At 35.4% G+C, this 53,465-nt stretch carries 49 protein-coding genes, 1 tRNA gene and 1 pseudogene; 22 read left to right on the top strand and 29 right to left on the bottom strand.

Annotated elements, in window-relative coordinates:
- Positions 1–226: 226 nt before the first annotated feature.
- Entirely contained in the window at positions 227–358 is a 132-nt protein-coding gene (locus F6K27_RS03130) for a DUF6653 family protein (RefSeq protein ID WP_275670274.1), read from the top strand.
- Between the two features lie 848 nt (positions 359–1,206).
- The gene (gene radC, locus F6K27_RS03125; RefSeq protein ID WP_124143254.1) at positions 1,207–1,938 is read left to right on the top strand and encodes a DNA repair protein RadC; all 732 of its coding nucleotides are present in this window, start codon (positions 1,207–1,209) and stop codon (positions 1,936–1,938) included.
- A gap of 907 nt (positions 1,939–2,845) precedes the next feature.
- Here the strand turns inward: radC and F6K27_RS03120 are convergent.
- The 14 genes from F6K27_RS03120 to patD form a co-directional block, all read right to left on the bottom strand.
- A complete protein-coding gene (locus tag F6K27_RS03120) occupies positions 2,846–5,323 on the bottom strand; it encodes an HD family phosphohydrolase (RefSeq protein ID WP_287300838.1) in 2,478 nt (825 codons plus the stop codon).
- A gap of 60 nt (positions 5,324–5,383) precedes the next feature.
- On the bottom strand, positions 5,384–6,523 hold the full coding sequence (locus F6K27_RS03115; protein WP_287274089.1) for an ADP-ribosylglycohydrolase family protein: 1,140 nt from the start codon (positions 6,521–6,523) through the stop codon (positions 5,384–5,386).
- A gap of 874 nt (positions 6,524–7,397) precedes the next feature.
- Positions 7,398–7,844 (bottom strand): type II 3-dehydroquinate dehydratase, encoded by a 447-nt coding sequence (aroQ, locus tag F6K27_RS03110; RefSeq protein ID WP_124143251.1) that lies wholly within the window; start codon positions 7,842–7,844, stop codon positions 7,398–7,400.
- A 28-nt stretch (positions 7,845–7,872) separates the two neighbouring features.
- Positions 7,873–8,007, bottom strand: a complete 135-nt coding sequence (locus F6K27_RS03105) for a hypothetical protein (protein WP_275670273.1) — start codon at positions 8,005–8,007, stop codon at positions 7,873–7,875.
- 292 nt (positions 8,008–8,299) lie between these two features.
- On the bottom strand, positions 8,300–9,565 hold the full coding sequence (locus F6K27_RS03100; protein WP_287274091.1) for a competence/damage-inducible protein A: 1,266 nt from the start codon (positions 9,563–9,565) through the stop codon (positions 8,300–8,302).
- Between the two features lie 190 nt (positions 9,566–9,755).
- A complete protein-coding gene (locus tag F6K27_RS03095; RefSeq protein WP_287274093.1) occupies positions 9,756–9,917 on the bottom strand; it encodes a hypothetical protein in 162 nt (53 codons plus the stop codon).
- Positions 9,918–10,989: 1,072 nt separating this feature from the next.
- Positions 10,990–12,048 (bottom strand): glycosyltransferase family 4 protein, encoded by a 1,059-nt coding sequence (locus F6K27_RS03090; RefSeq protein ID WP_287274194.1) that lies wholly within the window; start codon positions 12,046–12,048, stop codon positions 10,990–10,992.
- A 647-nt stretch (positions 12,049–12,695) separates the two neighbouring features.
- Entirely contained in the window at positions 12,696–13,973 is a 1,278-nt protein-coding gene (gene glyA / locus F6K27_RS03085; protein WP_287274095.1) for a serine hydroxymethyltransferase, read from the bottom strand.
- A gap of 108 nt (positions 13,974–14,081) precedes the next feature.
- Positions 14,082–14,690, bottom strand: coding sequence for a nitroreductase family protein (locus F6K27_RS03080; RefSeq protein WP_287274097.1), 609 nt, complete (start codon positions 14,688–14,690; stop codon positions 14,082–14,084).
- A gap of 351 nt (positions 14,691–15,041) precedes the next feature.
- Positions 15,042–15,566 carry a RidA family protein gene (locus F6K27_RS03075; protein WP_287274100.1) on the bottom strand — a complete coding sequence of 175 codons (525 nt, stop codon included), beginning with the start codon at positions 15,564–15,566 and terminating at the stop codon, positions 15,042–15,044.
- Positions 15,567–15,623: 57 nt separating this feature from the next.
- Entirely contained in the window at positions 15,624–15,776 is a 153-nt protein-coding gene (locus tag F6K27_RS03070; RefSeq protein WP_353735926.1) for a DUF1330 domain-containing protein, read from the bottom strand.
- Positions 15,777–15,946: 170 nt separating this feature from the next.
- Positions 15,947–17,623, bottom strand: coding sequence for an ABC transporter ATP-binding protein (locus F6K27_RS03065; protein ID WP_287274102.1), 1,677 nt, complete (start codon positions 17,621–17,623; stop codon positions 15,947–15,949).
- 952 nt (positions 17,624–18,575) lie between these two features.
- Complete coding sequence (locus tag F6K27_RS03060; protein ID WP_287274103.1) at positions 18,576–19,184, bottom strand: zf-TFIIB domain-containing protein; 609 nt, start codon at positions 19,182–19,184, stop codon at positions 18,576–18,578.
- Positions 19,185–19,192: 8 nt separating this feature from the next.
- On the bottom strand, positions 19,193–19,570 hold the full coding sequence (patD, locus tag F6K27_RS03055) for a heterocyst frequency control protein PatD (RefSeq protein WP_287274105.1): 378 nt from the start codon (positions 19,568–19,570) through the stop codon (positions 19,193–19,195).
- A 791-nt stretch (positions 19,571–20,361) separates the two neighbouring features.
- Here patD and F6K27_RS03050 point away from each other — a divergent pair.
- The 3 genes from F6K27_RS03050 to F6K27_RS03040 all read left to right on the top strand — a co-directional run bounded on the left by F6K27_RS03050 (position 20,362) and on the right by F6K27_RS03040 (position 25,036).
- A complete protein-coding gene (locus F6K27_RS03050) occupies positions 20,362–22,629 on the top strand; it encodes a bifunctional (p)ppGpp synthetase/guanosine-3',5'-bis(diphosphate) 3'-pyrophosphohydrolase (protein WP_287274107.1) in 2,268 nt (755 codons plus the stop codon).
- Positions 22,622–22,909 carry a hypothetical protein gene (locus tag F6K27_RS03045; protein ID WP_287274109.1) on the top strand — a complete coding sequence of 96 codons (288 nt, stop codon included), beginning with the start codon at positions 22,622–22,624 and terminating at the stop codon, positions 22,907–22,909. Before F6K27_RS03050 ends, F6K27_RS03045 begins: the two co-directional genes overlap by 8 nt.
- Positions 22,910–23,656: 747 nt before the next feature.
- On the top strand, positions 23,657–25,036 hold the full coding sequence (locus F6K27_RS03040; protein ID WP_287274111.1) for an aldehyde dehydrogenase: 1,380 nt from the start codon (positions 23,657–23,659) through the stop codon (positions 25,034–25,036).
- 1,046 nt (positions 25,037–26,082) lie between these two features.
- Here F6K27_RS03040 and F6K27_RS03035 read toward each other — a convergent pair.
- Positions 26,083–27,564, bottom strand: a complete 1,482-nt coding sequence (locus F6K27_RS03035) for a tetratricopeptide repeat protein (protein ID WP_287274113.1) — start codon at positions 27,562–27,564, stop codon at positions 26,083–26,085.
- 1,124 nt (positions 27,565–28,688) lie between these two features.
- Here F6K27_RS03035 and F6K27_RS03030 point away from each other — a divergent pair.
- The 10 genes from F6K27_RS03030 (at position 28,689) to F6K27_RS02995 (ending at position 37,086) form a co-directional block, all read left to right on the top strand.
- Positions 28,689–29,033 (top strand): hypothetical protein, encoded by a 345-nt coding sequence (locus tag F6K27_RS03030; RefSeq protein ID WP_287274115.1) that lies wholly within the window; start codon positions 28,689–28,691, stop codon positions 29,031–29,033.
- Positions 29,034–29,075: 42 nt separating this feature from the next.
- Positions 29,076–29,297: a transposase gene (locus F6K27_RS33490; protein ID WP_353735925.1), complete on the top strand. Its 222-nt coding sequence runs from the start codon at positions 29,076–29,078 to the stop codon at positions 29,295–29,297.
- 18 nt (positions 29,298–29,315) lie between these two features.
- Positions 29,316–31,886 (top strand): chromosome partitioning protein ParA, encoded by a 2,571-nt coding sequence (locus tag F6K27_RS03025; protein WP_287274117.1) that lies wholly within the window; start codon positions 29,316–29,318, stop codon positions 31,884–31,886.
- Positions 31,887–32,101: 215 nt separating this feature from the next.
- Entirely contained in the window at positions 32,102–32,962 is an 861-nt protein-coding gene (locus F6K27_RS03020) for a hypothetical protein (RefSeq protein WP_287274119.1), read from the top strand.
- 40 nt (positions 32,963–33,002) lie between these two features.
- Positions 33,003–33,668: a hypothetical protein gene (locus F6K27_RS03015; RefSeq protein WP_287274121.1), complete on the top strand. Its 666-nt coding sequence runs from the start codon at positions 33,003–33,005 to the stop codon at positions 33,666–33,668.
- An 873-nt stretch (positions 33,669–34,541) separates the two neighbouring features.
- Positions 34,542–35,708 (top strand): glycosyltransferase, encoded by a 1,167-nt coding sequence (locus tag F6K27_RS03010; protein ID WP_287274123.1) that lies wholly within the window; start codon positions 34,542–34,544, stop codon positions 35,706–35,708.
- Positions 35,709–35,938: 230 nt separating this feature from the next.
- Positions 35,939–36,460 (top strand): L-histidine N(alpha)-methyltransferase, encoded by a 522-nt coding sequence (locus F6K27_RS03005; protein WP_287274125.1) that lies wholly within the window; start codon positions 35,939–35,941, stop codon positions 36,458–36,460.
- Positions 36,430–36,537 (top strand): hypothetical protein, encoded by a 108-nt coding sequence (locus F6K27_RS33480; RefSeq protein ID WP_353735127.1) that lies wholly within the window; start codon positions 36,430–36,432, stop codon positions 36,535–36,537. Before F6K27_RS03005 ends, F6K27_RS33480 begins: the two co-directional genes overlap by 31 nt.
- Before the next feature lie 157 nt (positions 36,538–36,694).
- Complete coding sequence (locus F6K27_RS03000) at positions 36,695–36,844, top strand: hypothetical protein (protein WP_287300836.1); 150 nt, start codon at positions 36,695–36,697, stop codon at positions 36,842–36,844.
- An 86-nt stretch (positions 36,845–36,930) separates the two neighbouring features.
- Positions 36,931–37,086, top strand: coding sequence for a carbohydrate porin (locus F6K27_RS02995; protein WP_353735923.1), 156 nt, complete (start codon positions 36,931–36,933; stop codon positions 37,084–37,086).
- A gap of 374 nt (positions 37,087–37,460) precedes the next feature.
- Here the strand turns inward: F6K27_RS02995 and F6K27_RS02990 are convergent, their stop codons facing one another.
- Both F6K27_RS02990 and F6K27_RS02985 read right to left on the bottom strand, forming a co-directional pair.
- The gene (locus tag F6K27_RS02990; protein ID WP_287283986.1) at positions 37,461–37,625 is read right to left on the bottom strand and encodes a hypothetical protein; all 165 of its coding nucleotides are present in this window, start codon (positions 37,623–37,625) and stop codon (positions 37,461–37,463) included.
- Between the two features lie 844 nt (positions 37,626–38,469).
- Positions 38,470–38,673: a transposase gene (locus F6K27_RS02985; protein WP_205127232.1), complete on the bottom strand. Its 204-nt coding sequence runs from the start codon at positions 38,671–38,673 to the stop codon at positions 38,470–38,472.
- On the opposite strand from F6K27_RS02985, the gene F6K27_RS33475 reads away from it, so the two are divergent.
- Both F6K27_RS33475 and F6K27_RS33470 read left to right on the top strand, forming a co-directional pair.
- Complete coding sequence (locus tag F6K27_RS33475) at positions 38,629–38,862, top strand: transposase (RefSeq protein ID WP_353734941.1); 234 nt, start codon at positions 38,629–38,631, stop codon at positions 38,860–38,862. The genes F6K27_RS02985 and F6K27_RS33475 overlap by 45 nt on opposite strands.
- Before the next feature lie 13 nt (positions 38,863–38,875).
- Complete coding sequence (locus F6K27_RS33470) at positions 38,876–39,004, top strand: transposase (RefSeq protein ID WP_353735922.1); 129 nt, start codon at positions 38,876–38,878, stop codon at positions 39,002–39,004.
- A 73-nt stretch (positions 39,005–39,077) separates the two neighbouring features.
- Here F6K27_RS33470 and F6K27_RS02980 read toward each other — a convergent pair whose 3' ends face one another.
- The 6 genes and pseudogenes from F6K27_RS02980 to F6K27_RS02950 all read right to left on the bottom strand — a co-directional run bounded on the left by F6K27_RS02980 (position 39,078) and on the right by F6K27_RS02950 (position 44,845).
- Positions 39,078–39,767, bottom strand: coding sequence for a metallophosphoesterase family protein (locus F6K27_RS02980; RefSeq protein ID WP_124147088.1), 690 nt, complete (start codon positions 39,765–39,767; stop codon positions 39,078–39,080).
- Between the two features lie 215 nt (positions 39,768–39,982).
- A complete protein-coding gene (locus F6K27_RS02975) occupies positions 39,983–40,495 on the bottom strand; it encodes a L,D-transpeptidase (RefSeq protein ID WP_124147087.1) in 513 nt (170 codons plus the stop codon).
- 56 nt (positions 40,496–40,551) lie between these two features.
- The gene (locus tag F6K27_RS02970; protein ID WP_287274127.1) at positions 40,552–41,193 is read right to left on the bottom strand and encodes a bifunctional 4-hydroxy-2-oxoglutarate aldolase/2-dehydro-3-deoxy-phosphogluconate aldolase; all 642 of its coding nucleotides are present in this window, start codon (positions 41,191–41,193) and stop codon (positions 40,552–40,554) included.
- A gap of 1,793 nt (positions 41,194–42,986) precedes the next feature.
- Positions 42,987–43,571, bottom strand: a pseudogene (locus F6K27_RS02965) (IS5 family transposase).
- Between the two features lie 66 nt (positions 43,572–43,637).
- A complete protein-coding gene (locus F6K27_RS02955) occupies positions 43,638–43,916 on the bottom strand; it encodes a transposase (protein ID WP_124143336.1) in 279 nt (92 codons plus the stop codon).
- A 236-nt stretch (positions 43,917–44,152) separates the two neighbouring features.
- Positions 44,153–44,845 carry a GDSL-type esterase/lipase family protein gene (locus F6K27_RS02950; protein ID WP_287274132.1) on the bottom strand — a complete coding sequence of 231 codons (693 nt, stop codon included), beginning with the start codon at positions 44,843–44,845 and terminating at the stop codon, positions 44,153–44,155.
- Positions 44,846–45,281: 436 nt separating this feature from the next.
- Here F6K27_RS02950 and F6K27_RS02945 point away from each other — a divergent pair, with 436 nt between their 5' ends.
- From F6K27_RS02945 to F6K27_RS02925, 5 genes are all read left to right on the top strand, one after another.
- Positions 45,282–45,527 carry a DNA-directed RNA polymerase subunit omega gene (locus F6K27_RS02945; RefSeq protein ID WP_124143348.1) on the top strand — a complete coding sequence of 82 codons (246 nt, stop codon included), beginning with the start codon at positions 45,282–45,284 and terminating at the stop codon, positions 45,525–45,527.
- Between the two features lie 32 nt (positions 45,528–45,559).
- Positions 45,560–46,207, top strand: a complete 648-nt coding sequence (locus F6K27_RS02940) for a hypothetical protein (RefSeq protein WP_287274134.1) — start codon at positions 45,560–45,562, stop codon at positions 46,205–46,207.
- Between the two features lie 3 nt (positions 46,208–46,210).
- Positions 46,211–46,576 carry a DUF1818 family protein gene (locus F6K27_RS02935; RefSeq protein WP_287274135.1) on the top strand — a complete coding sequence of 122 codons (366 nt, stop codon included), beginning with the start codon at positions 46,211–46,213 and terminating at the stop codon, positions 46,574–46,576.
- A 200-nt stretch (positions 46,577–46,776) separates the two neighbouring features.
- Positions 46,777–46,850 (top strand) — tRNA-Pro (locus F6K27_RS02930).
- A 380-nt stretch (positions 46,851–47,230) separates the two neighbouring features.
- Entirely contained in the window at positions 47,231–47,821 is a 591-nt protein-coding gene (locus F6K27_RS02925; protein ID WP_287274195.1) for a YdcF family protein, read from the top strand.
- Here the strand turns inward: F6K27_RS02925 and F6K27_RS02920 are convergent.
- The 6 genes from F6K27_RS02920 to F6K27_RS02895 all read right to left on the bottom strand — a co-directional run bounded on the left by F6K27_RS02920 (position 47,782) and on the right by F6K27_RS02895 (position 53,458).
- Entirely contained in the window at positions 47,782–48,114 is a 333-nt protein-coding gene (locus F6K27_RS02920; RefSeq protein ID WP_287274136.1) for a DUF2288 domain-containing protein, read from the bottom strand. The two genes, F6K27_RS02925 and F6K27_RS02920, sit on opposite strands and share 40 nt — an antisense overlap.
- A 20-nt stretch (positions 48,115–48,134) precedes the next feature.
- A complete protein-coding gene (locus tag F6K27_RS02915; protein ID WP_287274196.1) occupies positions 48,135–48,770 on the bottom strand; it encodes a 1-acyl-sn-glycerol-3-phosphate acyltransferase in 636 nt (211 codons plus the stop codon).
- Between the two features lie 27 nt (positions 48,771–48,797).
- Positions 48,798–49,112 carry a hypothetical protein gene (locus tag F6K27_RS02910; protein WP_287274138.1) on the bottom strand — a complete coding sequence of 105 codons (315 nt, stop codon included), beginning with the start codon at positions 49,110–49,112 and terminating at the stop codon, positions 48,798–48,800.
- Positions 49,113–49,823, bottom strand: a complete 711-nt coding sequence (locus tag F6K27_RS02905) for a substrate-binding domain-containing protein (RefSeq protein WP_287274140.1) — start codon at positions 49,821–49,823, stop codon at positions 49,113–49,115.
- A 1,246-nt stretch (positions 49,824–51,069) separates the two neighbouring features.
- A complete protein-coding gene (gene fabD / locus F6K27_RS02900; RefSeq protein ID WP_287274142.1) occupies positions 51,070–51,963 on the bottom strand; it encodes an ACP S-malonyltransferase in 894 nt (297 codons plus the stop codon).
- A gap of 487 nt (positions 51,964–52,450) precedes the next feature.
- Positions 52,451–53,458 carry a beta-ketoacyl-ACP synthase III gene (locus F6K27_RS02895; protein WP_287274144.1) on the bottom strand — a complete coding sequence of 336 codons (1,008 nt, stop codon included), beginning with the start codon at positions 53,456–53,458 and terminating at the stop codon, positions 52,451–52,453.
- Positions 53,459–53,465 lie beyond the last annotated feature (7 nt).

Below are 53,465 nucleotides of genomic sequence, written 5' to 3'. Positions count from 1 at the left end.
GCCCCTTAATATTTACTTGATTTCGGCAGCTCTAAAATTTTGTGTAAGTCCCGTAGCGATCGCTTCGACGTAAAATTATTGATTTACAAGCATTATAGTCTAATTTTACCAGTTAAGTTGTGTAAGTCTCAATATTGAAACTCCCAAACATCATCAACCCGTAATTAATATTCTTAATCTCATTTCAACAGTTGGTTTAATCTTTTGTATTTAGGGATTAATTAAGTTGAATATCTGGCCGATTTTATTAGGAGTTGTTCTAGTACTTTTAAGTAAGATGTGGTTTCTCGATCGCATGGTTTGGTTATATGAAGAAATGAAAGATGCTAATTCAGAATATCAGAGTTGGTTGTATTAGTAATAACCTGAAAATTATATGCAGAAAAATCTAGAGGAAAATTGACGATATTGCTGATTTAACCCTTGGCAATTACCAACTCCTAATAATTTTTAATCAGCTTGATCTTGGTCTTAAACTATTATTTATCAAAACTTTTTTTCTATTTATCCTTTAAATAGTCAAGCAATATTAATTAGACATCTCCAGAAAAGAGGGAGTAGGGAGTATGCATTAGGGACGTTGCATGGAAAGTCCGTAGGGAATATACAGAAATAATTAATTATTTTTGTACGATATTAATTTTATTTTTTATTATTGGAGATGTCTATTGTATATTTGATGGTCAGCTTAAATAGGTAGGAAAAAATATAGCATATTCGGTCGTATATAAAGTACAGATATTAACAATTAAATGTTCTCAGTGCAGGCATCTTGCCCGCTATGGGTGTACCTCACACTTGGTGGAATATGCTGTATTTTTAGATTGATTTATTGTACACAAAAGTATATTTTTTATGCCCTACTCCTTACTCCCTACTGACAAATATTAAATTAATTTTGCACAGGTACTTATAGTTTTCTTCTCACCTCCTGAGATAACTTAGACATAATCTGGCAGTAAAAATTCTAGGTATCCAAAATAATACGGAGTTGTATGAAGTTTTTGTTTTGTGTCTAGTTTCTTGGAATAACTTATGTTATGTTTAGAAATTATTGACCTTAGTTTTTTCATAGTGCATCAATGACCAAAATATCAGGTCTCAAGCCTCCCCTTTAAAGGGGATGAAAAAAGAAACTTCAGTATTTCAAGCCTCCCACTTAAGCCGGAAGTACTGATAACTGATAACTGATAACTGATAACTGAAATGACCTACAGTCTTAGAATTGCAGACTTACCGAGCAATGAACGACCACGGGAAAGATTAATTGCCTCTGGTCCGAAAAGTCTTTCCACTGCAGAATTAATTGCTATTCTCTTAGGTACAGGTCAGGGAAAAGGGAAACTTTCTGCTGTAGGTCTCGGACAATATATACTCAATCAATTAAGTCAACATCAGCGCGACCCCCTCTCAATTCTCCGTAATATTACAGTTCAAGAATTAACTCAAATTCATGGTATTGGTACAGCAAAAGCAACAACTATTTTGGCTGCCATTGAATTAGGAAAAAGAGTATTTCAATCTCGCCCTCCAGAATTAGCTCTTGTTGAAAGTCCACAAGCTGCTGCAGATGCTTTAAGTCAAGATTTAATGTGGCAAACCCAAGAAAAATTTGCAGTTTTACTCTTAGATGTAAATAACCGCTTACTCGGAACTCAAGTAATTACCATCGGTACCGCAACAGAAACATTAGCTCATCCCCGTGAAATTTTTCGAGAAGTGATTCGCCAGGGTGCAACCAGAGTTATTATTTCCCACAATCATCCTTCGGGAAATGTGGAACCTAGTCCCGAAGATATCAACTTAACACGCCAATTGTTAGCAGGAGCGCAATTTTTAGCTATTCCTCTACTCGACCATATCATTATGGGTAATGGAGAACATTCCAGTCTGCGCCAAGCGACTAATTTATGGGAAGAATATCCTCAAGGAGATTGATATATAGCGCTACGCGCAAGTCAGAAGTCAGAAGTAAGTAGGGCTTGCTGATTAAATATAAAAGCATTGACATATAAAGACAAGTGCCTTTTTGGGAACGAAAAAAGTGCGCCTGTTTCAGCTCTTCACGCTCATGCATGGAGCGTATTTTAGGCGCATAGTTGGGCAGAAAAATCATTCTTACAAAACGCCCGCTCCTACTTCCTCGCTCCCGATCCATTTCTCCCCTCCACCGGAGGGGGAGGGGCGAGGGGTGGGTTGTCTCCTGTCTCCTACCCCTACTAAAATACTTTTTCAGCAAACCCTAAGTAGGGGCGAATGGCCATTCGCCCCTACAGAAGCGATCTCTGACCCTCGTTTGAGCATTTAGGAATGTCCGAAGCTTTGCTTCGACTGCTATAGCAGTAGGTTCTTTGGCGTTTGACAATAAATTTGAGTGAAAAGGGAGTAGGTAGCACAGAACAGGAAATAGAAGAATTTCCTAACTTATTTGTGTAGTGCTTATCATAAGCATATTTTCAAAGTATTAGAGAAAAGCGATCGCCAATATATAGCAGTGGCCACTATAGTTAGGATTTGATATTATTAATTTTTATAGCAGTCGAAGGAAAGGGCACGGACATATTAAAAGCTTAAAACTCAGACAACGCAAGATATTTCCTTCCCTCCTAGATAACTAAACGCCTCCTTCCTTCTTGCTTTTTACTTCTTCCTTGTATTAGAGAAAAGCGATCGCCAATATATAGCAGTGGCCATTATACTATAGTTAGGATATCAGGCAATTATGATGATTCATTACGCGAGCAAGATGCTCGCACTAATTGTCAAACACCAACTTGGCGGTTGCTATAACTAATCGCCTTTTTCCTTCTTCTTTCTTCTTTCTTCCTTCTTTGTTGAAAAACATTTAATTAGAACTAACAACTGACTTTACAGTTTTTACTTGGTTTGGATTCATTGCCGCTTTAGGATAAGCAATACGTTTGTGATTGTACTGTTCCCAAACTTGTACAAAAATTTCGGCAATAGTTGACATTTCTGCCCTTGTCAAACCAGAATCAGCCAATTGATTATCCTGCCAACGTGCCCGCATAATTTTCTTCACCATCTGTAAAGCATCTTTATGAGTCACATCTTTGAGCGATCGCAATGCTGCCTCACAAGAATCTGCCAACATCACAATAGCAGTTTCTCGCGATTGTGGAATCGGTCCTGCATAGCGAAACATCTCTTCCTTAACTACCTTTTCTCCCTTCTCAGATCTTTGTTTAGCTTGATAATAAAAATAAGCAATTAACATTGTACCCTGATGTTCAGGAATAAACGCCCTAATAGCCTTTGGCAATCGGTGTTTACGAGCCATTACCAATCCTTCCGTAACGTGCTTTCTGATAATTTCCACACTCACCCACGGATCTTTAATTTCATCATGTTTATTCGGTCCACCCATTTGATTTTCAATAAATCCTAATGGATCATGCATTTTACCAATATCGTGATACAAAGTACCCGTTCTCACCAATTCTACATTACAACCAATTGCTCGTGCTGCCGCTTCTGCCAAACTTGCCACAAACAGAGTATGCTGAAAAGTACCAGGTGCTTCCGATGCCAAGCGCTTCAACAGAGGACGGTTAGGATTAGCCAATTCAGACAAACGAATCGAAGTAATCAAATCAAACAAATGCTCCAAATATGGACTCAAACCCAAAGCAACAATACTCCAAACCAAACCTACTAATGCTTGCAAACCTACCTGATCTATGATTGCATACCATAGTAATTCTGGTGTGGCACGGACAATCAAAGTTATCAACAAATAAACAGTACCTTGAGTTAACCCTACCCCTAAACCTAACAATGCTTGTTCTTCACGCGATCGCATTTTTTCAGCTATTACACTGCCAACAATACCACCAGCAGCACTGGCAAACCAATCTATTTTGTCAACATCCATCCCAATAGGCAGTATCACAGAGATTAATCCCACCACTGTCACTCCCATAGTTGAACCATAGAAAGTTCCTACCAATAATCCAATTGCTGGTAAACTACTCCATGGTACTTTCAAGGCTATCAGTAATGGTGCACTCAAACTCAAAAGCAACAAAAGTATATTATCTCTGTGCCTTAGACCAGATTTAAATTGCCTTTCTACTAGAACTACTATACCTACAGATCCACTAACAATACCTACCAAAACCCGCAAACCATGCCAATTAACTGTACGGCCACTTAAGTCAAAATGATCTAGTAACACAAATGCCTTACGGCTAATATTTTTCCCCTGCTGAACAATAATTTCATTCTCTCTGACCTTGTATGTAACTGTTTCAATCTCTTGTGCTGCCAGTTCAACTGATTGTTTAGTGCCTTCTGAATCTAGAGATAAATTAGCTTCCAAAGCTACCTTCAAAACATTGATTGCTAAATCTTCCGCCACCACAGGAACTACACCATTTACTTGTAACTTCAGTGCTTTAACCCATTCCTGCTTAGGTAGATTTGGCGATATTCCTTGAGCTAGCATTCGCTCTTTTACAATTTCAATACCTGTTTGAGTTTTTTCCCAGTCAGTGTCAGAAAGTTCTAGTAAAGTAGAATCATATACCTCATAACCTTCGAGTTCTTGCTGTTTAGCCAGATATTCTGTTGCGTCTTTGTACAAATCACGAGCTTGTGAAATCTCCTCCAAAACTCTTTCATAGTTTTGAAAAAAACTTTTTTTGCGATAAGCTAATAATTCTGAAATTGCTTGTCGATCCTTACTACTAATAACTATAGAATTTTGACTATATTCCTGATAGTCTGCTAGGACTGATACCCTAGTCAATAATCGATCGTCTATAACGTTATCATTGTTACTGACAAGTTCTATTGAGTTTTTAGTTAATATAGAATCAGAAGTTCTTCCTGGTTGAGGCCCTGGAGGTCTTTCTTTTAACTCTTCCTCTACTGTTTCTTGAATAGTCACCCACTTTTCTTGGGAAACTTGCTGTAGGTGCAGCTGAGTATTTGTTGATAATATACCTGTATTGACAAATGGAAAATTAACAACTTTCTCTCTGACTTGATTACCCAGTGCCAGTATTTCAGCTAATTCTTTGTCAACTCTTTGATTGACTGACTCATTAATCATCAATACAGTGATGTCACCCAGTCTAGCTGATTTGCGCTGCTCTTCAGTCACTTTATTGTCGGGAACTATAGCACCTTTCGGAGCACGGATAGTTTGAGGAGCAACAGTTCCCTCATCTAACTTTGGCTGACTGTAGTAACGTTGACCCATAGTACCTGTTAGAGATGCTATTGTTAACACCACTAAAATTGGTGAAGTTGCCAGAGTTGACCAACTCGATAATTGTTGTTTTTTCTGGGGCTTCAATAATTTCCCAATTAAATGTGTCAGATGCATATTTGTTGATGTCTAAACATCATAGAGTTTTCAATATCCACTAGCTTTGCGTGGGCGAGGACGAATTATATTCCTGGCAGCAACTACTGGCACTATATTTTGTGTCATATTATTTGGGTCATAAACTCCACACCAAACTGCCCAAAGTTTTTTGGCCAACTTCAGAATTTCTGCTTCATTTATTCCCAAAAGTTCTGCTCCCATTTTTTGTCGCCATTCTACAGGAATTCCAGTAGTACTGTTATAAGCTCCTGATAAAGTACCTACTATAGTACAGATTTCGGTTGCCCATTTTGTTCTTGAACCTCGTAATATTGATAAACTCAGGTCTTCCGGGGTACTGAGGAAGCAGTATAAGGCTAAACAGATAGGTAAGAAAAAAGGACAAGAGATAGAGTTTTCTTGTTCTTCAGAAAATATCTCCTGTCTTGAACAAGATTTAAGATTTTTTGATAATTGAGTTATTGCAGTATCTAAATTTGCTTTTTGATTAATCAATTGTCCTACTTGTCTTAGTTGCCCTACTAATGGTTCTTTTTCTCCAATATAGTCGATAATTTTGGGTATTATAGTTCGGGGATCTAGTTTTTCTGTCAAAGCTTGGGCTATAAGATATCCAATTGCTAAGTTACTTGGATTGATATCTGAGTAATTTTGCCAAACTTTTCCCCATTGCTGTAATTTTTTTTCCAGTTTCAATTCATCTTCGTGATATAGCAAGGTTACTGGCAAGCTTGCTATAACTGCATTACTAGCTGTAGGATAAAATACATCATCTTTATCTATGTAGTAAATATCGGCCAATTCATTATCAAATATCTCTGGAAATTTTTCTACTTTTTTTTGAGAATATTTTACCTGACTTGTTTTGCCACTTTGGTCTTTTTTATTAGTCCAATTATCTTGCCATTCTTCATAAACTTTCTGCCAATCTTCTTGATTAAATTCTTGATTTCTAATTAAGCTATTTGCACAATTAGCTGTAATTTCTCCCCATTTTTGCAATTTTTTTTTATCTAAATCTAGGTTAAATTTATGTTTATTTATCGATATTTTATAATTTTTTCGTTCTTTCTCTGTTTGTTGTTGCTCAAAGTAATAACCTAAATGATTACCTAAAACTGCTCCTAATAAAGTACCTTGGATTTTTGTTAATAGAGAATGCTGCATTATTTATTCATTTCTCCTATAAATTTATTTTTCTTAATATAGGTAATGAATAGTATAGGTAAATTTAATCAAGTTAGACCTACAGCAATTTTGGAGTTTACGAGGTAAAAAGTTTTACGAGTTGAGGGAATAGGGAATAGAGATTAGTATTAAATTGTAGCTCACGCTTCCTCAAAAGTGCTGTAAGTTTTATATATGCTTTTTCAGACTAACATTTATTCAAAACTTATTTAAGGTCGCTATCTATATTGAATTTTATTATGTCATCTGTACAGATTTATACTATTACTTATTCTCAAAATAAATGTTCTTTATATGAATAATTTAATTCTTGTGACTGGCATTAGATACTGTTTGTCAAAAAAAGATTAAGTAGGGTGTGTGACGGTACGTTTAACATTTATAGAATAATAGTCAGTTTTACTGCCACGCTCTGCTTGCTGTGGGAAGAGTGCGTTACCTAACAAGCTTCGTACCATAAACTATCTAATATTTATTTAACAAAAACTCTCTTAATATTGATGCCATTAATAATAGTTATTATTGAATAAGTATTATTTTTTATATAAAAGTTGTTTCTCTAATTCTTTGAGTAATTATAGTATTCTATGATTTGAGCTACATAGTTATTACTTGAATGAATCGTTAAAGTTTACGCTATTTTATTTATTAAATATTATTGAATAATTTATAGCGGTTTTCAAATAGATAGACTACAGTTGCCAAAGCATAATCCTGCTGTCTGCTCCCTACTCCCTACTCCCTACTCCCTAACCCAAAATAATTTTGTAGTCTACTTAAATGAAAAGTGTTGTAATTGATATATTTTTTTCAAATATAAAATTTCCAGCCATATTTAGATTTAGGCAATTATTTAACTGATAGTTTTTTGAAGATAATTAACTATTGCTTTTAACCCTAAAATATAACTTTCTGAACCAAAGCCACTGATCTGACCCACAGCTACTGGTGCTACAAAAGAATGATGTCGAAATTGTTCCCGACGATAAATATTACTCAGATGTACTTCTACCGTGGGAATATTAACCCCAGAAATAGCATCCCTAATGGCAATACTTGTATGAGTATATGCCCCGGCATTAATAACTATGCCTTGGTGTTGCTCACTAGCTGAGTGAATTACATCCACCAAGACACCTTCATGATTAGACTGTAATACAGAGATTTTTATTCCCAGGGCTTCCGCCTCTTGCTCTAACAGTCCATTTATATTATCTAAAGTTTCAGAGCCATATATTCCTGGTTCTCGTAGACCCAGGAGATTCAAATTTGGCCCATGTAAAACTAAAATGCTAAACAAATAATTTAAACGTTGAATGATAGAATTATCAGCGACGAGAGCGGTCTTTGACTGGAATGGGAATGAGTTCTGGTTCTGGTTCTGGTTCTGGACCTAATAAAGAATCAACCAGCTTGCGAGTCCATTCCTTTAATTTTTCTATTACCTTGTCAATGAAATCCATCAATATTTTATTCCCGCTGAATACTCTCACCTTTTATAGTGAGGGGTAAGCGGGGCGGGTTCTGCCGCTTCCCTTTTCATACAAAAGTTTTGAAAGATTTTAACAACTAAGCCACAAAATGATCAATAGTCATTGTGGCCTTTCGTTTGTTTATCTTTACTTTTATATTAACACTATCTTTGCTGTAGGGGTATATGGCCATTCAGCAACGATTCGGTTAAGTTGTCTGAAAAAACATGGATAAAAATCCACAATTTTATTTATTATCGTTTTATTATAATCAAGTATTTTATTATTGTAGTCTTCCAGCAGATAAATATAATTTTCTTCTCAACAGATCGAGAGCTGTACAGGCACTCACTCTTCTAATCCAATCTCTACTGCGTAAAGCACCAAAGCGGTATTCAAAACTTTCTACCTCACCAGTTATTTTTGCTATACCAATATAAACTAAACCCACTGGCTTAAATTCTGTTCCACCTCCAGGTCCGGCAATACCTGTAATACTGATTCCCCAGTTACTTCTTAACTTCTTCACCACCGCACTTGCCATTTGTTTTGCCACTGCATGACTCACAGCACCTTCTGTCGCTAAATCTTCCTGACTAACATCTAATAAAGAAATCTTTACAATATTTTCATAAGCGATAACTCCACCATGAAAATATTGCGAACTACCTGGAGTAGAAGTCAACATACTACCTAAACCTCCACCAGTACAAGATTCGGCCACAGCTAAAGTTTCCCCTGCATCTAACAATAATTTTCCTACTACCGAAGCTATAGAGTCATCATTAATGCCATAACAGTCAATTCCTGCAATATCTCGTATTTTTTGTTCTACAGGCAAAATTAATTTATCTGCTAATTCTTGAGACTTAGCACGAGCAGAAATTCGTAATTTTACCTCTCCATAATTAGCATAGGGAGCAACAGTAGGATTTTTCATTTCCAACAATGGGGCAACTTTTTCTGCCAAAGCTGACTCTGCAATGCCCCAAAATTTTAATGTCCGACTATAGATAGTTTCACCACACCAACCCTGATTCTGCATATAAGGTACAGCAGTTTCTTGCCACATTAATTTCATTTCGGTGGGAACTCCGGGAAAGGTCATTATTGTTACATTCGGCACTGGTTGCCAAATAATTCCTGGGGCACTACCAATAGGATTAGGTAAAATACTTGCACCCTGGGGAATTAAGGCTTGTTTTCGGTTACTGGCGGTCATGGTGCGACCCCGATGGGCAAATTTTTTGGTAATATCTTCTATTATTTCTGGTCTTTCCATCAGTGGAGTATTAAAATAGTCCGCGATGGTGGCCACAGTTAGATCGTCTGGAGTCGGGCCTAAACCTCCTGTGAAAATTAATATTTGGGAGCGTTGGGTAGCGATCGCTAGTATCTGTTTGATTCTTTCTGGGTTATCTCCTACTACGGTTTGATAGTAATGAGCTATTCCTAATCTTGCTAGTTCTTGGGCTAAAAATTGAGCATTACTATTCAGGATATCTCCTAATAGTAGTTCTGTTCCAACACATATAATTTCTGCAATCATATCAAATGGTAGTCCTAATTTGATGTTTAATTTTATCGCATTTCTCAAATTAATTAATTAGTAAGCATTCGGCAGTCAGCTATCAGCTATCAGCCTAAAAAGGCAGTGCGGACGATAATGGTATCTGGCAAGGGGAGCATTCCGGAAACGCTTTTTAACAGCTATGAGTTATTAACTGATTATCACAAGCTCAGGAGGAATTAGTCTCCAAGGAAAATTCAAACTTATGAATAAATTGGTCGCCTTTAGCCAACATTTGTAAGTTACTACGTTTCAAAACTTTTTGCGCAGCATTCCGCACCGAAAAGCTGAATGCTAATAGCTGAATTCTTACATTAATTACTACAAACAAAGCTAATACCAGTTTAATAAATATTTGCTACGAATAGTTAGGCTATTTCTTAGGAGTCACAGGGGAATTGCTTCAATACCAGTTTGAACGGTCGTAAATTCTCTTTTTTGTCAAAGGTACATTTCCTGCGAAATCTTTTTATCGCACTTATTATTCGTAAAATTATTTTTTCAAATTTGTATAATAGGTTAATTTAAGTATTGCTTGATTAACACTTGAAAGTTAATACTAAATTTCAGATGTAGTTGCCTATAAATATAATAAAATTTCAAAAATAATTGACCGAAGATAAGCGATAAAGACTAACAAATCTACATTTTATTGAGCCGGGAAGTAGGGTAGTAGGGACGTTGCATACAACATTCGTACAGGGAGAATTAAACAGAAGAATGATTAATATGAAATACGTTAATGTTTACTACCAAAGATTGATCGGGAGATGGGGAGGTGGGGAGATTCGTATATTTGCACAATTTTTTGTATTTCATATAACATTAACTGGGCTGCTAATTGGTAAAAAGTTTATTTGACCTGTATTAATTACTTAATAGCTGAAGTGTTACCTAAATTAGGCATTAATGCATGGGAATTGGTATTAATTTTGCTTAACTACTTACTTTAAGATTTTATTTAGCGCTCATTCTCATCGCAATAATAATTAAGTAATTAACACTAGCCTTATCACCTTTTTGATCATTAACACCAATTTGATAAATGTTTGCGACAAATAGCTAGGATATTTCTTAGGAGTCAGTGGTAGGGACAAACGGCCGTTTGCCCCTACAGGTAGGGGAGCTGTCGGTAGGGCAACGTACAGAATAAATGGATTTAATACCAGTTTTTAGGTCTGAATTTATCTTTTCAGTCCAAGAGACATCTTCTATCAAAGTAGGGGCGAATGGCCATTAGCTAGCGCACAACTACGTTAACGCCCTTACTGCCCCTATTATTCGTAACATTCTTTTTTCACGCTTGGTATAACACCCTAAGAGCACATTAATTATTATTATGTTTACTTCTCCCTCATTACCCCCACTCCCTCACTCCCCCATTCCCCTGCTCAATAAAACATTTAAGCTTGTTTGTGTTTCCACACTTTCCAACTCGTATAAACCAGTAAACCTGTAGCACTAAAAGCATAAATTGCGCCACTAGGAATACCAGAAAAAGCCATAGCTAAACTTCCTACCCAAAGTGTTAATGAATAGATAAAAAAAACTGTTAATCTTTGAGATAAACCAGCATCTAATAAACGATGATGAAGATGGCGTTTATCTGCAATAAAAGGAGATTTACCATTGCGTAAACGGTCTAGAATTACAGCAGACATATCAAGAATTGGCACTGCTAGTATTAGATATGGCAAAATAACAGAAGTAACCACAGTAGTTTTCACTAAACCTATTACTCCTACTCCTGCTAAAGTAAATCCTACATAATAAGCACCTCCATCCCCCATAAATATTTGAGCTGGATTAAAATTATAACGAAGAAAACCTAATGTTCCACCAGCTAAAGCTGCGGCAATTAAAGCTGCTGCTGGTTGATCCATAAATATACTTACAATTAACATCACAAAAGCTGCAATACCAGAAACACCAGCAGCTAACCCATCTACACCATCAATCCAATTAATCGCATTTGCCATCCCCACTAACCAGATAACAGTTACAGGCCAGCTCAGAATATTAATATGTACTAACCCATAAAAAGGAATTGTCAGAAATTCAATTTGTACTCCTACTATCCAAGCCATACTAGCAGCAATAGTTTGCATGAATAACCGAAATAAGGGAGATAAACCAAACAAATCATCTGCTAAACCAATTAGAAAAAAAGCTAAACTACCAATTGTTACACCCCAGATTTCAAACTCTTTTTCTGGAGGTAAAATATTGCCATTAGTATCTATAAATCCTCCTAACCACCAAACAACTAAAAGGGCAATTAGGCTACCAATAAAAATAGAAACTCCTCCCAAACGTACCATTGGCTGTTTATGAATTTTTCGACCACCTGGACTATCTACAAGTCCAATTTTTAAACCAATTTTGCGGATAATTGGTGTAATTAAAAGTACAACAAAAGTTGAAATTATTAAGGTAATCAAATGGTACAGATAATGAGGTATCTGAAGTAATGGGGGGTTAAAAGTTAATAAGAAATTATTAATGTGGTCTAGCATTATTAGGAGATTTTGCTAAGATATAAATAAATAATTGGGTTTTTTCATAAAAATACTTTAGTTTTTCCTCGTAGGACTTGAGCCTAAATACTATATATGGTGTATTTAAACTATAGTGCTACAGTATATATAGTATTTTCTGCCGATAAATAGGTATCGATCTATATAGGGTTTGCTGATTAAATCTAAAAGTACTGACAGATAAAGGTTTTAGCCTTTTTGGAGCGAAAAAAAGTGCCAACTTTTTAGCTTGAGTGACCAAAAAGTTAAGACAAAAGACAGACAAGCACAGAAAGATACAGGTACAATTATTCATCCTACTTTCTCTTTCTCCCCACCCTCCCCAAACTCTGCTTTTTTCAGCAAATCCTATATGGTAGAGACATTGTATTGAACACCTCTAATAATTCATAGTCTAATATACAGGTTGGGGATTAAATCTAGTCTTTAATTTGCTCGTAGCTCAAGACTAGAAATCAATCCCAAATTATTAAGTTACCGATTCACAATATCTATGTATAGTCACTAAAACTATAGTGCTATACATAAAACCTCAACTTCGGAAAAATCCTCAATTGTCCATCCAAAATTATTTAGACTAGACTGGGAACCTTAGCCATGAGATGAGGATAGAGAGGAAAGCGATCGCACAATGATGCTACCCTATCTCGACACATTTGAGCTACCCCTTCATCTTCTGGATTGAGTAACCGTTCCGCAATAATATTGCCTATTTCAGTAAATTCAGGAGCTTTCATACCTCTTGTGGTCATTGCTGGAGAACCTAGTCGGAGGCCGCTGGTGACAAAAGGAGACTGTGGGTCAAAAGGTACAGTATTTTTATTCGTAGTAATATTAACTCCACTCATCAATTTATCTGCCTTTTTCCCTGTCATACTTACTGACCTTAGATCCACCAACATAACGTGATTTTCCGTACCACCAGAAACTATTTTTAATCCGCGTTCTTGCAGTTGAGTTGCTAAGGCACTAGCATTTTCAATCACTTGGCCGGAATAAGCTTTAAATTCTGGCTTTAATGCTTCTCCGAATGCTACTGCTTTAGCTGCAATAACGTGTTCTAAAGGACCTCCTTGAGTTCCGGGAAATACTGACTTGTCCAGTTTTTTTCCTAATTCTGGGTCGCGGGTGAGGATTAAACCGCCTCGTGGCCCTCTCAAGGTTTTGTGAGTAGTAGTTGTGACTACATCGCAGTAAGGAATGGGGTTAGGATGGTGACCCGTTGCCACTAAACCAGCAATATGAGCAATATCTGCTAATAAATAAGCTCCAACTTCATCAGCGATCGCCCGAAATTTCTCAAAATCAATTATTTGAGAATAGGCGGAGTAACCACAAATTAGTAGTTTAGGTTTATGTTGCTTTGCCAGTTCGAGAACTTGGTCATAATCTATGGTTTCTGTTTCCTGACTGACACCATAATGATGAACATTGAACCATTTACCAGAAACATTAACTGGGGAACCGTGGGTCAAATGTCCGCCGTGGGATAAGTCCATTCCCATAATTGTGTCCCCTGGTTTTAACAAGGTAAGGAATACGGCAAAGTTAGCTTGGGCACCTGCATGGGGTTGTACATTGGCATGGGCAGCACCAAATAATTGTTTGGCACGGTCTATAGCTATTTGCTCAATTTCATCTATAAATTCACAGCCACCGTAGTAACGTTTACCTGGGAGACCTTCGGCATATTTGTTGGTGAGTACGGAACCTTGGGCGGCCATTACTGCTGCTGAGGTAAAGTTTTCACTGGCAATTAGTTCTAGGTGGTCTTGTTGCCGTCCATATTCTTTTTGAATTAGTTCTGCTACTAAGGGGTCAGTGTCAGCTAGAAAGTTAGCGTTAATCATGTTGTATATTTTTTGGGCTACATTAAAAGTATATGCCCCACACCGGAATTTAGGTTTTCAGTGTAGGGCAGAGGAATTTAGTTTAAACTAGCAGAGCTATAATTTAATTTACTTTAAGAATTTGTTTTCAATAACTAACTCACTTAATGGTAATTGTCCGGGTTTTGGCCAAGGAGCTTTAACTTTTTTGCCAATGGCTACCATAGGACCAATTACATAATCTTTGGGTAAATTAATTAATTCTGCTACTTTCTCAATATCAAAACCAATCATTGGGCAGGAATCATAACCCATCGCTTTTGCTGTTAACATTAAGGTCTGCATTGCCATACCTATTGAACGTTGAGCTTCATCTCGCTGCAGCCATTCACGTCCTTCATGGAAAGGCCCAATCATACCTACAAGTTGCTTGGCGACTTGCTCTGGAGCATTTTGCCAATAGCGATCGGCTTCTTTTTCCCAAGCTTTCACATCTCCTGTAAAGAGAATGAGTAAAGAAGCTTCTGTTATTTGAGCTTGATCGAAACCAAGTTTTCGGACCTCTTGTCGTAACTCTGGATCTCGAAGAATAACAAAACGCCAATGTTGAATGTTAAAACTGGTGGGAGCTTGAATTGTTGCTTCTAAAAGTTTTTGTTCTTCTTCAGGTGTGATTTTATGCTTAGGATCGTAATGTTTTACAGCGCGGCGTTGATAAATTACCTCTAAAGCATCCATTGAGTAAAACTTCTCTTTATAAGTTTAAGTTTGAGAAACTGAGTTTTTCCATGAAATGAAAAACTTAGTCTCTTGATTCGGGTTCTCTCTGTTAGGCAACGGTTTTGTTAAATTCTACCTGAAATTAGGATCAAAAAATCTACCTAATTTTTGAGTCCCAAAATAGATGGTCATTTGTAAGAGTTTTAATGTCCTAACGATACTTAGATATAGTTTCTGGTTGAATCTGGTAGTTATGTTTCTTTTGTCAATCGGTTTACATTATCATCAATTACTTCATTATCATTCCTTGTGCATAGTCTTCTTCTGTTACTTTCCTAGTCATATCTTTTAGAGGATTGTCCTTTAATCTTATTGCTCCGGAATGAACAAAGTTGCCTCAATTTCAAATAACATATCATCCAATGCTAGTCGGGGTACTGGAATCAAGGTACTGACAGGCAGTGCATCACCAAATAATTCTTGAATCTCTCTCTGAAAAAGAATCAGGTCCTCTTCTTGATAATCTACAATCAATACTCTAATCTGTACAACGTGCTCTGATTTTGCACCAGCAGCTTCAATCGCAGTTCTCAAATTCTGAAAAGATAGGTGCATTTGCTCTTCCAAAGTATTTCCTAGGACATTACCCTCAAGATCGCCACTAAACTGTCCCGAAACAAAAACGATTTTTCCAGTCGAAGGCACAGTTACAACTTGTGAAAATCCGTAAGGAGTTGTATCAAACAATCCCGATGGATTAAGTCGCTGAATTGCTTGAACATCAACAGATGGATAAGCTGCGAGATTAATAGAGAAAGTTGCTATGAAAACAATAAAGATGTAGAGGAAAAGTCTCAAGATTTTTTGAAACTTTGTTTTAAGATAATTAGACATATTAAAATAATTCTTTTGTTATAAAAGTTGTTCTTTCAAGGCTTAAGAACCAGCCACTTAGACTGGCTTCCACTTGGACATCATATCAACAGCATGAACGGCAAATGTAAAATTTGGTGGGGTATTATTCATTCTTAGATGCTTAATTGCTTGATATTCTTCCGAATGCCAAAAATTTTGTAAATGTTCCATCGAAGGAAATCTAAACAGTGTGAACTTGGCGTCTTCTTTCTATTCACCTTCAAAGAAGTCCATTAATGGTTTATTTGAATTCAAGAAAAAGAAAAAGTACAGGAATTAGTTTTATTGATAGTACTAGAATTACAATATGTCATCCTATAGGTGAAAATTTATTCTCTACAAAGGTTTGAGACTCTTCCCTATTCCCTGTTCCCTTCTACTTCTAATAAAGGCGCAGCATTTAACAATGTCTGAGTATAAGAATGCTGGGGATAATTAAATATTTCTTCTGTTCTCCCCTCCTCCACAATTTTTCCACTATTCATAACAGCAATTCTGTCACAAATAAATCTAGCTACCCATAGATCATGGGTAATAAATAAATAGGTTAAATTTAATTGTTTCTTCAATTCCAACATCAATTCCAACACTTGAGTTTGAATAGTAGCGTCCAACATACTCACAGGTTCATCACAAATAATCAGTTTTGGATTAGTAATCAAAGCTCTAGCAATAGCTACCCTTTGTTGTTGTCCTCCAGATAATTCTGAGGGGTATCTTTTGCCATATTCTGCTACTGGAGTCAAACCTACCTTTTCTAACATTTGCTCCACTTGAATTTTAGCTTTCTCTACACTAGCCAAATTATGAATAAATAGAGGGTCAGCTATTATCTGGTCAACAGTCATCATCGGGTTAAGACAAGCAAGGGGGTCTTGAAATATCATTTGCATTTCGCGACGGTAGGGTTGCAATGCGGATAAAGAGAGACTCGTTAAGTCTTTGCCTTGAAATTTGACTGAGCCAGAAGTCGGTTTGATTAATTGTAAAATAGTCCGAGATAAGGTACTTTTACCACACCCAGATTCTCCTACTAATCCGACTATTTCCCCTGGATAGAGGTCTAGGTTAACTCCATCTACTGCTTTGATAAGTTTACTTTTTCCAGAAAATAATAACTGCTCTATAAAATTACTTTCTAAGGTGTAGTGCTTCTGTAAATTTTTGATCTGCAAAATTGGTTTGAGGATTTTGGGAAGTTCCGTTGATTCAGATTTTTCTAGTTGAATTTGAGCAGGAGTAGATTCAACTACTTGAATATGTAAAGCAGCTTGAAACAGAGATTTGGTATATTCATGTTGGGGATTGTAGAGAACTTGTTTAATTGAACCTGTTTCTACTATTTCACCTCCATACATTACAGCAATACGGTCACAATATTCTCCTACCATTGCCAAATCGTGAGAAATTAATAATAGGGAAGTCTGACGTTCTTGGCAAAGTCTGGTAAGTTCCCCTAAAATCTGAGACGCTATAGTTACATCTAAGCTAGTAGTAGGTTCATCCGCAACAATTAACTTAGGGTCCAGTAATAAAGCTAGAGCGATCGCCACCCTTTGTCGCATTCCTCCACTAAATTCATGGGGATATTGAGACCAACGACTGGCAGGAATATTTACTGCTTCAAGAGTTTCTGTAGATTTTTGTTGTGCCTGAGATTTAGATATATTGGGTTGATGAGCTTGAATTGTTTCTACACAATGATCCCCAATAGTCATTAATGGATCGAGGCGAGTCATGGGGTCTTGGAAAACTAATGCTACTGCTTCTCCACGAAATTTTCTCAGTCGAGAGGGGTTCATCTCAAATATGTATTCTCCCCCAAATGTTATAGACCCCTCAACTTGTACTGACTTGGGTAATAATCTCATAGCAGCACGTCCAAGAGTAGATTTACCACATCCAGATTCTCCCACTAATCCTAATTTTTCACCTGGTTGAAGTGTGAGGGAGACATCATTTACTGCCCAATGAGATTTTCCACGTTTTTCTGGATAAGCTACTCGTAGATTTTTTATATCAAGTAAGGAATTCATTACTAGGTGGTAGGTGGTAGTTCATAGGTTTTAAGTAGTCATGCAAAATTAATTACACATACTCTCAAGCTAAAAAGCTGATGTTGTAAAAATTATAGAGAATAAAATTAGGCAATTCATTTTGCCTAAGCACTTAGGTGTTATACCAGCTAAAAAAAGAATGTTACTAATAGTTTCTCTCCTTTAGATCTGAAATAATTGCAGTTAAATTACTGTATTCTCAAAGTTTTGAGTATTCAAAATATTACTTTTAAATTTTGACTTTTGACTTTTGACTTTTAACTTCTAGTTTCGCTCCTTTAGATCTGAAATAATTGCAGTTAAATTACTGTATTCTCAAAGTTTTGAGTATTCAAAATATTACTTTTAAATTTTAAATTTTGACTTTTGACTTCTAGTTTCACTTCTTATAGATATGAAATAATTTCAGTTAAGTTACTGTAATTTCAAAGTTTTAAGTCCTCAAAATATTACTTTTAACTTTTAACTTTTGACTTTTGACTTCTAGTTTCGCTTCTTATATATATGTGAAATAATTTCAGTTAAATTACTGTAATTTCAAAGTGTTAATTCCTCAAAATATTACTTTTAACTTTTAACTTTTAAATTTTGACTTCTAGTTTCGCTTCTTATATATATGTGAAATAATTTCAGTTAAATTACTGTAATTTCAAAGTGTTAATTCCTCAAAATATTACTTTTAAATTTTGACTTTTGACTTTTGACTTTTAACTTCTAGTTTCGCTCCTTTAAATATGAAATAATTTCGGTTAAATTACTGTAGTTTCAAAGTGTTAATTCCTCAAAATATTACTTTTAAATTTTGACTTTTGACTTTTGACTTCTTTATGTGAGGTGGCGCAGAATTATTTTTTCCTTATTCCTTATTCCCTCTTCCTTCTTCCTTCTTCCTTCTTCCTTCTTCCTTCTTCCTTCTTCCTTTCATAAAATATTAACTTTGACTTCCTACACTAAATTTCCCATTTAGCTCCTTTCTTTTATTTTCAAATCTGCGTAACATATAAGTAGCAGCACAATCTCCATGAGGATTATCCTCTAATATATCTGCTAATTGAAAAACATACTCAGCTATTTCTTCTCCCAATTTATCAATAATAGTCTGACGATTAATCATTTCTTGTTGATGCTGACGCACCTTAGTTTGCCATCGACGAGAAAACATCTCATGTATTTTTGTATGCAGTCCAAGGGATTCTAAAATTTTCCACTCTTCAGCATTATCAAACCAAATACCACCATCATGTAGACAACGTTCTATATAGAAAGGTTTTTTAATATTTATTTTGATGCGTGATAAATAAGTACCACATTCTGGACATAACCCCGCTTTACCATCAAAAGGGGAGGGGACAAAATCTTCAAATTGATTATAAGGTAATATTTCTTCTGGGGCATACCATGAGGGTAAACTGGCTAACCAGGCTTCATAATTTCTTCCCGAAATCCAAAAACCTTTAGATTCTGGGCAATATTTTACCGGGATAATATCGTTCAAAACGGCATCTTCTAAATCTACATCGTACTTGGGACTTTTCATCATATATATTCCTAATCCTGTGTTAATTTTGTTTGACTAAGTATATTTCCGCAATAGCCTATGAGGGTTTTTAGGCGGTCTTTGATAGTGGCCAATCGTTTTTGTGTTGTTTGAGGATTTCGAGATGCTTGCAAAAAAATTAAATCTACATATAAGAGTCGAAGTTCCTTGTGGATCTCTGTTAGGTAAGACTTGATCTGGAATACAATAGATAGATCTAGTTCTAAGTTATCTAGACTCATAATCTTAATCTCGAAAAACTGTTGGATTTCTTTCCTCATGGCCGAAATTTTTTCTAGCTCTAGATTTTCTTGGGCCATAAGTTCTTGTAACTGATTCAGCAGTTGACTGAATGTTTGATATCGTTGATTATGCTCCTTTGGTAACATAATATAAATCAATTAAATTTGTATATATAGCAATTCCCAAGAAGCGTGAGGTAGGCGCATTCGTAATTTTTAGGCAGTGGGGAGCAGTAATTCGGGAAACTTGGGAAACAAGGAATAGCGGTGCGACCCCGCGGGGTGCGACAGACGCAAGCGGTCAGACCCAGCGTCGCCGTCAGGCGCAAGCGGTCGGACCCCGGAACGACGCCAGTCGCAAGGGAATGCCGACCAAGAGAGGGAATGCTCACCAAGAGAGGGAACGTGCACCAAGAGAGAAAAGAAGAAAAACAACTGTACCTCAGTCACTTGAGAAAGACTATATTATTAATCTACAAGGTAATAATATAGGATATTCATAATCTCAGTAAAGTTGCAGAATTAGTTTTAATTGTTCTGTAAATTAATTTCACTCTACGATTACTGATTTGATGAGTATTTTTGATAGTTTTTTTAGAGTCATAATCTATTTATACTCAAGAGTAATTATGTCTTCAATTATTAAGTTATATTGTAGATATCCGTAGACATCAATCCCGATTTGATAATATAATCTTATCCCAATGATTATACATAGTTTTCCATATTTTTTTATCAGAATTAAAGTATAAAAAATAACAGATAATCTCAAAAAAGCTGTAACTATAAAGTACAAAGCTAATTAAAATTAAGACCGCTTTCTCATCAACTATAAATTGATAATTTAGGTTAAGAAAAAACCAAAATATAACTCTGGCATCTCTAGTCTAAATTAGCTAAAGAAACAACCAATTAATCTGATTTATAAACTAACTCCTATGAAGACAAAAACTCTAGCACCTAAACCTGTACTTTCATGTGTAATTCCTGACTGGCTACAAGAATGTATCAATAGCAAAAATAACACTGATAATTTAACTAGCTGTTCCCTAGATACAGCATTAATCTGTCAAGCATTTGAATTGGCTTATAAGTTGCATGAAGGACAATATCGTAAATCAGGAGAACCTTATATATGTCATCCTATAGCTGTTGCGGGATTGTTGAAATATCTCGGTGGTGATAGTGCGATGATTGCTGCAGGTTTTCTACATGATATTGTTGAAGATACTGATGTAACTATTGAAGAAATAGAACAAAAATTTGGCTCGGAAATAGCTTTATTAGTAGAAGGTGTAACAAAGCTTTCTAAGTTTAATTTTTCTAGTAAAACAGAGCTACAAGCTGAGAATTTTCGCCGGATGTTTTTGGCAATGGCAAAGGATATTAGAGTAATTGTTGTTAAGTTGGCAGATAGGTTACATAATATGAGAACTCTGCAACATTTGCCACGTCATAAACAGTTAAATAAGGCATTAGAAACACGGGAAATATTTGCACCTTTAGCAAATCGTTTGGGAATTGGTCGAATCAAATGGGAATTAGAAGATTTATCTTTTAAATATATAGAACCAGAAGCTTATCGAGAAGTTCAAGAATTGGTAGCAGATAAAAGAGCTGATCGAGAGGCTAAATTGTTAGAAATGACAGAAAATTTACGACATAAATTAGACCAAGCAGGAATAGAATGCTACGACATTAGTGGTCGTCCTAAACATCTGTATGGAATTTATCGGAAAATGCATTTAAAACAAAAAGCATTTCACGAAGTTTATGATATTGCCGGACTAAGAATTATTGTGAATAAAAGAGAAGATTGTTATCGAACTTTAGCTATTGTTCATGACTCTTACCGCCCCATTCCTGGAAGATTTAAAGACTATATTGGTCTGCCAAAACCTAATCGTTATCAATCATTACATACAGGGGTAATAGGTAATGCAGGTCGCCCTGTAGAAGTACAAATTAGAACATTAGAAATGCACCATATTGCTGAGTATGGAATTGCCGCTCACTGGAAGTATAAAGAAACCGGATCGAGTAATACTAAAATTAATGCTGAAGATGAAAAATTTACCTGGTTAAGACAGTTATTAGAATGGCAAAGCGACCTGATAGACGATCAAGAATATTTGGAAACTATAAAAGGTGATTTATTCTATGAAGATGTTTATGTATTTACACCAAAAGGTGATGTAATTTCTCTTAAACAAGGCTCGACTTCAGTAGACTTTGCTTATCGTATTCATACAGAAGTAGGAAACCATTGTACAGGGGCTAAAGTGAACGATCGGATTGTCACTTTAGATACTCCATTAAAAAATGGTGATATTGTTGAAATATTAACTCAAAAAAATGGGCATCCTAGTCTAGATTGGCTAAATTTTGTTGTAACTGGTGGGGCGCGAAACCGGATTCGTCAGTGGTATAAACGCTCTCATCGGGAAGGAAATATATCTAGAGGAAAAGAATTATTAGAAAAAGAATTGGGTAAAAAAGGTTTTGAATCTTTACTCAAGTCTGAGCAAATGCGACTTATTGCTGAGAGATTTAATTACCATAATGTAGAAGATTTACTAGCAGCTTTAGGTTACGGTGAAATAACTTTAAATTTAGTAGTGAATCGATTACGAGATGCAACTAAAGAAGTCACACAAGTTGAGAAAAATTCAGATATTTGTAAAGAATTTTCTGAGCATAAATCTACTTTAATGCTACCTCGTCCAACTCAAACTCCATCTTCAGATAAATCTCATCCCATTGCTGGAGTTGAAGGTTTAATGTATCATTTGGCTGGTTGTTGTAATCCAATTCCAGGTGAACCTATTATTGGTAGTGTAACTCGTATGCATGGTATTTCTATTCATCGTCAAGGTTGTTCTAATGTGGAAAATGTACCCGGAGAAAGGTTAGTTCCTGTTAGTTGGAATTCTACTAATGAAAATCAAGGAAGACCTCAAACTTATCCAGTTAATATTTGTATAGAAGTGATGGATAGAGTGGGAGTTTTGAAAGATATTTTGTCTCGTTTGATGGATAATAATGTTAATGTCCAAAATGCTCAAGTTAAAACAAATCCCGGTCACCCAGCAATTATTAATCTATGTATTGAAGTGAGCGGTCGTCAACAATTTGAAAAGACTTGTACTCAGATTAAAAATATGAGCGATATTTTGAATTTACGTCGTCTTAGTCAAGTTGAATAGTTTTTTTAAGGAAGAAGGAAGAAGGAAGAAGGAAGAAGGAAGAAGGAAGAAGGAAGAAGGAAAAAATAATTCTATGGCACCTGACTTAACGAAGTTAGAAGTCAGAAGTCAGAAGTTAGAAGTTAACCCACCCCTCGCCCCTCCCCCTCCCAGGAGGGGAGGGGAAGTAGGGGATTTGAGCCGCCCTCCAAAAATATTTCGCCTTAAAAGGCGGGGTTTTAGGCCTAATTATTTTGATAAATGTTTGCTACATTTTATTGAGTGGAGGAGTAGGGGATAAATAAACATAAGAATAATTAACAATAATTGGCGTGGTAATTATCAAAAAAGTTATTGAATAAGAGTATTAATTACTTAATAACTGAAGTGCTACTTAAGTTAAGCATTCTTTTTTCAAATTGGTATAACACCTAACACCTACTACCTACTACCTACCACCTACCACCTAACACAGCTTCACATAAAATTGGTATAGCGTTTCCCAAGGTCGTGAGGTACAGTTATCTTTTTGTCTTTTTATTCCCTGTTCCCTGTTCCCAGATCCGGTGTTCCCTCAAGCCTAAAATTTTGTACCTCACGCTTTTTGGGAATTGCTATATAGCAATGTGCGCTGGCATATTTACAAATTACAAGAACTGTCCAATAGCTAAAAGTCTTATATCCCACATTCCGTACGTCAATTTGTAGCATTAAAAGTAGTATATAAATCCGTAGCTTGGTAGGTATTTATACTATGCAAATCATCTCAATTACTTTTTTCGTTGATCAAATTCCGAGTAAATAATTAAGCATAAATACTTGCTTGATTGATTACTCAATCACTGCAGCTATGATTTTCTTCTAAAATTCTGTCTCCTGTCTCCTGACTCCTGACTCCTTCTTCGATACTACATTTTGTGATGCGGAATGTGGGTTATATTATAAGTTTTTTATTCCCCCAGATGAGCTGTTCTGTTGCCTGTTGCCTGTTGCCTGTTGCCTGTTGCCTGCGCACAGCGCTATATCAGATTGATTTAAGAGAAAAACTATGAATTTCAACCAATCATTAATCAGTAAGATATTAAATAAACAACGTCAATTTTTTGCCACAGGAAAAACTAGAAATGTTGAATTTAGAATAGAACAACTTAAACTTTTAAAACAGGTTGTTTCAGACGATAGAGAACAAATAATAGCTGCTATTAAAGCAGATTTGAATCGACCAACTTTTGAAGGTTATTTTGAACTTGGTTTTGTCAAAGAGATAAATAATGCAATTAAAAAACTAAAATATTGGACAAAACATCGAAAAGTTTCTACCCCAATTGAACAGTTTCCTGCTGGAGCAAAAATTTATCCAGAACCTTTAGGGGTAGTTTTAATTATTGGTCCTTGGAATTATCCTTTTCAGTTAGTAATATCTCCCTTATTAGGTGCTATTGCAGCAGGAAATTGTGCAATTATTAAACCTTCAGAAGTAGCTGCTAATACATCTGAGGTTGTGGCTAATTTAATTGCTAATACTTTTGACCCTATTTATATTGCTACAGTTACAGGAGGAGTAGAAATAACTCAACAGTTATTAGCAGAAAAATTTGATCATATTTTCTTTACTGGAGGCACAAGGGTAGGCAAAATAGTGATGGAAGCTGCTGCTAAAAATCTCACACCTGTTACTTTAGAATTAGGCGGAAAAAGTCCTTGTATTGTTGATTCTGATGTTCAGTTAGAATATACGGCAAAACGTATTGCTTGGGGAAAGTTTATTAATGCTGGTCAAACTTGTGTTGCTCCTGATTATTTATTAGTAAATCAAGCAGTTAAATCAGATTTATTAGATAAAATAAAAAAATATATTGTTGAATTTTATGGTAAAAATCCTGCTAATAGTCCAGATTATTGTCGGATTATTAATGAAAAACAATTTAGTAGATTAACTAACTTACTGCAAAATGGAAAAATAGTTATTGGCGGTGAAACTAATTCAGAGGATCGCTACATTGCTCCAACAATTATTGAGGGGGTTTCTTGGGATTCGTTAATTATGCAAGAGGAAATTTTTGGACCTATTTTACCTGTTTTAGAATACAGTAATTTAGAAGAGGCGATCGCTATGGTTAATTCTCGTCCTAAACCTCTATCACTTTATTTCTTTTCTCGAAACAAACAAAAGCAAGAGCAAGTTTTAACAGAAACTTCTTCTGGAAATGTTTGTATTAATGATACTGTGATGCAATTTGGAGTAGTATCTTTACCATTTGGCGGTGTAGGCAATAGTGGTATTGGTCGTTATCATGGCAAGGCTAGTTTTGACACTTTTTCTCATTACAAAAGTGTGTTGAAAAAGGGTTTATGGTTTGATTTAAATTGGCGATATGCTCCGTACAAAAATAAAATAAGTTTGATTAAAAAAGTTATTTTTAAGTAATACCAAATTGATAAATGTTTGCTACAAATATCTAGGGTATTTCTTAGGAGTCAGGAGTCAGGAGTAAGGAGTCGTATGGGAATGGCTTTAATACCATTTTTTAAGGCGTAAATTATCTTTTTCTCTTGGTGTGCTACCAGGTGCGACTGTTGTCGTCGCGGGGTTGCACCACTTTCTCACAGGGACATCTCCTGCACTTGTCTTTTTATCGCTCTTACTATTCGTAACATTCTTTTTTCAAAATGGTATAACATTAAAAGTAGTATAAAAATCGGTAGCTTGCTAGGTATTTATACTATTTCAATAATTGATAATTGATAATTACCTCTATTATTTCCTACTGAATTGCAGAATTGCTGTTTGCAGACCATGACCTAGGAAATTCTGACTCCTTTTTTATACTAGATTTTGAAGTGCAGAATGTAGGTTGTAGTAATGCCTGAAAAGTGTGAGGAAAAAATTCTATGTTTTAGGGAACAGGAAATAGGGAATAGGGAATAGGGAACATAAATTGCAATTCAACTGTATTTCACTATTTTAAAAAATGCTGTAATTTAAAATTTGTTGGAGATAGGGAAAAGAGAAGATTCAGACATCATAAAATATATCTTAGTAGTAGATATGCAAATAATTTTCCCTATCTACTTAACTAGCAGTTAACTAATAGCTTTCAGCTTTGGTTGAACTTCCTGACTTGTAGACATCGGATCATACCAAATCCCAAAAAGTTTGCCATATAGCCATATATCTTTGTAACTGAGTAGATAGGGAAATGGGAAGGTAGGGAGTGGCGAGATGTTGAACAATTAATAATTAATAATTAATAATTACCTCTCCCTAAAAGCAAGAGGATTTAATAAAAGGAAAATTTTTTCTTGTTTCTCCTTCAAAGGAGAGAATCTTTACCTTAATTATTCAGCAACACTTCAGTTATTAAGTAATTAACTTATGCCCATGGAATTTTTTTGCTAATTTTACCCAAATTAATGTTAATTATTCTTATGTTTACTTCTCCCCCACTCCCCTACTCCCCTACTCCCTACTCCCTACTCCCTATTCTTTGATTTTGCCTGTAAATTTTCTAAAGCTTGATGAGCACTAGATAAATTTGGTGCAAGTTCAATAGCTTTTTCTAAAGAAGATATTGCTTGTTCATCTAAACCTAAATTAGTCAAAGCTTCGCTCAAATGATAATGTACAATACCCGAATTTGGATGAAGTTCAATTGCCTTATTATAAGAAGCGATCGCTTCATTCCACTTTTCCAAACTTGCCAAAGCATATCCTAATTTATGGTGAATATCGGCAGCAGTGGGATTAAGATTTATCACTCGACGATAAGCAGAAATAGCCTCCTCAATAAACCCTTGTTGTTCCATCATTTCTGCTAATTTCAAATGAGAGTCTATTACTGTTTTATTCTGTTGTTGTCTTCTCGCTAATGCCTCTTGTAGATGCTGATTAAACTTTTGATTATCTGGTTTAATTTCGACAGCTTTTTGATGACAATTTATTGCTTCTTCCCACTTTTCCATTTCTGTTAATGCTTCTCCCAACTGGTCATATACAACTGCTGAATTAGGATTAATTTTGAGAACTTCACGATATTCAGTTATAGCTTCTTCCCATTTTTTGAGTTGAGCAAAAGCATAAGCTAACTGATGATGAATTATTGCTGAATTAGGATTAAATTCAATTGCATTTTGATAGGCAGCAATAGCTTCTTCCCATTTTTTGAGTTGGACTAAAGCTGCTCCTAAATGATGATAAATTTCGGCATTTTTGAGATTTAGGGAAATAGCTTGCATACAAGCATCAATGGCTTCTTCCCATTTTTGTAACTTAGTTAAACCTAGACCAATATAATAGCAAGCTTCTGGTAAATTTGGGTTTAAATCAAGAGCATGACGGTAAGAAATAACCGCTTGTTCGAGTTGACCAGAGTCTTCTAGAACCTTACCTAAACTAAAATGATATTCTGGCAAATAAGGATTAATTTCAATAGCTTGATTAATAGCATCTATGGATTCATTCCACTCTTTTTTATTTGCTAGAGTTTCCCCTAAATATTGATAAACTAAAGCAAAGTTTGGATCAATTTCAATAGCATGACGATAAGCAACTATTGCCTCATCAAATAATCCTTGTTTTGCCAAAGCAAATCCCAAACTACTATAAAATTTGGGAAATTCTGAATTAATTTCAATCGCTTGATTTAGATAAATAACTGCCTCATCAAATCTATCTAGTTTAATTAAAATTTCTCCTAAATTATAGTAAGACCAAGGATAGTTTGGTTGCAGTTGAATTCCTTGGTGATATATATTTGCTGCTGCTTCTAAATTTCCCTGTAAACTAAGAGCTTCTCCCAAGTTTTGATAAGCTACTACTGATTTAGGATTAAGTTTAATTACTTGTTGGTAAGCATCAACAGCTTCTGCTAAATCACCTTCTCTGAGTAGTTTATTCGCAGTATGAAGATAGTGAACACTGCTTTCTGTTTCTGTTGCTATTGTTGAGGTTGACATTATTATTGAAAAAATCCTTTATTTGATAGTTATGGATTGGGTAATATTGCTGATTAACTGTTGATATTCTACAGTTTTTTAGTAGGTTGATTATTCCTATCAATTTCGATAGAATAAAATTAACCTAATGTAGTTAACATCATATAGTAAATGTTTTCCTATGTCACTTACTTGAGGCAATATTACTAAATTTACCAGAGTAAATTAAAAATTTTATTATAGGCTGAATTTTTATCAAGAAACAGTTTGATTGTAAGCCCTTAAGCATTTAAACTATAGCAATTATAAATCATTTGTGATAATTTGACTGTTCCTTAAAAGTATAGAATATAGCAGTTATCATATTCAGATGATACGTTTTTTTCTTCTTTCTCTGTTTCCTGTCCCCTGTTCCCTAAAAGTTTCCAATACTCACAACTTAAATTATATTGCTATATATACAGCACTTTTGATGGATGGTGAGGTACAGTTTTAGATTAATTTCTATTCCCTCTTTTGTTTCGCTAGATGAGCTGTTGCCTACTACCCAAAATTTTGTACCTACGGAAAGTGGGAAACTGCTGTAAGTTATTTGTAAAAGTAAACCCTTAAGGTTTAACAGAGAACATAAAATCTAAATGTGTCTTAGCTTAAGTCAAAAGTCGGAACTTAATCAGATTTTCTTAGTGGATCGAGAAGATGATAAAATTAGGTAAATCAAAATAAGACTAAATTTATTTGAGTCTGTCCTAACTGAAAATTCAGACAAAAATGGATAAATGCTAACAACCAAAAAATTAATATAAATCATTGACAAATCTATATGAATAATGGTATTGGAAGTGAAAATTATATAGCGGTACTAACTGATCCTAATTAATATTAGACCTGTTTAAGTTCGCAAATTTTGTATAGTAAAGTTGAAAGAAAAATATAGTCAGATATACTTAAACATAGCTTTTTATTTTGGTAGTTGACAAAATATTTAGTTTTAGTTAATTTTTTTTTCTGACCGACTCAAGTATATAAACAATTATGCTCTTAGTAGAATATTATTTGATCAAAAAAAATCATTCACTTTTCGCCGAGGGCGATGGTTTATCTTTTTTGACGAAAAATCTCTACAATGCTGCGAATTATTTAGATTGTCAAAACTTTTTTACCGGTCAAAAACGGATGCTACTACTGTTTATTATCATATCAAAAATAGTTATATACTAAGAGTTTTACCTCGTAAAGTTAGTCAAGAAGTTCTCAGAATGGTTCTTAAAGTATGGCAAAGTTATTATAGTGCTTACCGAGAAGATAAAGCTTTCCCAAGTAAATTTAAAGTGAGGCCAAAAAATCTTAATTATCAAGGTAATGCTGGAGATAGAAGTAATGGTAGATATGTGGTAATTTATCATAATCAAGCTCTTAGTCAAAAAGCTTTAAAAAAAGGATTAATTCGCCTTAGTAAAACTAATATTTATTTAAAAAATAAGAGTTAAAAAATCAGAAAAAGTTAGAATTATTCCGAAAAAAATGCTGAGATAATTGAGGTAGTTTACGAACAGGAAATAGAAACAGAACCTTTAACTCAAACTAGGATAGTAGCTATCGATTTAGGATTAAACAATCTGGCAACTTTAAGCACAAACTTACCGAACCACCAGCCTAAAATCTATAATGGTAGAAGACTTAAAGCAGTTAATCAATATGCCAAAAAGTTAACAAGACGATCAAAAAAATTATATAGTAATATTAATAACTAATACATAATCAAAATCTATATGATGCAAAAAACAGAAAAATCAACTCTAATTATTACCAGTATGCACCATTCAGGAAGTTCTTTAACAGCTTCCATCCTCCAAGGTTCTGGTTTACATATTGGTCGGAAATTAACAGAGGGAACAGAAGCTAATCCTCAAGGATATTTTGAAAATTTAGACTTCTATGAATTTCATAAACAAGTATTAGAATCTCAAGGAATAGATGCAGATGGTTGGACTCTCCAAGAAAAAATAGATATAGAAGAAAATTTTGTAGAAATAGCAAAAGAAATTATCGCCAAAAATTCTATAAGTGGAAATTGGGGATGGAAAGAAACCCGTACAACTTTATTTCTAGATTTTTGGGCAAATCTACTGCCAAATGCCAAATTTTTATTAGTTTATCGTTCTCCTTGGGAAGTAGTTAATTCTCTGTATAGTCGGCAAGATAAAATATTTCAAAGTCAACCAGAATTAGCAGTAAAATTATGGTTACACTACAATCAAAAAATTATTAATTTTTATAATCATGCTGCTAATTATTGTCTATTGACAAATATTCAAACAATCATAAATAACCAACAAGTATTTATTGAAGCAATTAATCAAAAATTTAAGACAAACTTTAATTATCCCACTGCCAATATCTACGAACCATCATTATTTAATAATCAATTATCAGCAGACGATCATAGATCCACTCTCATAGATTATTACTTTCCTGAAGCTATAGAAATGTACCAGGAATTAGAAGCAAGAGCCTGGAAACCAGCCGATGAAATACCAGACTTTTCCTGGCAAGAAAACATCAAATCATCTCCCTATAGAATTTGGGCTTTTCAAGACTGGATGAATTTATGTAGTGTAGAAAGTCAGAATAAAAAATTATTAGCAGAGGTAGAAAAATATAAAAATCAATACCAACAAAGTCAATTAGAACTAACACAAACTAAGTCTCAATTAACACAAACACGAGATGAGTTAGAAAAATATGCTTCTCAACTCGATACCACCGAAACAACATTATTAGAATCTCAAAAACAACTCCACCACACAGAAACAGTATTAGAAGAAACTCAGTCTCAACTGAAAAAAGTTGAACATATTCAAACCAGATTTGATCAAATAGAAAAAGAACTTATACAAACAAAATCTGAACTACACCAAACTCAAGGAGAGCTAGTACAAAATCAGTCACAACTACATCAAACACAAGAAGAACTAGAACAATTTACTTATAGACTTCAGCAAACAGAATCAGTATGGCAAAAATCTCAATCTCAGGTAGAAAAAACAGAAGTATTGTTAGAAAAGTCCGAATCACAAAATAAACAAACTCAAGCAGAATTAGGGAAAGTAAAACATAATTTGTATGAGACTCAAGCTAAATTAAAGGTTTGCCAAAATCAGCTACACCAAACTCAAGAAGACTGGGAAGATTCTCAGGTTAAGTTAATGGCAAATGAGAAGAGTTTACAACAATATCAAGAACAGTTAAACAATGTAGAGACAGAATTAGAAAACTCCCACTCACAACTGAAACAAACTCAGGCAGAATTAGGATTAACAAAACATAATTTATGTGAAACTAGAGACGAATTAGTAGTTTATAAACATCAGTTACACCAAACTCAAGAAGAGTGGGAATATTACCAGTCTCAGTTAACAGAATCTAATTCTCAACTACAAAAGCATGAACAAAAGTTAGAAAAGTCTGAATCTGAACTACAAAAAACTAGCCAAGAATTACAAGAAACTCAATCTCAGCTAAATCAAACTCAAGCCGAGTTAACAGAATCTAACTCTCAACTCAAACAAAATGAAACAATATTGCAACAGTCAGAAACACAACTAAAAGAAATTCAAAAAAATCAGCAGGAATGGGAAAAATCTAAATCTCAATTACATAAAATAAAGCAAGAATTGAAGCGCAACAACCTAAAAATGCAAGAGATTCAAACAGAATTAGTAGAGTCTAATTCACAACTTCAACAGACTGAAATACTATTGCAACAATCTCACTCTCAAATGAAACAGACAAAAACATTATTAAAAGAGTTTCAAAATCAGCTATATCAAACTGATGAAGAACGAAAAAAACAGCAACTACAATTACAGGAAAATCAGACAGTATTGCAACAAATTAAGACTCAATGGAGGCAGACAGAAATATTATTGCAACAATCTCAATCTCAACAACAAAATGCACAAAAAGAATTAGTTAAAACAAAGTCTCAACTAACACAAACTCAGTCAGAATTAGAAAAATTGCAGTATCAACAAGCCATTCTAATAAATTATAAATCCGAGAGTCAAACAGAATATCAACTATTAGTTTGGGAAGCTTGGTATGCTTATCAAAAAGGTAATTTGCTTGAAATGCAAGAGTGCCTTCAGAAATCTTTGAAATATACTGAAAACTCTCGGACAGAAATAGTAATGGAATGGTTAGATAGTTTTGCTAATTTCTCTCAGCAAAAAGGTCTAGAGTTAGATAGTGAAAAGCTGACAAATTCTGAAGAATGGCAAAAATTGATGAAGCGCACTATGAAAATTCAGCAGAAAGTTTTGGTAAGTAGTGAAAAATAAGTGAGTAGAAGACAGATTTAATTAAATAAAATTAGACAAATAAAACATGAGCAAAAATACTACATAAATATTCAACAGAAGAAATTAAATCCGGAATATTGGGAACAAATGGAGGTAGGATAAAGTCACTTACTCAGTATAGTTAACTTATTTTTAGAATTTGATTTTATCAAGATATTGGTAATATTTGAAGAAATTAAGGGGAATATAAATTAATGGCAGCAACAACAGAAAAAGAACTAGAAGAAGCTAAGGCTAAATGGCAACAAACTCAACAAGAGTTGGATCAAACTAAGTCCGAGTTGCATGATGTCAGAGAAGAGTTGGAGCGGACGCAATCTCAATTAGATGAGGTATTAGGAGAGTTGGAGCAAACCCACTTTGAGTTATATCAGTTTAAGGAGAAAGGAGAGCAACAGCAGTCAGAATCAGATGGAGAAGTTAAGCAGGAATTGGCAGTAACCAAGTCCAAGTTGCAGGAGACCAAACAGTTATGGGAGGAGTCCCAGTCGCAGTTAGGTGAGGCGATGGGAGTGTTGGAAGAGTATCAGTCTCAAATGGAGCAAACGATGGCGACATTGGAAGAGTTGCAAGGAAAGTTGCAGGAGAAGCAGGAAGAGTTGGAGCAGGTTAAGGCAGAGTTAGCACAGAAGCAGTCGGGGTCAGAGTCTGAGTTGCACAAACAGTTGGAGGAAACTAAGTCTCAGTTGCGGGAAACTGAGCAGTTGTTAGATGAGTATCAGTTGCAATTAAGTGAGACAATGGAAGTATTGGAGCAATCTCAATCACAATTGCAGCAAGCTCAGTTGAGAGAGAAACAGGAACAACAACAGCCACGATCGGACTCGGAGTTGCACAAAGAGTTGGAGGAAACTAAGTCTCAGTTGCGGGAAACCGAGCAGTTATTGGAGCAGTCGCAGTCTCAGTTAAGTGAAACAATGGATGTGTTGGAGAAGTATTATTCTCAACTTCAGGAAACTCAGTTGAAAGAGAAAGAGCAGTCAGAGTCAAAGTCTCAATTAAAGAAGGAGTTGGAGGAAACTAAGTCTGACCAAACTAAGTTCAAGGTAGATTAAGAGTGAGAAACTGTTAGAGCATTCAGATGAGCAAAATCGATTGTTCAAAATACACAATGCCATAGTCAAACCCATTCAGATTCAGGAACAACATAATAAGTGGTCAGGGGGTGTAGTTTTTCCCAATAATATGCCAGAAATATTCCGTCATCGACGAAGCAATATCAATTTAGATCAAGAAAAAATATTCCGTCATCAACGCGGTGGTAGTCTAGAGCAAGAAATAGTCTACTTAGATCAGTTCATAGAAGTGAATGAAAAAAATAATCTTGGCAGCGACAACAGTGATACTCATCAGATTGATAGTTCAAAAACTTACCATGGTACATATATCTACGGAGGTCCTTTTCATCCACACTTTGGGCACGCTTTGACTGAAAGTATTCATCGTCTTTGGGCATTTGATATCAGTATTCATGATGGCATTGTTTTTACTATTTCACAACCCCCCAATACCTCCCTAGCTGAATATACTTTTCCTTTATGGTTTACTCAAATACTAGAAATTATAGGCATACCGCTAGCTAAATGTGTTTTAGTTACAAATAACCACTGTATTTTTGAAAATCTTATCATTCCAGAACCGGGTAGTGAGCTAACACTTGGACAAAAGAAATGGTATTTCTCTTATTTAGAAAAACTACAGCACAGGATTTTTGAGTTAACAAATAACCTGAGAAAAGATCAACCACAACGGCTTTTTTGAGGAATAAATCATATCCCTTTTAGTGGAGTTATAGCAGGAGAAAAGTATTTTGAGACTCTGTTCACTGATGAGGGTTATGTTTCATTAAAAGTCGCAGCGATCGCCTCAACAAGCTTGCTAGTATTAATCAATCATCCAGATATCTAGAAATAAGAGTATCAAAAGGTATAACTTTTAATGCAGTAAATATTACCAATAAAGTTGCCGTCGATCCTCAGTTCAGATTAAATAAGGATAAATATGCCACTGAAAAGTGGTCTTTCTAGAAGTTTCCAGTGATGAATTTTTTAGAAGTTATGCCAAAGAGTTTGAGTCATTTGATTTAATTTACTTAGATGGTCTCCATACTTTTGAACAAACTTTTCGAGACTTTTGTGCTTTCCTTGCTGTGGCACATTCAAAAACTATATAGTTAATTGATGATACTTGTCCGAGAAGTTATGCTCAAGCACAATCATCACTACAGCGTTGCCGACAAATACAGAATTTTTCTGGGGAAAAAAGTGCTGCTTGGATGGGTGATGTATTTAAAATAGTTGCTGCCATACATGATTTTTTTCCTCAGTATAGTTTCGCCACTTTCCCAGATCATGGACAAACAGTACAATTATAGTGATTAATAATATGAGAAAAACACCCTCATATATTTTCTCCCTCCTCTCCCCATCTCACTTCTAAAAATTATTTATAACTGTTCAACCGATAGCGTAGCTCCCCTGGAAGAGGCACATGATATTATGGGAAAATCTCATGGTATTATTATTTATTTTGTTTTTTCGAGGCTAGAGCAAATTGGCGAGCGATCGCTACTGTTGCTAAATTATAATTACATAACTATACTTGAATTGAAAAATTGAAAACAAGAATTAATTAATGTTAACCCCTGTAGAGGTGCTTCAAATAATTTGCCTGATACCGATAGTCGGTGGTTCTGTATATTCAATCCTCAGTGTATGGACTACTAGACAATTTTTGAGGAAAACCACCCCAGACATAAATGCCACAGAAAAATTTCACCCACCTGTCACTGTACTGAAACCAGTACGAGGTATTGAAAAAGACCTCAAGTCAAACCTGCGTAGCATTTCTATTCAAGATTGGCCTGAGTATCAGGTAATTTATTCAGTTCAAGACCCTGAAGATTTAGCCCTCCCTATTCTTGAGGATATTCAAGCAGAAGTAGACACTCAGAAGATTTTCGTTGTCATTAGCAATGTTCAAGGAGGAGCTAATGGTAAAGTCAATAATTTACTTGGTGCCATAGCTGAGGCACACCACGATATCATTATTATCAGCGATAGTGACACAAATCTCAAACCTGACTATATCAAAAATATCATAGCTCCTCTATCCAATCCCGACGTGGGATGTGTCTGTACTCTCTTTAAAGCCAAAAGTGCCTACCGATGGTTTGAGAAGATGGAACTATTAACCATGAATGCAGACTTTATTCCTAGCGTGATATTTGCAGCAGTTACGGGAGCATCCAATGCTTGTTTGGGACCTTCCATAGCCATAAATCAAACCACACTACAAGAACTTGGTGGTTTAGAGAGTCTAGCAAATTATCTTGTAGAAGACTACGAACTTGGACGGAGGGTTTGGACTTCTGGGAAAAAAATGGTGCTTTTACCTTATATTATTGATGTAGTTGTAGACTTGAAGAATTGGCGACAATGGTGGACTCATCAAATTTATTGGGATCAGAATACATATTTAGCACGTTCTGGGCCATTTATTGCAACTATATTAATCCGAGCAGTACCTTTTGCTATTTTCTTCGCTGTGGCACGAATGGGAGACTTATTGGGACTAGGAGTATTAGGGATTACAATTGGTTTACGACTTCTGACCAGTGGGATAATTTTAAAAGAGTTGAAAGATGCTGAAGGTTTAAAAAGTCTTTACTTATTGCCTTTGCGCGATCTTTTTGGTTTAATATTTTTTGCTCTAGCGTTGACTAAGCGTACAGTAGTATGGCGTGGCATTAAGTATAAATTAATTAATAATGGGAAAATGGTTCCTGTCAGCAAGAAATAATTTTAAAAGCGTTTCCTGACGGAATGCTCCGCAAACAGATACAATTATCTATGCACAAGTTTTTAAGCTGATAGCTGTTAACGTAGTTCCTCTGTAGGAGGCTAGCTAATAGCTGATAGCTAGTTAAAATTAGGCAAAAAATCTAAAAGTATCATATCCACTGTTTTTTTTATTCATCAAATGAGAAGTTCTATAGTATTATTATATTTTACTTACAAAGAAAAATCATTATGACAGACTTTCAAACCTCATTTCTTTGTGATGTAAAATCTCTATTTTTGCAGCAACAGGAAGAAAATCTAGCTCCTTATTTGTACAGTACTCCTAATATTGAGGACGATTCTGCCAATGGTGAAGGATGTTACCAAGAACTAATATCTCAAAATTTAAATTATTATCTTTACAAGGAAGAAATCAAATTAATTAATAATAAGGCTAGCCAAATAGCTGCTTATGTTCCACCAGGATCTAATGTTATAGAATTTGGTCTGGGTACAGATATAGCTTTCAAAAATAAAAGTCTGCCCTTCCTTAAAGAAATTAAACAATTGAAAAGCTATGTTCCTATAGATTTGTGTCAAACTTATCTGGATCAGAGTGAGGAAATTTTAAGCCGAGAGTTACCAGAAATATCAGTTGAGAAAATCAATACAGACTTTATTAAGAAAATCGATCTGATTAAAAACTTTACTAAACCCGTAGTTTTTTTAAAGGAAGTACAATTACCAATCTTTCTACAAATAATTGCCTGAAATTTTTTGAAATAATTTTACAACCACTACAACCAGATGGTATTCTCATTGTTGGTGTTGATTCAAATCAAAATTAGTCGTCATTAAAAGGAGCTGATGATAATGGAAAAATGGGGAATTTGACGCTCAGTATTTTATATTTTATCAATCGTGATTGGCTTTGTTGCACAAAAGATGATGTTTAGGGTAAAAATAAAGAAGTCAAGATGGTACACGAAACTACACTCAGCAGATATGAGTAAGAGTAAGTCTAAATCCAACTCCAAGTCCTTGTATCGACTCAAAAACTGGTCTGAGTATGATGCCTCCTTAAAGCAGCGAGGGAGTCTCACTTTTTGGCTGACTCCAGAGGCCATGGAGCAGTACGCATCCTTAAAACTTTAACCTTTAGCGATCGCCTAATTTATGAAAAATACAGCTCATACAGTTACTTTTATGTTACATTATCAATATTTATGTAATATGTAAAGATGCCAGCGCTCATTGCTATAGAAGCAATTTATCGCTTCCAACTTAATGATAATATCTCTGTTACTCCTGGTTTATTTGTGATTACTAATCCGAATCACGATGATTTTAATGATACTATTTGGGTGACAACATTACGGACTACTTTTAGATTCTAACTAATATAGCAATCCTAAATGATTTGTCAAAAATCTCAGTATAGATAAAAATTCTGAAACTTTTCCCCTTATTCCCAGTTAAGGTTTTCCCTAAATTCCAAGATATTGTTACCCGCAACTGATATCATGTCCGGTAGTATCCTTAGTGTGTAAAATTACGTCACAATTGGAGGAAACCCTTCTTCCTTCTAACTTATGTTCTCTATCTCCCTTTCATCAAAGTCTAAGTATATAATCGGACATGATATGAAATAGGATTGCTATAGTAGATTCTTAAATTTTCAGATCATAAAATTACTGGAGTTTAGACTAAGACAAAATTTCCCAAGATTGTTTTGGGTGAAAAAAGAAGGTAAATTAACCAAAAATTGAGTCTAAGTTTTCAGATTTTTGGTTTTTTTTGTGGGACTTTTTCGTTTTTTTACTACAGGATAACGGGTTCTTTTACTTCTGACTTTACCTGTTTTCCAACCAGTGGATTTTCCACGGGGTTTGGCAGTTTTAGCAGGGGTTCTAATCTTGACTAAAAGTCCGAACATTGATTGTGCGACCCTTCCAGGGCTTAAGTTTTTTTGAGGCTTAAGCTCACGGAAGATAAGGATTCATAAGTAGAAGGCCATTGTCTTTGAAATCAAGGTGAAAGGGAAAAATCAGCCAATTCATTGGCTGTTAAGCGTGGTTAAAACTGCATGGATTAAATCATAAGTGGAATCCTGAGCAAACCCAAGTAAATTGTAGGTATCAGTCCTAAATTTTTGCAGTCTATTTATGTTAGTATTCATCAGGGAGAGTTATGTTTCTATTTAATTGCTTTTCAATTTTCTCCCTTTTTCTGAAATTTGATTTATAGCGCTGTGCGCAGGCAACAGGCAACAGGCAACAGGCAACAGGGGGGATAAATTGCCTATAATATAAGACTTTTAGCTATTGGGCATCTCCTGCAATTTGTAAATATACCAGCGCTCATTGCTATATTAATAGACTTGTCGCTTTATAACTTAAAAATTCCCCAAAAACCTTGTTCTGTAAGGATTGTAGCTATTGGATGGCAAAAATGCTGGGAATTATTGCTATGTCTAGGTTAGAGTTATTTTTTCCCTTTATTTAGCGACAACTCTAATATTTGTTAACCATCAACTTTGCTGGTATTCAGTAGCGATCGCACATGAGATTATACTAGACTGTACGGTGTTATTTTTGGGTACAGCGCTGCTCCCTCAGGTATTTACAACTTCCAACTCAAAGTGCAGTAAGCGAAAAGGTTTACAAAAAATAATGTGTAAATCTGCCAGAATGCACTGCTATAGTTAGTCTAAACTCTAGAATATAGCCATTATATGATCAAGGAAGATGATGATCGCTATGGCAATAAAATGACTGAAGCTACCAAATAAATTCCTCATAAATTCCTCCTAGAAAGTTTACTGAACCCTTGTCATACCTTGTGGCGATCGCTCGATACTGTTTGAGTTTGGCGAAAAAATTTTTGATCTGATGAGGTACTTTGTATAAGACTCGATCATAATTACGGAGTTCTTTTAGATTTTTTTTCGGTGGAATCACTACTTCTATTCCTCTCTCAGTCAAAGGCTTTATCACCCGCTAAACCGCGTAGGGGATGTCAAACAAAGGCTCCAAGAGATTATTTTTGAGCTATGTACTGAGAACAACTGGAGGTTGATAGCACTAGAAATTATGCCAGACCATGTTCATCTCTTCCTAGAAGTCGATCCTAACTTTTGCACTATCAATAATTATCAAGCGCGTCAAAGGTAGAGCTTCGCATCACTTGAGAAAAGAATTTCCTAGACTGCTGAAATCACCTACCCTCTGGACACCAAGCTTTTTCTGTGCAACTACTGGCAATGCTTCGACAGAGACTGTTAGGAGGTACATTGAAAACCAAACCGGAAATTAACGCCACTTTATTACCCGCGAGTCGTTATTAAATCAGGGGATAAATCTTCCGGGAACTTTCCTCCCATCGTTTTTTATGTTTGACGAGTTGCAAAATCATCTATTAACGCTGTTTTCAACTTACCTTTTTTATTTGCCTGCCAAAGTTTACCACTACTGACATCCAAACAAGTCAACCAACCGTCATCATAAACTCTGGTATCAATACAAATAGTGTTACCGACATTAAGAGGTTTACCACTTTTTTGACTTGTGTGACCACAAACCATTGTTTTTCCTGAAAAGTGAGGCATGGGGTTATCAAGTTTTTCCCAAAAAAGCTTGTACTCTGACTGCTCATTCAGAGATAGATCGGGAGCAGCATTCGCATGAACAAAAAAATGTTCATCCGACTCCCACCAGTCTACACAGATATTCTCAAGGAAATACCAATGTTCGTCTGGAATATGTTTTAGTTGAGATTTACCAGATTTTGAATAAGAAGCTAAAGTCTCCTTTCCACCAGAATTATGCCAGCGAACTTCATATTGCGAACAATCACGAGACCTCATCATCATTAATTCATGGTTGCCACGTAAGGCTACAAGTTGGCCAGTTTCATAAAGTGCAATTAATCGATTAATCACTCCTTGAGAATCTGGACCTTTATCTACATAGTCACCAAGAGTAATAATAACATCCTCTAATCGTGGCTTAACTGCTGCAATCAATGTATCAAATGCTCTGGAATGACCGTGAATATCTCCGATGGCTAGAATACGCATATATATTTTTTGTTACTTTTTTCGGCCTTGGTGATTTGAGGTATGAAATAAATAATTTAGTAATTTAGGTAAATTAAGAGTCATTCTTTGAATGGCAAAATTAGATGTTCTCTTTACTTAATTTCAGGAAAAGCACTTTTCTTTCTCCTGACTCAGTCCTCCTAAGTAATTAAAATTAATATCATACACGCGCTTCAGCAACGCCCTTTTTTCTTTCACTCATGTACTACTACAGGTGTCCCCACTGATGCCCAGTTAAATAACCATTTGGCGTGATTGACTGCTACATTCGTACAACCGTGACTAACTGGGGTACCAAACATATTATGCCAGTAAGCACCATGAATCGCCATTCCCCCATCATAATACATAGTATAAGGAACGTCGGGCACGTCATAATCTGCTCCGGTCATTCTGGCAGTGCGATATTTTGTTTGTACTCTGAAAGTACCTAAGCGAGTAGGAGTTGATGATTTACCTGTGGAAACTACGACTGCATAAACTACTTTATTTCCTTCCCAGGCAATTAATCTTTGGGTTGATAAGTCAATTGAAATCCAACGTTCCGCTGATTGTTGTAATTCTAACATTCTCGTGGCAATTAGATTTTCCCATCCACTAGCTTTAGTTGGTATTGACCAGGATAAAAAAGTTGTAATAGTTAGTGCTGTAGCAGCACATATTTTACCAACTTGATACCATTTTTTAGAACTAACTAAGTTTTTCATGTTTTATACTTAAATGGTGTAATTGAGAAGTAGATTATTTTGATTAATTTTCAGATTCAATTGTTTGCTGAAAGTTCTCTAACTAGAGCCTGAGTTTGTCTCGCGATCGCTTCCCAATTTTGAGCAATTATTAAATCTTTGGGAAATAATTTCCCTGATAAACCTACAGCAATTGCACCTGCTTTGATAAATTCTTTAGCATTTTCTAAGGTGACTCCACCAGTAGGAATTAGAGGAATTTCTCCTAAAGGTCCTTGCAAACTTGTGATATAAGTTGCGCCTCCTACTGCTGAGATAGGATATATTTTAACACAGCTAGCTCCTGCTTGCCAAGCAGTTAATATTTCTGTGGGAGAAAGAGCGCCGGGAATAATCGGAACTGCTGCTATTTTTGCTGTTTGAATCATAGCAGGGTTAGTATGTGGCGTAAAGATAAATTTGCAACCAATTTTTAGTGCTTTTTGTAACTCTTCTATGGTTAATAATGTGCCTGTGCCAATTATACAAGTGGGTAATTCAGAGCGGAGTAAAGTAATTAATTCTGATGCTTTATGACTGTTCCAAGTGATTTCTATTATGCGTATACCACCAGCAGCAACTGCTTTTGCCATTTTCATACCTATCTCGATTTCTGAGGCACGAAGAACGGCAATTATTCGATTTTGTTCTAATATTTTTAACCAGTTTTCTTGATTCATATTTTTGTGGAAGGAAGAAGGAATAAAGGAAAATATGTTTTTTATAAGTTTGACTTTAATTATTGTAATATATAGCAGTTTCCTACTCTCTGGAAGTAGATATATTGATGGTGTGAGGGAGTAGGTAAGATGGGGAGGCCGGAGAGAGAACAAGCAAAAAATATTTACCCGGTCAGTTGTACAACATAAATAAGTGAAGATGCTGTCTATTAAGATTTCAATTATTGCTATTCCATAACTTCAATCAAAGTAAAATGATCAAGCAATATATTTACTCTTTAATAAGAGTATAAATATAGATGGTTTCCAGAATAATTAATCATTACTTTTTCTTTTAAGAAGGGATTGGCGACAATAATTTTTTTCTTTATTTTTTATTTACAGCGCTTTTCAAATCAATAAACCACATCGTCACAAGCAAAATATATTAGAGACGTTCCATGGAACATCCCTACTGTGGTTTACCAAAATGAAAACCGCTGTAAATAAAAGGCTTTAAATTTTAATTATTTGGCCAGAGATAAATTAATAATCTAAAAATAGGAAATCATTGAAAAACAGAATAATTAAGAAGACAGGCGATCGCCTTAGTAAACAATAATTGTAAGTATTCAGCTATTAGCAGTCAACTCTCAGCAATAAGACACTCCTTTTCAGGATGGAGTTTAAATGAATATAGATTTTAAGGTCTTTTGTAGTAAGATTTAATTCTAGCTCAATTAATACAGCTTTGAATGCGTACTAAAAGCAATAGCTGATAGCTGATAGCTGATAGCTGACGGCTGAATGCTTACCAATAATTTATCAATCTAAGTAATAGAATAAAAAAGTTTTGAAATCAATCATCATATAAATGATTTTCAACATACATTGTCTACAACAAATTAAAGTATTAGAAACAAGCTTTAAAAGTGGCGTTGCTTAAATGTAATCATAATTAGACATCTACTCCACCCATAGGGAGTAGGCAGCTTTGCTGTAGGCAGTAGGCGTAAAGAATTGATAATTTCTTTGGGATATAGATATTGATTTTTGATTCTTGGAGATGTCTATTAGCTGAAGGTAAAATTGAAAAACTGATGTTTTGCGCCCAAAGTTAATCTCAAAATCATTACCACTCAGCAACGCCGCTTAATTTGCTAATAATATATATTTGATTTATGATTGGATATAAATTTTTAGATAACTATTACCGAAAAATTGGGTTTAAAGCCTCGCCCATAAGCGGGCGACTTTTTAGTTGTTTTTTTTGAATACATATGTTATATTTTTGTTACTAGTAGCGGACGGGCAGTCCGAGATAAAAAACGGACGCGGAGGCAAGTATAAGACTTGCGTATAGTAAGTTGCAGCCTGTGTTAGCGGAGCTTTGCATCAGCAAAACCTCAACCCACCGAGGAGCTTCGGATCGGTAGGAATACCCTTGCCTTTAAGCCTGGCAAGATGTCAACAGTCAGTTTATGATAAACAAGGGCTTTGTTGGATGAAAGTAGGGATTCGCTCCGCGATCCGTTCCGGCATCGCAAAAAACTCCCTTGGTTGGAAGTTAACTAGATTTCTACTTTGTAGCTCTGCGGCTTACCCTACGCCAATCATCACGTTGACCATGGAACATTGTATGAATAATATCATGTTCGGTTGAATACTTATAAATAACTGTTGTGAGTCCTCAGGAGTCAGGATTCAGGAGTCAGGAGGGAAGAAAGGAGGAATACATAGAAAATATTGGAGAAAAGCATTGATAATTTCAGTATTTCTTTGGTACTGTCGGTACCCGGAGTCCTTAAATTTTATTATAACTGACCCGTCCGAACATGATATAACTCCACTGACTGATTGTCAAATTTTCGTCTTCGTAACTTGCCTCCAAAAAGAACTTTGAGCCTGAACATGGTGGTTTCCGACAACGAGGGTCGGTGATCACCACATTCACCCTTCCATTTCTTGCGTCCTACAATTCTAATTATTCTCAGGTTTTCATCCCAGGGATGAGGTGGACATTTACAGTTGCCTAGTTGACCTATTACTGCATTTTTCCTGGGTGGAATAGTTGTCTTTGATCCTGGTTGCCTAGCTTTCTCATAACACTTATACTTATCATAGGCTCCGTCTCCTGATACTTGGGCTATTTCCCCATCTACTCCATCTAATAGGTCAGAAAATATTTGGTCATCACTCACATCATTGGTACTCACTACCCCACTCACTATCTCCCCAGTCGCTTAATTTACTCCCAGATGTAGTTTACCCCATGTACGCCGTTTACCACTACCATGAACTCTTGTTTTCCATTCACCTTCTCCATAAACTTTCACCCCTGTAGAGTCTACTACCAGATCAATAGCTTCAGAGCGTTGGTATAACTGGCAGTTGAACATTCAGTTTTTGTCAGCGACGGGATACGGTGCTATGGAAAGGTAGCTGGTAAATCTAAGTCCATCAATTCAAATATAGGTTCCACAAAACATCAGCGTCTGTCGTCCAGCCAGACTAAACCAGGATTGTATAGTCACCATAAATTCAATGGCCGTGTCACTGTAGTTATTAGATGCTCCCCTAGGTCCAGTTTTTTTCTGATTAAGCCACTCCGGAATCACCTCCGGAGTCAGCCAAAAAGTGAAACTCCCTCGCTGTTTTAAGGATGCATCATACTCAGACCAGTTTTTGAGCCGATACAAGGACTTAGATTTACTCATACCTACTGACTGTATTTTGTGTACCATCTTAACTTCTTTATTTTTACCCTAAACATCATCTTTTGTGCAACAAAGCCATAAACAAGTAAAAAAAGCTAATCAATATTGATTTAGTCAAGTAAGCATGACTTAGGAATAACTAATAGTGAGGTAGCTGCTTGCCCAGCATTCCGTAGGAAATGCTTACATAATTTCCTGCTTCCTCACTTAGTTAATAGGATCTGGCGAGTAAACCTCATTATTCCTTTCTCTTCAAACTAACCTTAGCTAGTTAATAAATTCAGATATTCCCAGTCCAATACATCCTGTAATAGAGCTTTATAACCTGCGACATTAGGATGAATGCCATCTGCACAAAGACGTAATCTCCACCAATTTTCGCCCCTACTTAACCATTTTTCAAACACATCTAAATAAGGAATTTTTCGCTTTAAACAAGCCAACCGAGTCGCCTCTTTATATATAAATTGATCCTCGTGACTATAATATAAACAATCTTGAAAAGGCATCTTCTCCAAATTAACAGGAACCATTCCCACAAATAGTACAGGACAAAGTTGTTTTGATGTATCCAATAAATTATCTAAAATTGTTTTAAATTTGGAAAAATCAGTATAGTAACGTCCATCTGGTCTTTGGACTCTAGCAGAATCATTTACCCCAACCGAAAGAATAATAATATCTGGTTGACGATTTCTTAATTCTCCACGATGGCGAAACTCATGTTCCAGGCGTTGTTCTACTTGTAAAACACGGTTTCCTCGAACTCCAAGATTATACAGCACATGACCAGGACTGTCTGGCAACATCCACTGCCGTCGTAATCTCTCTACCCATCCACCACCTTCATAATCACCAAAACCATAAACTAAACTGTCTCCCAAAGCAACTATTTTTAGGGGATGATGATGAGTCTGAGAAAAGCGCTTTACAGTCGAAGGAGTAGCTAATAACATAAGCAATAAAAATTGATAATATTAGTATAAATTTATTAATATTGATTGAATTTTAACTAAAAATATTAGCATTGACCACCTAATTTCGAGAACAGAGAACAAAAAATATATATTAGACAGTTAATCACCTTTACTTATTACAGAAAAAATGCTACTATAATATAAGTGTTTTACTCCAAATGTGACTCATCGTAGTTGACTAAGAGTCTACTAATATGGTTTAAAGACTTACCAAAGGCTAGGTAATCTTGAATAGGTTAACAACAAACAGTTACTCAGGTATATGATGGGTTATTAACAAGTGGCTATCAAAAACCATCACGCGCTTTTCAAAATATATTAGTGGTCTTAAACAAACCTGTTAAAAATGTTAACTGATGACTGAACTCATAAGAGATGACCGATTAAACTATACAGGGTAATAAAATTTATGCACATAGAAAAGCAATCTAGTATTGATTCCGCAGAACTAAGTCGTAGGTCTGAAGAGCTGATCAGAGCTGCATCTAATCGTTATCGTGTTGTGGTACAAGTAGCTAATCGTGCCAAACGCCGTCGTTATGAAGATTTTGATAATATGGATGAACAATTAATGAAACCTGTTATCCGTGCTGTAGTCGAAATGTCCGACGAATTGATGCAGCCAGAAATAATTAGTGATGTAAGTAGTAGCATAGTATAGGTAAATATAATAGTAGTTATTTGATAATAGCCATGAGCAAGAAGCGGTGGCTCAAATATTTCAAGATTATTATTATCACAGTAGTGGTTTGCGCTAGTATCGAAGGGTTATGGACTTCTCTGGCGATTACAGCAAACCCTTCTACTCATTATCAGTTAGAAAAATTTATAGACCAAGAAAATTTTAAAGACTCAATAAAACTTGTCCAACAGCGAGTTAGAGCTACAGAGGTTTGGCCATTTGTATATGAAAAAATACCAGATTTGCCATTAGAAAATAATTATATATCTCAAGAAACGGGTGAAGTAGATACTGAAGAAACTCTAGTGTCACGTTTAATTCGGTATCATCTATATGTGAAAGGTCGTCCTCCCAATTATCGGTTTGACTGGAAATTAACATTAGCAGATTACCTTGGGGCGAATGATTATCTACAATCATCGGTATATCCAGGAAAGAATACTTTAACTGAAAATCCAATGGAGGGCGATCGTGAAGCTATTCAAAGTTTAACTCGCTCTCAAAGAGAAACTTTAGTTAATAGATTAGTAAATATTTTTAGTGGCGATCCTAACCCTCCATCAATACCAGATGTATATCACAGAGATAACTCTGGACGTTCAAATCCTAGAGCGCCAATTATTCCCCAACCGGGAGATGCAGATTTGCTGAGGCCATAAAAAATGGGGCGAATAGTCAAAAGTGGAGCTGGTTGGCGGTTAGGGTTGAATCCTGAAGCAGAAAGATTTAAGGGTTTAGTTGCTGGTAATGAGTGGTCAATAGAACTAACAGAAGGAGAACTTGAGGATTTTTGCAGATTATTAGACCAGTTAAATAAAGCTATAAACCAGATGGCAGATGAGTTGATGGATGAAGAGAGAATAGTCTGCGAAGCTGAAAGTGATTTGCTCTGGATGCAGGTAGAAGGGTTTCCAGAAAGTTATACTGTTCAGTTCATTTTAAATCAAGAGCGCAGAGCAGAGGGAAAATGGCCTGTACAAGCTGTGCCTGGTTTAGTCCAAGCAGCACAAATGTTAAAAGTTTTTTAACTCACATAGCACAATGAAGAAGGAAGGGGCAAGGGGGAAGAGAGGAAAATCTTGCGTTGTCTGAGTTTTAAGCTTTTGATCTGCCCGCGGCCTTTTCTTCGACTGCTATAACTATCATAAATGTATAAAAAATATCTTTCTCAAAACATAATAATTAATTGCAAAAGTGTAATATGATGTTATAGTATATTAATGGTTGTCGGGGCGTAGCGCAGCTTGGTAGCGCACCACTTTGGGGTAGTGGGGGTCGTGGGTTCAAATCCCGCCGCTCCGATTTTAATTAATATTATAGAGAAGTCCAAAACTCTCCTATAAGTTATTTTAGGCCTTGGAGAGTATGCTGTTGCATTCAACGCCCCTACCTATTCCCTACCCCCTCAGCAAAAAAATCATAGCTAAATTCACCAACGCCAGAAATTGTTATTTATTCAAAAAATCTTTTGTATAGCACTATGGAAATAGGTTAGCGTAATTATAAACACTCAAACTCAGTCAGGGATTAATTTGCGCCTTCTGACTTCTAAGTTCTGAGTTCTGACTTACGCGTAACGCCATAATTGCCTACTCCGGATGGTCAATAATACTATCTGAATATTTATTTGATAGAATCTACTTCCATCTGTAACACTACAGATGGTTTTTTATGTGAAAGATATGGTGTTGAGGGTTGTTTCCAGTAAGAAATTATACAAAAAATTGAAGATTTCCCGCATTTTCTGGTTTCTACTAGGATTTATATTAACTTTTTGTATTAGTTATCAACAGTTTGCAGGTAGTTTAGAAACACCTCAAGCTTTATTTGTACTTGGTGGGGCGATAGAGAGAGAAGTTTTTGCGGCAGAATTTGCTCGCCAACATCCGCAGCTAGATATCTGGGTGTCTTCTGGCACTAACCCTGAATATGCTGATTGGTTATTTTCTAGTAGTGGCATTTCGCAAACTCGCTTACATTTAGATTATGATGCCGTAGATACTGTAACTAATTTTACCACAATGGTAGATAAATTAAAATCCCATGGTATTACAAGTGTTTATTTAGTTACTTCAGATGACCACATGCTTCGTGCCCAAGTTATCGGGGAAATTGTTTTAGGTAGTAGGGGCATTAATTTTAAGCCAATGCCTGTACCTTCTGGGCGATCGCCCGAACCCATTGAAAAAGTTATTAGAGATGGCATGAGAGCAATTTTATGGGTGACTACTGGTTATACTGGTGCAGGACTGGTAGCTCCATTATCTTCTTGAGTAGCATCAGATTCTTGTACCAAAACAAAAGGTTGTACTATCAAAGCATTAAATTTTTTACTATCATTACTATTCCAAATTGACAATTGTTCGGCTGAGGGCTTATAAATAAGTTCTCGGCTAATCCAGTCTTGCACAGAAGATATATTATCAGAAGCGATCGCTACTCCCACATCTAATAAATCTAAATTTTTGCCTACAATTACTACAGCATCACGTTTTACATGGGGTACTAACCAATTCCATTCAGCTACATCCAAGTTTTCGGCCAATTGTTCTCTAATATCCTGCATTTCTTTTTTAACTAAATATTTTAACGTCCTAAATCGTGCATTTTGTTAATTATATCTGCACATTTTTGACTTATTAATTCTAGCTCTTGTTTGTTAGTTGACTCTGGAGGTGGTATAAGTTCTCCAATTCTGACAGTTATTGGTACAGAATTAGCTATCAAACCTTGACGTTTCACTGCATGAGTACCCCAGATAGAAACTGGTAATAATGGTACTTTTGCCTTTGCAGAAATTAAAGTCGCCCCCAATTTTGGTTCTGTAATTTTACCATCAGAAGTCCTAGTTCCTTGTAAAAATATACCTACTGCCCACCCCTGTTCTAAACTATTGAGTGCTGAACGAATAGCACTCCGGTCTGCCGACCCTCTTTTAACTGGATATGCTCCATATAATGTAATAATCTGCTTCAAAATGGGTACTTCAAATAATTCCTCTTTTGCCATATAAGCAACAGGTCTTTTCATACAAACAGAAACTATTGGAGGGTCTAAGTCGCTGGCATGATTACTAACTACGACAAATGGCCCTTGTTGTGGAACATTTTCTGTACCATAAATATTATTCCGAAAATAAAATTTAAGTATAGGAACTATTACTGACCATTTTAATAAAAGATAAAGAATTAAATTCTCGACTGGTTCACGATTTCTAGCCACAAGATATGACATTGATTTTAGGTTAAGTTAGTTCATAATATAACCTATCAGTTTTTTTGGCAGAAGTGAACAGAGGAAGGAAACTGCATTTATTTTAAAGGTATAAAATCTGCCTGTTGTACAAGTTATTGACCTTTGGTTGATCAAGCATTCTAGAAAATTTTTTACTGCTAAACTTGTTTGATTTGGTACTGCTAAAAATACAGTACGATTCAGAGGATAATTGTCATTATTAGGAGTAGTTTTATCTACAGGTGAAATGTCGTTTATTGGCATGATTCTAACGGTGGTTTGATTTTTTGCCTGAGCTACTGTGGTATAGCTAATTCCATTATTGTTCAATTATCGTAAAATTGGAGTTGTGACATCTCTTTGATATGTAATAAAGTTTGAACTATCTGGAGGAAAAGATTCTCCTAATAAGACAACATCTTGAAAGAAATTGTAGCTGCCACTTTTGGGAGAACGGTTGATAACTTTTATCGGCAAATCATCACCACCAAATTCTGACCAATTGATTATTTTTCCTTGATAAATATCTTTTAGTTTATCTAATGTTAAGCTTCCTTTGTAGGGATTATTAATTCCGACGACTACTGCTAAAGCATCTTGAGCAATAGGAATTAATTTAATGTTTCCTTGAAGGCTCTCTTCTGGTAGTAAAGTACGAGATATTGCTGCTATTTGTACTCTATTTTCTAGTAAATTTTTGATACCTTGATTAGAGCCATTTGGTCTACCTTCAGGTACTCCATAAGTTATTGGAATATTAGGATATTTTTGTTCATAAGCATTTTCTATCAGCTTGATTAATTTAACCATAGTCACGCTACCATCCATTGCTAATATATTGGGATTTGGTAGAGAAACATTTAGATTAGAGACGATTTGATTAGCTGCTTCAGCTATACTTAATTTTGCTGATGGATTATTAACAACATTTTTATTAGTATCTGGTTGATTTTGATTTAATAAAAACCAGTATCCTCCTCCAGCTAGTAGGAAAAATAATAGTATAAAAACAATTGCTGGCGGTGTGTTATTTTTAGCCATGATTGTTTAGCTTAGTTTGATAGTGATACTAAGTACAATTTGGATAGGATTATTGATGAAGTCATAGATCGCCAATACCTACCTATAAATTTTTGTGCCTTTTGTTTCTATTCTATAATTTTAGTCTGAATAAGTAGGATTAGGCGATTTCGGAGAGATTCTTTTGCTTACTTAGGAATAAGTATTTTATTACTGACATAATTTAGACAGAATAATACCAATTTTAGATGAGTCTACACAGAATTAGGTTCAGGTGTTATATCAATTTTATGTGAGACTGCACAGAATTATGAAATTTATTAACTTGTCTGTCTCGATCTACAGTTAACCCCGATCAAAATATTATTCTATTTTGGAAAAAAATTTTACGAATAATCAGGGCAGTTAAAAGACACGTGCAAGAGATTTCCCTTGGACTAAAAAAGATAAATTCCGACCTAATAAATGGTATCAAAGCTATTCATTTTGATTCGGCAACTCCTAAGAAAGAACCTAGTTATTTGTAGCAAATATTTATCAAATTGGTATTATCGGGAAAATCAAACAGAGATATTTTTTTATAGGTATTGTGAATAAGACTGGAACACTTTTTTAGCTGAAACTCTTTCAAGGTAAGAAACTCTTGTCTCAATCTTAACTGGAATGACTATCAGTAAGATTAAAGGTAAAATACACTGCACGAAGTAAATTTTCCAAAATTATTTTACTTCCATAAGTCGCAAAATAATAGACTCTCCTATCTCCTTCCTGACTCCTAGTCTCAAAATTAATTTGATTTATGACTAGGTATTTATCAGTAATCCAAGTAGGATATAACCTAATAATTTATAGTTATAGAAATCCTAAATCCTTCCTGATAATTTGATTTATTGCTTCGGTGTTTTCCATTGCCTCTTCCCTATTCCCTAACAGTTGAGGATATCTCACAAGTCAAATAGGATTGTTATATAGAAATCCCAAATGATATGTAAAAAATCTAAGGATATATAAAAACTCTGAAACTTTTACCCCTATTCTCCAGAGCCGGTCTTCCCTAAATTCAAAGATATTTTTACCCGCAATTCAAATAAGATTTTTATATTAGTCTGAAAATTCATAGGGTTTGACGATTCTCATTGCTATCCAAAAAGCCTAATTTTTTTTACTTATGATCAATTCAAAAATAAGATCAAACTATCTACCTAAATTTTTGACTAGAAATAATCAAAAAAGTCAAGGCTATTCTTTAGCTTTTTACTTTTTACTTTCAACTTTTAACTTTAACTTTAATATCCTTTAAACTACTTACATTTACTAATTTAAAATCTGGGCAAGTTCGTTTAATTATACCTGTGAGAACTTTCCCCGGACCAATTTCTATGACTTTTTCTACTTCTTCTTTTTGCATCTGTAAAGATGTTTCGCGCCACCGCACGCCATTTGTCATTTGTCGAGCGAGACGTTTTTTTATAGTAGCTGCATCTGTAGCGGAAATTGGCTCAAAATTGGAAATTATGGGAATTTTTGCATCAGCAAATTTTACTGATTCTAATACTTGTTGAAATTCTATAGATGCCGACTCCATTAAGTGAGAATGAAACGCCCCAGAAACATTTAACTTCACTGCACGTTTAACCTTAATTTTACTGAGTAAAGTTTCGACTGCTTCTGGTGTACCAGATATTACAACTTGAGCTGAATTATTATCATTTGCTAGAACAACATCTGCGGTTTGCTGAAGTTCTTCTTCAAGCTGTTTTTGATCGAATCTCATTAAAGCTGCCATCTGTCCACCTGTGGCATTATTCATAAATTCGGCACGTTTTTTAACTAATCTTAGTCCTGTCTCAAAATCGAATACCCCAGCAACGTAGAGAGCAACATATTCTCCTAAACTATGACCTGCAACAATGTCTGGTTGAAAAGAATTAGCCAACATTTCATCTGCTAATAAACTTTCTACTACATATAAACAGGGTTGAGTATAAAGAGTTTGAGATAATTTTTCTTCTTGAGTTTCACAAATTTCTGTTATAGACCAACCTAAAATTTCGTTAGCTTGCTTAAATTTTGCTTGAGCAGAAGGCAAGTCTAATAAATCTATTCCCATACCAATTTTTTGAGAACCTTGCCCTGGAAACACCCATGCTGTTTTTGTCATTTTGATATTAAAATTTTGACTATGATTTATGTCTAAAGATTGTCAGCTATTCAGCCTTGAAATTATATAGTAGTCGAAGGAAAGTTGCTTGATAGTTAAAAAGTTTAAAGCTCAGATAACGTAAGACTTTTCCTCCTATTCCCTATTCCCTACTCCCTGTTTAATAAAAAATCCAATCAATTATTGCAGATAAATAATCAATTATTTCCCCTATTCCCTATTCCCTAATTCGGAGCGACTTTCTAAAGAGCGGGTTCCCTCGCCATATCCAATCGACCAAGAGAATAAAAATTTTCATGATTAGTCAATCAATTCCGTTTTAAAGGAGAGGTCATTTCAGTTATCAGTTATCAGTTATCAGTTATCAGTTATCAGTAACTCTAGCTAAAGCAAGAGGCTTGACATAAGGAATACTCTTTTTTTTATCCCCTTAAAAGGGGAGGCTTTAAACCACAATTTTTCGGTAATTATTATTAATAATTAATAATTAATTATTAATTTTTGAAATTCCCCACTCAAAAATTGCTGCTCCCCAAGTTAACCCTGCTCCAAAACCAGAGGCAGCAATAATATCTCCCGGTTTAACTTTACCCTCTCTAACAGCTTCATCTAAAGCTATAGGTATAGAAGCAGCAGAAGTATTACCATAATTTCCGAGATTACTAATAACTTTTTCTAAGGGAATTTTGAGTCTACTAGCAACAGAATCAAGAATTCTTTGGTTAGCTTGATGTAATAATAACCAGTCAATTTTCTCAGTACTCATATTAGCTTTAAATAAAGCTTTTTCTATCACTTCCGGAACTTTTTGAACCGCAAAACGATAGACTTCTTTCCCATTCATAGTGATTGGTTGATAAGTACCTTGACTAACAGTTACTCCCTCAATTATTTGTTTTGCTTGGGGTTGGTAAGAAAGATTTAGACAATTATTTTGACTACCATCACTGCGAAGTTCAAACCCAAAGAGTCGGTCCCGTTCTGAAGCTTGCAAAACCACAGCACCAGCGCCATCTCCAAATAACACACAAGTACTTCTATCTCCCCAGTCTACCCATCGGGATAAAACATCTGCCCCAATGAGCAAAACATTCTGATACACTCCTGTACGGATAAATTGTGCTCCTGTGACTAGACCAAATATAAAACCAGAACAAGCAGCAGTCATATCGAAGGCCACTGCTTTCTGGGCACCCAATTCTGCTTGAATTTGACTAGCAGTGCCAAATAAATCATCTGGAGTAGATGTGGCCAAAATTATTAAGTCAATATCTGCGGAAGTAATATTAGCTTGGGCGATCGCTGCTAGAGATGCTTTAGTCGCGAGGGTACATAATGATTCTGTTGTATCTGCCAGTCGTCGATTACGAATCCCTGTACGAGTGCCGATCCATTCGTCAGAAGTCTCTACTATTTGGGATAACTGTTGGTTATTTAGGGATACTTTTGGCGTAGCTGAACCGCTTCCTGTAATGGCAATACCGATATTTGTCATCTGTCAG

The sequence above is a fragment of the Okeania sp. SIO2F5 genome (genome assembly GCF_010692685.1).
Lineage (GTDB): Bacteria > Cyanobacteriota > Cyanobacteriia > Cyanobacteriales > Microcoleaceae > Okeania > Okeania hirsuta.
This window is presented reverse-complemented; position numbering and strand designations above follow the sequence as displayed.

What these genes read in the sequence shown, in the direction of transcription:
- radC (WP_124143254.1), top strand. Translation starts at nt 1,207, where the DNA reads ATGACCTACAGTCTTAGAATTGCAGACTTACCGAGCAATGAACGACCA.
- F6K27_RS03060 (WP_287274103.1), bottom strand. Translation starts at nt 19,184, where the DNA reads ATGATGAAAAGTCCCAAGTACGATGTAGATTTAGAAGATGCCGTTTTG.
- F6K27_RS03000 (WP_287300836.1), top strand. Translation starts at nt 36,695, where the DNA reads ATGAGTAAGAGTAAGTCTAAATCCAACTCCAAGTCCTTGTATCGACTC.
- F6K27_RS02935 (WP_287274135.1), top strand. Translation starts at nt 46,211, where the DNA reads ATGGGGCGAATAGTCAAAAGTGGAGCTGGTTGGCGGTTAGGGTTGAAT.
- F6K27_RS03065 (WP_287274102.1), bottom strand. Translation starts at nt 17,623, where the DNA reads ATGAATTCCTTACTTGATATAAAAAATCTACGAGTAGCTTATCCAGAA.
- F6K27_RS03035 (WP_287274113.1), bottom strand. Translation starts at nt 27,564, where the DNA reads ATGTCAACCTCAACAATAGCAACAGAAACAGAAAGCAGTGTTCACTAT.
- F6K27_RS02990 (WP_287283986.1), bottom strand. Translation starts at nt 37,625, where the DNA reads ATGTTCGGACTTTTAGTCAAGATTAGAACCCCTGCTAAAACTGCCAAA.
- F6K27_RS02955 (WP_124143336.1), bottom strand. Translation starts at nt 43,916, where the DNA reads ATGGTACACAAAATACAGTCAGTAGGTATGAGTAAATCTAAGTCCTTG.
- F6K27_RS03100 (WP_287274091.1), bottom strand. Translation starts at nt 9,565, where the DNA reads ATGATTGCAGAAATTATATGTGTTGGAACAGAACTACTATTAGGAGAT.
- F6K27_RS02970 (WP_287274127.1), bottom strand. Translation starts at nt 41,193, where the DNA reads ATGAATCAAGAAAACTGGTTAAAAATATTAGAACAAAATCGAATAATT.
- F6K27_RS02925 (WP_287274195.1), top strand. Translation starts at nt 47,231, where the DNA reads ATGGTGTTGAGGGTTGTTTCCAGTAAGAAATTATACAAAAAATTGAAG.
- glyA (WP_287274095.1), bottom strand. Translation starts at nt 13,973, where the DNA reads ATGATTAACGCTAACTTTCTAGCTGACACTGACCCCTTAGTAGCAGAA.
- F6K27_RS03050 (WP_287274107.1), top strand. Translation starts at nt 20,362, where the DNA reads ATGAAGACAAAAACTCTAGCACCTAAACCTGTACTTTCATGTGTAATT.
- F6K27_RS02895 (WP_287274144.1), bottom strand. Translation starts at nt 53,458, where the DNA reads ATGACAAATATCGGTATTGCCATTACAGGAAGCGGTTCAGCTACGCCA.
- F6K27_RS03025 (WP_287274117.1), top strand. Translation starts at nt 29,316, where the DNA reads ATGATGCAAAAAACAGAAAAATCAACTCTAATTATTACCAGTATGCAC.
- patD (WP_287274105.1), bottom strand. Translation starts at nt 19,570, where the DNA reads ATGTTACCAAAGGAGCATAATCAACGATATCAAACATTCAGTCAACTG.
- F6K27_RS03105 (WP_275670273.1), bottom strand. Translation starts at nt 8,007, where the DNA reads ATGGATTTCATTGACAAGGTAATAGAAAAATTAAAGGAATGGACTCGC.
- F6K27_RS03005 (WP_287274125.1), top strand. Translation starts at nt 35,939, where the DNA reads ATGACAGACTTTCAAACCTCATTTCTTTGTGATGTAAAATCTCTATTT.
- F6K27_RS03020 (WP_287274119.1), top strand. Translation starts at nt 32,102, where the DNA reads ATGGCAGCAACAACAGAAAAAGAACTAGAAGAAGCTAAGGCTAAATGG.
- F6K27_RS03115 (WP_287274089.1), bottom strand. Translation starts at nt 6,523, where the DNA reads ATGCAGCATTCTCTATTAACAAAAATCCAAGGTACTTTATTAGGAGCA.
- F6K27_RS02905 (WP_287274140.1), bottom strand. Translation starts at nt 49,823, where the DNA reads ATGGCTAAAAATAACACACCGCCAGCAATTGTTTTTATACTATTATTT.
- F6K27_RS02920 (WP_287274136.1), bottom strand. Translation starts at nt 48,114, where the DNA reads ATGCAGGATATTAGAGAACAATTGGCCGAAAACTTGGATGTAGCTGAA.
- F6K27_RS03010 (WP_287274123.1), top strand. Translation starts at nt 34,542, where the DNA reads ATGTTAACCCCTGTAGAGGTGCTTCAAATAATTTGCCTGATACCGATA.
- F6K27_RS03080 (WP_287274097.1), bottom strand. Translation starts at nt 14,690, where the DNA reads ATGGATGCTTTAGAGGTAATTTATCAACGCCGCGCTGTAAAACATTAC.
- F6K27_RS02980 (WP_124147088.1), bottom strand. Translation starts at nt 39,767, where the DNA reads ATGCGTATTCTAGCCATCGGAGATATTCACGGTCATTCCAGAGCATTT.
- F6K27_RS02950 (WP_287274132.1), bottom strand. Translation starts at nt 44,845, where the DNA reads ATGTTATTAGCTACTCCTTCGACTGTAAAGCGCTTTTCTCAGACTCAT.
- F6K27_RS02940 (WP_287274134.1), top strand. Translation starts at nt 45,560, where the DNA reads ATGAGCAAGAAGCGGTGGCTCAAATATTTCAAGATTATTATTATCACA.
- fabD (WP_287274142.1), bottom strand. Translation starts at nt 51,963, where the DNA reads ATGACAAAAACAGCATGGGTGTTTCCAGGGCAAGGTTCTCAAAAAATT.
- F6K27_RS02995 (WP_353735923.1), top strand. Translation starts at nt 36,931, where the DNA reads ATGCCAGCGCTCATTGCTATAGAAGCAATTTATCGCTTCCAACTTAAT.
- F6K27_RS02975 (WP_124147087.1), bottom strand. Translation starts at nt 40,495, where the DNA reads ATGAAAAACTTAGTTAGTTCTAAAAAATGGTATCAAGTTGGTAAAATA.
- F6K27_RS03075 (WP_287274100.1), bottom strand. Translation starts at nt 15,566, where the DNA reads ATGTCTAATTATCTTAAAACAAAGTTTCAAAAAATCTTGAGACTTTTC.
- F6K27_RS03040 (WP_287274111.1), top strand. Translation starts at nt 23,657, where the DNA reads ATGAATTTCAACCAATCATTAATCAGTAAGATATTAAATAAACAACGT.